50 protein-coding genes, 1 tRNA gene and 4 pseudogenes (1 of these 55 running past the window's edge) are annotated in these 57,671 nt (G+C 51.8%); 15 read left to right on the top strand and 40 right to left on the bottom strand.

Going from position 1 to position 57,671, the window contains the following annotated elements:
• From ACXKZG_RS04240 to ACXKZG_RS04225, 4 genes are all read right to left on the bottom strand, one after another.
• A protein-coding gene (locus tag ACXKZG_RS04240) for an ornithine decarboxylase (RefSeq protein ID WP_488875765.1) crosses the window boundary here: on the bottom strand, positions 1-1,745 show its 5' portion. It extends 406 nt beyond the left edge of the window; the window shows 1,745 of its 2,151 coding nt (coding positions 1-1,745); it begins with the start codon at positions 1,743-1,745; the stop codon falls past the left edge of the window.
• 1,183 nt (positions 1,746-2,928) lie between these two features.
• Complete coding sequence (locus ACXKZG_RS04235) at positions 2,929-4,257, bottom strand: NAD(P)/FAD-dependent oxidoreductase (protein ID WP_488875764.1); 1,329 nt, start codon at positions 4,255-4,257, stop codon at positions 2,929-2,931.
• A gap of 13 nt (positions 4,258-4,270) precedes the next feature.
• On the bottom strand, positions 4,271-4,975 hold the full coding sequence (locus ACXKZG_RS04230; RefSeq protein WP_013203704.1) for an SDR family NAD(P)-dependent oxidoreductase: 705 nt from the start codon (positions 4,973-4,975) through the stop codon (positions 4,271-4,273).
• A gap of 15 nt (positions 4,976-4,990) precedes the next feature.
• Positions 4,991-5,794, bottom strand: coding sequence for an IclR family transcriptional regulator (locus ACXKZG_RS04225; RefSeq protein ID WP_013203705.1), 804 nt, complete (start codon positions 5,792-5,794; stop codon positions 4,991-4,993).
• Positions 5,795-6,024: 230 nt separating this feature from the next.
• Here ACXKZG_RS04225 and ACXKZG_RS04220 point away from each other — a divergent pair, with 230 nt between their 5' ends.
• The 6 genes from ACXKZG_RS04220 to ACXKZG_RS04195 all read left to right on the top strand — a co-directional run bounded on the left by ACXKZG_RS04220 (position 6,025) and on the right by ACXKZG_RS04195 (position 10,739).
• On the top strand, positions 6,025-6,840 hold the full coding sequence (locus ACXKZG_RS04220; RefSeq protein WP_013203706.1) for a transporter substrate-binding domain-containing protein: 816 nt from the start codon (positions 6,025-6,027) through the stop codon (positions 6,838-6,840).
• A 17-nt stretch (positions 6,841-6,857) separates the two neighbouring features.
• A complete protein-coding gene (locus ACXKZG_RS04215) occupies positions 6,858-7,568 on the top strand; it encodes an amino acid ABC transporter permease (RefSeq protein WP_013203707.1) in 711 nt (236 codons plus the stop codon).
• 2 nt (positions 7,569-7,570) lie between these two features.
• Positions 7,571-8,377, top strand: a complete 807-nt coding sequence (locus ACXKZG_RS04210) for an amino acid ABC transporter permease (RefSeq protein WP_488875763.1) — start codon at positions 7,571-7,573, stop codon at positions 8,375-8,377.
• A complete protein-coding gene (locus ACXKZG_RS04205; RefSeq protein ID WP_488875762.1) occupies positions 8,374-9,123 on the top strand; it encodes an amino acid ABC transporter ATP-binding protein in 750 nt (249 codons plus the stop codon). Before ACXKZG_RS04210 ends, ACXKZG_RS04205 begins: the two co-directional genes overlap by 4 nt.
• Before the next feature lie 17 nt (positions 9,124-9,140).
• Positions 9,141-10,457 (top strand): NAD(P)/FAD-dependent oxidoreductase, encoded by a 1,317-nt coding sequence (locus tag ACXKZG_RS04200; RefSeq protein WP_488875761.1) that lies wholly within the window; start codon positions 9,141-9,143, stop codon positions 10,455-10,457.
• Between the two features lie 206 nt (positions 10,458-10,663).
• Positions 10,664-10,739 (top strand) — tRNA-Phe (locus ACXKZG_RS04195).
• A 268-nt stretch (positions 10,740-11,007) separates the two neighbouring features.
• Here the strand turns inward: ACXKZG_RS04195 and ACXKZG_RS04190 are convergent.
• From ACXKZG_RS04190 to ACXKZG_RS04145, 10 genes and pseudogenes are all read right to left on the bottom strand, one after another.
• Positions 11,008-11,280 (bottom strand): hypothetical protein, encoded by a 273-nt coding sequence (locus ACXKZG_RS04190; protein WP_488875760.1) that lies wholly within the window; start codon positions 11,278-11,280, stop codon positions 11,008-11,010.
• Positions 11,271-11,606, bottom strand: a complete 336-nt coding sequence (locus tag ACXKZG_RS04185; RefSeq protein ID WP_488875759.1) for an integrative conjugative element protein, RAQPRD family — start codon at positions 11,604-11,606, stop codon at positions 11,271-11,273. Before ACXKZG_RS04185 ends, ACXKZG_RS04190 begins: the two co-directional genes overlap by 10 nt.
• A gap of 89 nt (positions 11,607-11,695) precedes the next feature.
• Positions 11,696-12,751 (bottom strand): hypothetical protein, encoded by a 1,056-nt coding sequence (locus tag ACXKZG_RS04180; RefSeq protein ID WP_488875758.1) that lies wholly within the window; start codon positions 12,749-12,751, stop codon positions 11,696-11,698.
• Positions 12,752-12,829: 78 nt separating this feature from the next.
• Complete coding sequence (locus ACXKZG_RS04175) at positions 12,830-13,267, bottom strand: hypothetical protein (protein WP_488875757.1); 438 nt, start codon at positions 13,265-13,267, stop codon at positions 12,830-12,832.
• A gap of 9 nt (positions 13,268-13,276) precedes the next feature.
• Positions 13,277-13,669 (bottom strand): hypothetical protein, encoded by a 393-nt coding sequence (locus ACXKZG_RS04170; protein WP_488875756.1) that lies wholly within the window; start codon positions 13,667-13,669, stop codon positions 13,277-13,279.
• Positions 13,670-13,682: 13 nt separating this feature from the next.
• Positions 13,683-14,443: pseudogene (locus ACXKZG_RS04165) on the bottom strand (TIGR03747 family integrating conjugative element membrane protein).
• Positions 14,443-16,527 (bottom strand): type IV conjugative transfer system coupling protein TraD, encoded by a 2,085-nt coding sequence (traD, locus tag ACXKZG_RS04160; protein ID WP_488875755.1) that lies wholly within the window; start codon positions 16,525-16,527, stop codon positions 14,443-14,445. Before traD ends, ACXKZG_RS04165 begins: the two are co-directional and overlap by 1 nt.
• Before the next feature lie 221 nt (positions 16,528-16,748).
• Positions 16,749-17,195, bottom strand: a complete 447-nt coding sequence (locus ACXKZG_RS04155; RefSeq protein WP_488875754.1) for an integrating conjugative element protein — start codon at positions 17,193-17,195, stop codon at positions 16,749-16,751.
• A complete protein-coding gene (locus ACXKZG_RS04150) occupies positions 17,192-17,827 on the bottom strand; it encodes a transglycosylase SLT domain-containing protein (RefSeq protein WP_488875753.1) in 636 nt (211 codons plus the stop codon). The genes ACXKZG_RS04155 and ACXKZG_RS04150 overlap by 4 nt, the downstream gene beginning before the upstream one ends.
• Entirely contained in the window at positions 17,806-18,513 is a 708-nt protein-coding gene (locus tag ACXKZG_RS04145; RefSeq protein ID WP_488875752.1) for a TIGR03759 family integrating conjugative element protein, read from the bottom strand. The genes ACXKZG_RS04150 and ACXKZG_RS04145 overlap by 22 nt, the downstream gene beginning before the upstream one ends.
• A gap of 250 nt (positions 18,514-18,763) precedes the next feature.
• On the opposite strand from ACXKZG_RS04145, the gene ACXKZG_RS04140 reads away from it, so the two are divergent.
• The 4 genes from ACXKZG_RS04140 to ACXKZG_RS04125 are packed head-to-tail and all read left to right on the top strand — an operon-like array spanning position 18,764 to position 23,772.
• Complete coding sequence (locus ACXKZG_RS04140) at positions 18,764-19,936, top strand: N-6 DNA methylase (RefSeq protein ID WP_488875751.1); 1,173 nt, start codon at positions 18,764-18,766, stop codon at positions 19,934-19,936.
• Positions 19,937-19,949: 13 nt separating this feature from the next.
• The gene (locus ACXKZG_RS04135) at positions 19,950-20,849 is read left to right on the top strand and encodes a phosphoribosyltransferase-like protein (RefSeq protein ID WP_488875750.1); all 900 of its coding nucleotides are present in this window, start codon (positions 19,950-19,952) and stop codon (positions 20,847-20,849) included.
• Positions 20,850-20,854: 5 nt separating this feature from the next.
• Positions 20,855-22,861, top strand: a complete 2,007-nt coding sequence (locus tag ACXKZG_RS04130) for an ORC-CDC6 family AAA ATPase (RefSeq protein WP_488875749.1) — start codon at positions 20,855-20,857, stop codon at positions 22,859-22,861.
• Positions 22,858-23,772 (top strand): hypothetical protein, encoded by a 915-nt coding sequence (locus ACXKZG_RS04125; protein ID WP_488875748.1) that lies wholly within the window; start codon positions 22,858-22,860, stop codon positions 23,770-23,772. Before ACXKZG_RS04130 ends, ACXKZG_RS04125 begins: the two co-directional genes overlap by 4 nt.
• Before the next feature lie 32 nt (positions 23,773-23,804).
• On the opposite strand, the gene ACXKZG_RS04120 is transcribed toward ACXKZG_RS04125, so the two are convergent.
• From ACXKZG_RS04120 to ACXKZG_RS04080, 9 genes are all read right to left on the bottom strand, one after another.
• Positions 23,805-24,296 (bottom strand): STY4534 family ICE replication protein, encoded by a 492-nt coding sequence (locus ACXKZG_RS04120; RefSeq protein WP_488875747.1) that lies wholly within the window; start codon positions 24,294-24,296, stop codon positions 23,805-23,807.
• A 589-nt stretch (positions 24,297-24,885) separates the two neighbouring features.
• Positions 24,886-25,704, bottom strand: coding sequence for an MBL fold metallo-hydrolase (locus ACXKZG_RS04115; protein WP_488876224.1), 819 nt, complete (start codon positions 25,702-25,704; stop codon positions 24,886-24,888).
• A 70-nt stretch (positions 25,705-25,774) separates the two neighbouring features.
• Positions 25,775-26,860, bottom strand: coding sequence for an LPS export ABC transporter permease LptG (lptG, locus tag ACXKZG_RS04110; RefSeq protein WP_488875746.1), 1,086 nt, complete (start codon positions 26,858-26,860; stop codon positions 25,775-25,777).
• Positions 26,857-27,927 (bottom strand): LPS export ABC transporter permease LptF, encoded by a 1,071-nt coding sequence (gene lptF, locus ACXKZG_RS04105; RefSeq protein ID WP_488875745.1) that lies wholly within the window; start codon positions 27,925-27,927, stop codon positions 26,857-26,859. Before lptF ends, lptG begins: the two co-directional genes overlap by 4 nt.
• A gap of 64 nt (positions 27,928-27,991) precedes the next feature.
• The gene (locus ACXKZG_RS04100) at positions 27,992-28,552 is read right to left on the bottom strand and encodes a YtfJ family protein (RefSeq protein WP_488876223.1); all 561 of its coding nucleotides are present in this window, start codon (positions 28,550-28,552) and stop codon (positions 27,992-27,994) included.
• Between the two features lie 11 nt (positions 28,553-28,563).
• The gene (locus tag ACXKZG_RS04095; RefSeq protein ID WP_346567097.1) at positions 28,564-29,397 is read right to left on the bottom strand and encodes a hypothetical protein; all 834 of its coding nucleotides are present in this window, start codon (positions 29,395-29,397) and stop codon (positions 28,564-28,566) included.
• Positions 29,390-30,733, bottom strand: coding sequence for a lipopolysaccharide biosynthesis protein (locus tag ACXKZG_RS04090; RefSeq protein WP_488875744.1), 1,344 nt, complete (start codon positions 30,731-30,733; stop codon positions 29,390-29,392). Before ACXKZG_RS04090 ends, ACXKZG_RS04095 begins: the two co-directional genes overlap by 8 nt.
• The gene (locus ACXKZG_RS04085) at positions 30,730-31,479 is read right to left on the bottom strand and encodes a nucleoside/nucleotide kinase family protein (protein ID WP_488875743.1); all 750 of its coding nucleotides are present in this window, start codon (positions 31,477-31,479) and stop codon (positions 30,730-30,732) included. The genes ACXKZG_RS04090 and ACXKZG_RS04085 overlap by 4 nt, the downstream gene beginning before the upstream one ends.
• On the bottom strand, positions 31,463-32,221 hold the full coding sequence (locus ACXKZG_RS04080; RefSeq protein ID WP_346567100.1) for a nucleoside/nucleotide kinase family protein: 759 nt from the start codon (positions 32,219-32,221) through the stop codon (positions 31,463-31,465). Before ACXKZG_RS04080 ends, ACXKZG_RS04085 begins: the two co-directional genes overlap by 17 nt.
• Before the next feature lie 351 nt (positions 32,222-32,572).
• Here ACXKZG_RS04080 and ACXKZG_RS04075 point away from each other — a divergent pair, with 351 nt between their 5' ends.
• Entirely contained in the window at positions 32,573-33,307 is a 735-nt protein-coding gene (locus ACXKZG_RS04075) for a nucleoside/nucleotide kinase family protein (protein WP_013203728.1), read from the top strand.
• Between the two features lie 52 nt (positions 33,308-33,359).
• Here ACXKZG_RS04075 and spt read toward each other — a convergent pair whose 3' ends face one another.
• The 4 genes from spt to ACXKZG_RS04055 are packed head-to-tail and all read right to left on the bottom strand — an operon-like array spanning position 33,360 to position 37,457.
• Positions 33,360-34,532, bottom strand: a complete 1,173-nt coding sequence (spt, locus tag ACXKZG_RS04070; RefSeq protein WP_013203729.1) for a serine palmitoyltransferase — start codon at positions 34,530-34,532, stop codon at positions 33,360-33,362.
• The gene (locus tag ACXKZG_RS04065; RefSeq protein WP_013203730.1) at positions 34,519-34,779 is read right to left on the bottom strand and encodes an acyl carrier protein; all 261 of its coding nucleotides are present in this window, start codon (positions 34,777-34,779) and stop codon (positions 34,519-34,521) included. Before ACXKZG_RS04065 ends, spt begins: the two co-directional genes overlap by 14 nt.
• A 30-nt stretch (positions 34,780-34,809) precedes the next feature.
• Positions 34,810-35,724 carry an NAD-dependent epimerase/dehydratase family protein gene (locus ACXKZG_RS04060; RefSeq protein WP_346567102.1) on the bottom strand — a complete coding sequence of 305 codons (915 nt, stop codon included), beginning with the start codon at positions 35,722-35,724 and terminating at the stop codon, positions 34,810-34,812.
• Positions 35,724-37,457 (bottom strand): fatty acyl-AMP ligase, encoded by a 1,734-nt coding sequence (locus tag ACXKZG_RS04055; RefSeq protein WP_488875742.1) that lies wholly within the window; start codon positions 37,455-37,457, stop codon positions 35,724-35,726. The genes ACXKZG_RS04060 and ACXKZG_RS04055 overlap by 1 nt, the downstream gene beginning before the upstream one ends.
• A gap of 642 nt (positions 37,458-38,099) precedes the next feature.
• Here ACXKZG_RS04055 and ACXKZG_RS04050 point away from each other — a divergent pair.
• Together ACXKZG_RS04050 and ACXKZG_RS04045 are read left to right on the top strand one after the other, a co-directional pair.
• A complete protein-coding gene (locus ACXKZG_RS04050; protein ID WP_471721019.1) occupies positions 38,100-39,224 on the top strand; it encodes an N-acetyltransferase in 1,125 nt (374 codons plus the stop codon).
• Between the two features lie 197 nt (positions 39,225-39,421).
• The gene (locus tag ACXKZG_RS04045) at positions 39,422-39,781 is read left to right on the top strand and encodes a diacylglycerol kinase (RefSeq protein WP_013203735.1); all 360 of its coding nucleotides are present in this window, start codon (positions 39,422-39,424) and stop codon (positions 39,779-39,781) included.
• A gap of 71 nt (positions 39,782-39,852) precedes the next feature.
• On the opposite strand, the gene ACXKZG_RS04040 is transcribed toward ACXKZG_RS04045, so the two are convergent.
• The 3 genes and pseudogenes from ACXKZG_RS04040 to ACXKZG_RS04030 all read right to left on the bottom strand — a co-directional run.
• The gene (locus tag ACXKZG_RS04040; protein ID WP_134822702.1) at positions 39,853-40,416 is read right to left on the bottom strand and encodes an Ail/Lom family outer membrane beta-barrel protein; all 564 of its coding nucleotides are present in this window, start codon (positions 40,414-40,416) and stop codon (positions 39,853-39,855) included.
• Between the two features lie 319 nt (positions 40,417-40,735).
• On the bottom strand, positions 40,736-40,903 hold the full coding sequence (locus ACXKZG_RS04035; RefSeq protein ID WP_157868034.1) for a hypothetical protein: 168 nt from the start codon (positions 40,901-40,903) through the stop codon (positions 40,736-40,738).
• 472 nt (positions 40,904-41,375) lie between these two features.
• Positions 41,376-41,603: pseudogene (locus tag ACXKZG_RS04030) on the bottom strand (VENN motif pre-toxin domain-containing protein); the annotation flags it as partial.
• Positions 41,604-41,643: 40 nt separating this feature from the next.
• On the opposite strand from ACXKZG_RS04030, the gene ACXKZG_RS04025 reads away from it, so the two are divergent.
• The gene (locus ACXKZG_RS04025; RefSeq protein WP_488875741.1) at positions 41,644-41,910 is read left to right on the top strand and encodes a hypothetical protein; all 267 of its coding nucleotides are present in this window, start codon (positions 41,644-41,646) and stop codon (positions 41,908-41,910) included.
• Positions 41,911-41,918: 8 nt separating this feature from the next.
• On the opposite strand, the gene ACXKZG_RS04020 is transcribed toward ACXKZG_RS04025, so the two are convergent.
• The 9 genes and pseudogenes from ACXKZG_RS04020 to ACXKZG_RS03980 form a co-directional block, all read right to left on the bottom strand.
• Complete coding sequence (locus ACXKZG_RS04020) at positions 41,919-42,086, bottom strand: hypothetical protein (RefSeq protein WP_488875740.1); 168 nt, start codon at positions 42,084-42,086, stop codon at positions 41,919-41,921.
• A 267-nt stretch (positions 42,087-42,353) separates the two neighbouring features.
• Positions 42,354-42,458 (bottom strand): annotated as a pseudogene (locus tag ACXKZG_RS04015) (VENN motif pre-toxin domain-containing protein); the annotation flags it as partial.
• A 37-nt stretch (positions 42,459-42,495) separates the two neighbouring features.
• Entirely contained in the window at positions 42,496-42,897 is a 402-nt protein-coding gene (locus ACXKZG_RS04010; RefSeq protein ID WP_346567108.1) for a DUF6911 family protein, read from the bottom strand.
• Between the two features lie 3 nt (positions 42,898-42,900).
• Complete coding sequence (locus ACXKZG_RS04005; RefSeq protein WP_488876222.1) at positions 42,901-43,746, bottom strand: cytidine deaminase-like fold-containing protein; 846 nt, start codon at positions 43,744-43,746, stop codon at positions 42,901-42,903.
• Positions 43,747-43,962: 216 nt separating this feature from the next.
• Positions 43,963-44,403, bottom strand: a pseudogene (locus ACXKZG_RS04000) (VENN motif pre-toxin domain-containing protein); the annotation flags it as partial.
• 48 nt (positions 44,404-44,451) lie between these two features.
• On the bottom strand, positions 44,452-44,772 hold the full coding sequence (gene imm45, locus ACXKZG_RS03995) for an Imm45 family immunity protein (protein WP_151036606.1): 321 nt from the start codon (positions 44,770-44,772) through the stop codon (positions 44,452-44,454).
• Positions 44,773-44,976: 204 nt separating this feature from the next.
• The gene (locus ACXKZG_RS03990; RefSeq protein ID WP_488875739.1) at positions 44,977-45,180 is read right to left on the bottom strand and encodes a hypothetical protein; all 204 of its coding nucleotides are present in this window, start codon (positions 45,178-45,180) and stop codon (positions 44,977-44,979) included.
• Positions 45,181-45,230: 50 nt separating this feature from the next.
• Positions 45,231-53,666 carry a hemagglutinin repeat-containing protein gene (locus tag ACXKZG_RS03985; RefSeq protein WP_488875738.1) on the bottom strand — a complete coding sequence of 2,812 codons (8,436 nt, stop codon included), beginning with the start codon at positions 53,664-53,666 and terminating at the stop codon, positions 45,231-45,233.
• A gap of 61 nt (positions 53,667-53,727) precedes the next feature.
• On the bottom strand, positions 53,728-55,425 hold the full coding sequence (locus ACXKZG_RS03980; protein WP_488875737.1) for a ShlB/FhaC/HecB family hemolysin secretion/activation protein: 1,698 nt from the start codon (positions 55,423-55,425) through the stop codon (positions 53,728-53,730).
• A 662-nt stretch (positions 55,426-56,087) separates the two neighbouring features.
• Between ACXKZG_RS03980 and ACXKZG_RS03975 the strand changes: the two genes are divergently transcribed.
• Positions 56,088-57,413, top strand: coding sequence for a putative bifunctional diguanylate cyclase/phosphodiesterase (locus ACXKZG_RS03975; RefSeq protein WP_488875736.1), 1,326 nt, complete (start codon positions 56,088-56,090; stop codon positions 57,411-57,413).
• Between the two features lie 36 nt (positions 57,414-57,449).
• Here the strand turns inward: ACXKZG_RS03975 and ACXKZG_RS03970 are convergent, their stop codons facing one another.
• Positions 57,450-57,665, bottom strand: a complete 216-nt coding sequence (locus tag ACXKZG_RS03970) for a YdgH/BhsA/McbA-like domain containing protein (RefSeq protein WP_013203740.1) — start codon at positions 57,663-57,665, stop codon at positions 57,450-57,452.
• Between the last annotated feature and the right edge of the window lie 6 nt (positions 57,666-57,671).

The following is a 57,671-nucleotide window of genomic DNA, read 5'->3' as shown; positions in this document are numbered from 1 at the left end:
CGCTTCGCATTCTTACGGTAGATGGTTGGCAGTACGTCGGATAACAGCGCATCCTCTTTGACGTGCTGTTCGAACTGCGCCAGCTTGGCCACCAGATGGGCCATTTTCTCGACGCTCTCTGCGGGCGTCAGCAGGAACAGGATCGAGTTAAGATCGCATTTCTCTGGCACCACGCCATTTTCGCGCAGGTAGTTAGCCAGGATAGTGGCCGGGATGCCGAAGGACGCGTACTGACCGTTGGCGGCATCGATGCCCGGCGTGGTCAGCAGTAGCTTACAGGGATCGATCAGGTACTGATCTTTCTCGTAGCCTTCAAAGCCATGCCAGTCAGCGCGCGGCGCAAAGCTAAAGTAGCGGGCATCCGAGGCGATGGTTTCGGTTTTCGCATCCTGCCAGGGTTTGCCGTCCACTTCATCGGGAATAAACGGCTTAATCATTTCGCAGCGGGCAAGGATTGCTTTACGGGCATCGATGCCGAGGGTGACGCACTCGTGCCACAGGCGACGCCCTGCTTCGCCCTGATGCATTTTGGCATTCACGTCCAGCGCGGCAAACAGCGGATAGAACGGGCTGGTTGAGGCGTGCAGCATAAAGGCATTGTTGAGGCGTTTATGGCTACAGAAGCGCTTCTGGCCGCGCAGGTGGTTATCTTTTTTATGGATCTGCGAGGTTTGCGAGAAACCGGCCTGCTGTTTATGCACCGACTGGGTAACAAAGATGCCCGGATCGTTTTCATTGAGTTCCAGCAGCAGCGGCGAGCAGGCTTCCATCACCGGAATAAACTGTTCATAGCCGACCCATGCCGAGTCAAACAGGATGTAGTCGCAGAGGTGGCCGATGCTGTCGATCACTCTACGGGCGTTATAGACGGTGCCGTCGTAGGTGCCAAGCTGGATCACCGCCAGGCGGAAAGGACGGGCTTCCTGCGCGCGTTCCGGCGCCACCTGTTTAATCTGCTCGCGGATGTAGTCCTCGTTAAAGCAGCGCGCATCGATACCGCCGATAAAGCCAAACGGGTTGCGGGCGGTTTCGAGGTAGATCGGGGTCGCACCGGCCTGGATCAACGCGCCGTGGTGGTTCGATTTATGGTTGTTGCGGTCGAAGAGCACCAGGTCGCCGCGCGTCAGCAAGGCGTTGGTCACCACTTTATTGGCGCTGGAGGTGCCGTTCAGCACGAAATAGGTTTTATCGGCGTTGAAGACTTTCGCGGCAAACTTTTGTGCATGTTTCGCCGATCCTTCGTGGATCAGCAGGTCGCCCAGCTTTACGTCGGCATTGCACATATCGGCGCGGAAGACGTTTTCGCCGAAGAAGTCGAAGAACTGACGTCCAGCCGGGTGCTTTTTGAAGAAAGCGCCGCCCTGGTGGCCGGGACAGGCAAAGGTGCTGTTATCCATCGCGACATATTTGGTCAGCGTATTAAAGAACGGCGGCAGCAGTTCGCTCTGGTATTCGGACGCGGCGGCTTCGAGTTTGATCGCATCGTCCCCGGCACCGGTCAGCAGGCCGACGTTTTCCGGCAGGTCAATTTCCTGTTCCTGCTCAGGGTAATCCAGCGAGATAAACACCGGCAGATTAAAGCCGGTATGGCGCAGCAGCGCCAGCATGCCGCTACGGGAGTCGGCAACAGAGACGACCACCGCCGCCACATCCGTAAAATCAGTTTTCTCCAGCGTAACGACTTCGCGTCCGGTCTGGAGGTGGATAGCCACAGTGGTGCTGGCTGCAATTTTCAGTGGTGTCATAGCACAAATCCTCAGGCGTCAAGGATGAGTGGGTGCCAGAGGCACAGCAATGGGAGACGGCAATAGCCCTCTTCCGGCGAAAGGTGTCAAACAGGTGAACAGCCAACAGGGTCCGGCTTCAACCGATAGACATCAGTAAAATCAGATCGCGTCTGTTTTTACTCATGGCCAACAGTAAGCGTATGAAAACCTCACCGCACGGTGAGAGATTTTTTCGACAGGATGTGACAAGCGGATCGGCGCGCCAGCGACATTCGGGGATGTCGGGTACAGGTGCTGTTTTTCAGCAGTGAACCAGGCATGGCGGCGACCTTAAAGTGGCGTGGTGACGTTATCCGTCAGAGTGGGCGCAATGATGGCACTTTTTTTTTTCAGGTTCAAGACGGCGGGTGAATTTAGCGGCTGGCGGCAGGTTGGCTAACCTATTGATATTTAGCAGGTAAAATTGTCGATAAAAATAAAAAAGGTTATTTTTCTATTGGTTATGCAGTTTTGTTGCAAAGATATTCAACGGGGTGAAGGTCAACACCGGCTTTGTGGTTTGGCGTCAGCATAGTTGAAGGGTTTGGTGGATACACAGGTCAACACCGCCTCCGTGGTTTGGCGTCAGCATAGTTGAAGGGTTTGGTGGATACACAGGTCAACACCGCCTCCGTGGTTTGGCGTCAGCATAGAGCGCGGTATCCGAGACGCCGTAAATCCGTCCCTGGAGGCTTGGCTGCGGCATCCCTGCCGCAGACACTCGGCTACCGCGCTCTATGCCGCCACCTTATAACATTCGCGTAGTTGATAGGTTTGGTGGAAGCACAGGTCAAGGGCAGCCAGCTGGGCCGGGTTTTGACCTCTGTCCACAATCAACCATTCGACACTGAAGCTTAGGGGAAAGGGGAGAGAGTTGATAAGCAAAGCATAGGCGACAGAGCGAGTGGGATTTTGACCTGTGTGTCCACAATTAATCATTCGACTTTGAAGCTTAGGGGAAGGGAGAGAGAGTTGATAAGCAAAGCATCGGCGACAGGGATGTCGCCGCTGAGCCCCCAGGGATGGGTGCACGGCGTCTTTGTGTTCAACTCTCTCTCCCTGAGCTTGCCATCAGAACATACAGACGACTTACCGGACTCCACAGCCCACTCTCCTCCTACTTTGCCACCAGAAAAAACAGACGACCTACCAAACCCCAGAGCTACAGCCAGTGCTGCGCCGCGATCTTCTCGCCGTCGCTGAAGCGCGCCATCCGAAATGCCGTGGGATCGACTATCGGTTTTGAACCGATCACCAAATCAGCCATCAACTGCCCTGCGGCGGGCGCGATGCCGAAACCGTGCCCGGAAAAACCGGTGGCGATGAACAGACCGGGCACCGTTGGCGCGCCTGAAATCACCGGGATCGCATCCGGCATCGTGTCGATCATTCCGCCCCAACTTTGCGCGACCTGCACGTTGCCCAGCGCTGGCAACCACTGCTGCAGATTAATCAGGATCTGTTTGAGCACCGCCGGATCGATCTGTGGATCCAACACCCGGATCCGCTCATACAGCGAGACTTTATCCGCCTGACCAGGCCGCCAGTGCAACGCTTCTTCCACAAAACGCTGCCCCAACCGCAACTGTAACGCCTTGCGCTCCTGCCAGAACGCCGGGAAAAAAGCCTTCAGAAAACGTAACGAATCAGGCGTGATATCGGCGGTATTGAGCGCGGAACTGGCGATGGTCAGCCCACCGTCCAACCGCTTGCGCATCGAGACACCACCAAAACTGACGCAGGGCGCGATTTCACAATTTACCGGCCGGGTTCTCATTACCGTCGACAAAACCTTTAATTGCGGCAAGGTGATCCCCATTCCCTGCAACAACAACCGGGACCAGACGCCGCCAGCCACCACCACCGACTGACAGGCCACCGCTCCGTGCTCGGTCACCACGTGACTCACCCGTCCGGCAGCACGCTCAATGGTTCGCACGGCGCAATGCTGCTGAATATTCACTCCCAACGCCATCGCGTACATCGCCATCGCGGGCGCGGCTTTTTGTGGCTCGGCCCGACCATCCAACGGCGTCCACATGCCACCGGCTATCGCCTGATTCAGGCCCGGAAGCCTGGCGGCGGTCTGCGCTGCCGACAGCATTTCACTGTGAATATCATACTGACGCGCTTCGTCACACCAACGCTGATGCCGATCGCGCTGCGCTTCAGTGCGTGAGGTGTAGAGAATGCCCTCGCGGCGAAAACCGGTTTCCCGACCCACCAACTGATTCATCCCCTCCCACATTCTCAAACTTTGTTCGATCAACGGCAGCTCGCGCAGATCGCGCCCGGCCCGGCGGCACCAGCCCCAGTTGCGGCTGGATTGCTCGGCGGCAACGGTGCCCTTCTCCAACAGAACAACCTGGATCCCTCGCTGAGCCAGCGACAACGCCGTCGCCACCCCAATAATCCCTCCACCGATCACCACCACTTCCGCCTGTGTCGGGAAGATTGCCGACGATGGCACTAAATCAACGACTGGACCCATGACTTACCCTCACTTAGTATTGATCTTCCACGGTCCAGTTCACCGGGATCTCCGCAATGCTGGTGGTGGTCGGCAGCTCCAGCACCGTGCGCACCAGATGCGCCAAATCCTCGGGCTGCGTCATCTTCTCCGCCGGCACTTCCGTCAGCGCGGTGCCCATATCGGTCGCAACATACCCCGGACAGATGGCGGTGGATCGAATGCCGTCTTCATCACCAATCCGCCGCAGACCGTGAGCCAGCGCCAGTGCAGCAAACTTGCTCATCGCGTACAGGCTTGAACGCTCTGCGCGCACGCGCTTACCGGATAACGAAACCAGCGTCACAATCCGCCCGCTGCCGCTGGCTACCAGATGCGGCCAGGCCTTGCGGCTCAGACGCATCGGCGACTTCACGTTGACGTCAAAAGTGCGGTCAAACTCGTCATCGGTGGCGGTCAGCACCGAAACCGGCAGCATCATCCCGGCGTTATGGATCACCGCGTCGATGCGGCCAAATTTTGCGATGGTGGCCGCAATCCAGTCGTCTTCGGTGGCGCCATCCAGCGCATCAAATCGACAGACCAGCTGATGCTCAGGATCGGCGTTGGCCACCTCTTCCGGCGTCCGGCATCCCAGGCTCACCGCCCAACCGTTCGCCAATAAATTTGCGGCAATGGCCGCACCAATTCCACGGCTGGCACCGCTGATCAGCGCCACGCGCCGGGTAGAAGCATTCATCAGGTTATTCTCCAGTTAGCTCATTGATGCCCGCAGACGCGTATCCAGCGGACTTAACATCGGTTCTACGCCAGCCACTTCTTCCTGCAATAACGCCACATAGCGCTGCACGGCGTCCGGCGTCAAACGGGGTGACAATACGGTTAAGCCCAGCGATCCCACCACGCCCGCACCCGCCACGCGGATCGGCACCGACACTCCGCCGATCCCCGGCAATAATTCGCCAGGATCCAGCGCGTAACCGCGCGAGGCGGTTTGATCGATCAACGACTGCAGTCGGGTTTTGGTCAGGATCGGCCAGTTATTCAGCCGCAGCGCATTACGTTCGAGGATCGCCTGCTGCGTCTCCGCGTCGAGAAACGACAGGATCGCCAGACTGCCGGGACCCAGACCGAGCGGCACCGCGCCGCCTATCGAGCCGGTCAGCGTCTGCATCTGAAAATCACTGTCATAACGGTCGATACACACCGAATCATCACGGTCGCGCGCCATCAGCATCACCGTCTCGCCGGTCAACTGCCGCAGACGTTCCAGCGCCGGCTGGAAGTGGCGACGCAGGCCTGGCCCTTTGGCCGCCTTCGCCCCGTAAATCAGGAGCTTGGTGCCCAGCCGGTAGCACTTATCCCCCTGGGCTTTATGCAACAGCTGATGATCCACCAGCGAATTCAAAATGCGGTGACAGGTCACCTTGTTGAGCCCGGACAGCTCGCACAGCGTTTTCAGCGTCAGACCTTCGCTGCCGACGTCTGACACCAGGTCCAGCAGCATCACCGCACGGTCCAGAAGCTGGACCCCGTTTTTCCCCTGAGCGTCGCTCATCGCCCCTCCAGAATTCCACTATGTGGAACTTTTAATTATAAGATTTCAATATGTGGTTTTTTGTTGACTAAATTTCTAGCAGATTTCACACTCGGTTGGCAAGTGAGATGCATTTTTAAGCACACCAGGGCTAAAAAAGAATCAGAGCATCGCGCTGCCGACAGACCAAAACCTGAGCCGAAAAGGCCGGAAATCACCTGCAATCACCACGACATCGGAAGGATGTAAACATGAAAAGAAATCGCGCATTGATGGCTCTTTCCCTGCTGATTATGGCTCCTGTTATTACCCATGCTGACACCCTGTCCGATATCAAAAGTCGTGGCGTACTGACCGTGGGTATCAAAAACGATTATCCGCCGTACGGCTTTATGAATGCCGAAGGCAAAACGGTCGGCTTTGAAGTGGATCTGGCGCGATCCATCGCCGCTAACCTGCTCGGATCACCCGACAAAATCAAACTGGTGCCGGTCAACGCCTCCAACCGCATTCAGTTTCTGCAGTCCGGCCAGATCGACCTGATTATGGCCACGCTGGGCGTAACGCCAGAGCGCGCCAAAGAAATTGATTTCACCGTGGAGTATGTTTCGGCAGCGGGCCCGTCGGTGATGGCGCGCAAAGAAGCCAAATTCAACCAGTGGGAACAGCTGAAAGGCCAGAAAATCTGCGGCATTCAGGGCTCTTACTACAACAAAACGCTGACGCAGAAATACGGCATCCAGCTGGTGAACTTCACCGCCCTGCCGGAAGCCTATCGTGCGTTGCAGGATAACCGCTGCGTGGCGATGGTCTTCGACGACATGACCTTGCAGAACAAGCTGGGCGAGCCGGGCTGGAGCGACTACAAAATTGCCATCAAGCCTTACGAGTTCCTGCCGATGGCGGGCGGACTCCGCAAGGGTGACGAGGCGTTCAAAAACGCGGTTAACGCGGCAATCGTGAAAACGGAAGGCGAAAACAAGCTGGTTGAATGGCAGAGCACCTACCATATGCCGCCCTCTGACTACATCACTAAGCGTGCCGAAGCCGCCCGCGCAGCCAAGTAAGCGGCGGGAGCGTAACGATGTTCGGACTCGATTATTCCTGGCTGCTGGATCCGACCTATCAGCAATGGCTGCTTCAGGGCGTGGTGCAGACGCTGGAGCTGGCGGCACTCTCTTCGGTGATTGCCATCGTCATCGGCCTGGCCGGTGCGCTTGGGCTGACCTTCAAAATCGCCTGGCTTGATGCGCTAATCGAGCTGTTTGTAGAGCTGTTTCGCAACACGCCGCCGCTGCTGCAGATGCTGTTTTTCTACTTCACCCTGACGCAGATTGGCTTTACCGCCACCGATCCGGTTACCGGGCTGCAGGTGCCGCTGGTCAGCGCCTTCGCCTCGGCAACCGTCTCGCTCAGCCTGTTTGGCGGCGCGCTGTGCATTGAAGCCTTTCGTTCCGGCTTTGATGCGGTGCCGAAAGCCACGCTGGAGGCGGCGCGATCCCTCGGCTATTCCCGCTGGGGACTGTTTGTGCACGTGCAGGCGCCGATTGCGTCACGCATCTGCCTGCCGCCGCTCACCAACGTACTGACCAATTTATTTAAAACCACCTCGCAGGCGTCGGTGATCACCGTGCCGGAGCTGATGTATGCCGCCGGACAGATCTACAACGACACCTTCCGCACGCTGGAAGTGATGCTGTTAGTGCTGCTGATTTATGTGGTGCTGGTCAGCCTGCTGGTGTGGTTTATCGGCTGGGTCGAGCGTCGTCTCGCCTATCCTGGCTACGGAGGTTAATCATGGATGCGCTCTATCTGAAGCGAAAGCGCCAGACCAAGCAGGCCTTTGCGCTGCTGGCGCTGATCGGACTGCTGTTCAGCATCTTTAACGATCCGGGTGGCGAATGGCATCAGGTGTGGTTGCGGCTGCCGCTGCTGTTAACCGGCAGTCAGCAAGGCTGGCCATGGTCGGGCGGCTTTGTGCTGAACATCTATATCAGCATTGTCAGCATGGCGCTTTCCACCGTGTTTGGCCTGCTGCTGGGGCTGGCGATGATGGCCAAACGCCGCTGGCTCAGCCTGCCGGCCCGCGCGCTGATGAACTTTCTGCGCAACGCGCCCTGGCTGGTGCTGCTGTTCTCGATGCTCTACCTGCTGCCCTATCACGCCTCGCTGTTTGGCATTTCCTTTACCTTCTCACCGCTGTTTAAGGCGATTGTCGGGCTAAGCCTGCCCACCGCCGCCAACTTCGGCGAAGTGATCCGCGGTGCCGTGCAGTCGGTGCACAGCGGTCAGTGGGAATCCGCGCGCTCGATGGGCTACAGCTACTGGCAGATCTACCGACTGGTGATCCTGCCGCAGGCCTTCCGCCGCATCATCCCCGGCTGGATGAACCTGTATGCGCTGCTGACCATCTCCACCGCGCTGGCCACCGTCACCGGCGTGCAGGAAGTGGTCACGCTGTTGCGCACCACGCTGGCGACCGAAGGGGAAAGCACGCTGGTTTACTTCTACGTGACCGTGCTGCTGATGTTCTTCTTTTATTGCTACCCGATTGCGCTGCTGGCGCGTCGGCTGGAAAAAAATACCAAAGGGGAAGCTATATGAGCGAGCGTAACCACGCCCTTATTGAGCTGGACAATATTCACAAGTCGTTCGGCGATACCCATGTGCTGAAGGGAATTTCGCTGAGCGTGAATAAAGGCGAAGCGGTGTGCATCATCGGCCCGTCTGGCTCCGGCAAGTCCACCATTTTGCGCTGCATCAACGGCCTGCTGCCGGTTGATGAAGGCTTTGTTCGCGTCGGCAATCACCGCGTGCATGAGATGACCAGCGAGAAGCAGATGCGTCCGCTGCGTCACCAGGTGTCGATGGTGTTCCAGCAGTACAACCTGTTCCCGCATCGCACGGTGCTGGACAACATCATGATGGCGCCGATGCAGGTCCTGAAGCATCAGCGGGATGAGGTGCGCGAGCGGGCGCTCAGGCTGATCGCCAAAGTACGCCTGACCGGCAAAGAAGATCGCTATCCCGGCGAGCTGTCCGGCGGCCAGCAACAGCGCGTGGCCATCGCCCGATCGCTGGCGATGCAGCCGGAAATCATTCTGTTTGATGAGGTGACGGCGGCGCTCGATCCCGAGACGGTAAAAGAAGTGCTGAACACCATCCGCGAACTGGTGGATGAAGGGATGACCTGCGTGCTGGTCACCCACGAGATGCGCTTTGCCCGTGAAGTGTCGCACCGGGTGTGCTTCACCGATCGCGGCCGGATAGTGGAAAGCGCCCCGCCCGCGCAACTTTTTGATGCCCCGCAGGATCCGCGCACTCGCGAGTTCCTCGGCCAGGTTTTGTGATCCTTTTGAGAGACACCATGGCAAGCCAAACTGATGAGTTTTTTACCGCCGACTTCAAAACCACCCCGTACTGGTGGGAAGCCGCGCCGCCTGAAACGGTTTTAGATCCTCTGCCGGCCACCGCCGATGTGGTGGTGATCGGCTCCGGCTTTGCCGGCCTGAATGCCGCCATTGAGCTGGCGCGCCACGGCAAAAATGTGGTGGTGCTGGACGCCAACGAACTCGGCAGCGGCGGCAGCACCCGCACCGGCGGGATGATCAGCAGCGGCCAGAAGTTGGTGGTCGGGGGGGCGATCAAAGGCATCTCGCCCGAACTGTTCAGCAAGATGATTGGCGACTCCATCGCCTCTTTCGACTTTATTCAGCAGTTGGTCAAAAGCGAGCAGCTGGATGCTGACCTGTTTATCGGCGGTCGCTATTTTGGCGCGCACACCAAAAAGCAGCTCGACAGTCTGTATCAGATGGGCGATATCCTGCACAAAGTGACCGGCGTGACCGTGCATAAGGTGAAGCGCAAAGAGCAGGCGTCGATCATCGGTTCTGAGTTCTATCACGGTGGGATTCTGGTCGATGAGTACGGTGGCGTGCATCCAGGGAAATACAATAAGGCGCTGCGCGATTTGGCTCGCCAGTTAGGTGCCACCTTGTTCTCCCACGCGCGCGTCACCGCAATTACGCCACGCGATGGCGGCAAAGTCGTTAACACCGAGCGCGGCACCATTACTGCACAAGAAGTGTTAGTGCTAACTAACGGTTATACCGATACCCTGGCAACGCCGAACCTGGCGAAGCGCATTGTGCCGGTGAAAAGCTATCAAATCGCCACCGAACCGCTACCGCCCGAGCTGATGGCGAAGCTGATCCCTGGCGGCAGAATGATCACCGACAGTCGCCGCGATCTGATCTATACCCGCCCTTCTCCCGACGGCACGCGCCTGCTGTTTGGCTCGCGTCCTGGCATGATGGACTGCGACGATAAAACCGCGGCGATTAAGATCCGCGAGAGGATGTTGGCAATTTGGCCGGAGTTGGCGGGCTACAAAATCAGCCACGCCTGGAGCGGTTATGTCGGCATGACGCACGATAAAACCGCCTATGCCGGGGTGATGGACAATGCGCGCTTTGCGGTGGGCTGCAACGGCAACGGCGTGGCGCTGATGAGCTGGCTGGGATACCGCACCGCGCAGAAGGTGCTGGGCACGGAACCGCGTCCGCTGTCGTTCGATCGCCCGACCTTTAAGCGCATTCCGCTGTACGATGGACGCCCGTGGTTTGTGCCCTTTGTCAGCGGCTGGTATCGCCTGCGTGACGCGGTGGACAAGCGACTGGATTGAGGTGGGTTAGCGGCCAGAACGTTTAAGGCACGAGAAAACGTGCGGGTGATGCAAGAAAACAACGGTGCATGCGGCTTAAAATTTCGACTGACTGCTCAGGAAATTATCACTTCCTCCTCAGGTTGATGGAAAAGAGTGCAATCAGTTGCGTTTTGAGGACAAAGCCATTGACGCCCCGCTGCCAGTACGGTTTAATGCGCCGCGTTGCCCGGATAGCTCAGTCGGTAGAGCAGGGGATTGAAAATCCCCGTGTCCTTGGTTCGATTCCGAGTCCGGGCACCATACATCGAAGCACGCTGGTTAGGTCTCAGAAGCCTAACGGGTGTCTAAACGAAGATGGTGTTCAAAGCAACGGTGACTGCATTTGCAGATGCATCATCCAAGATTGAACATAAAAATCTTCAAGAAAGGGTACTAGTTCGCGCTAGTGCCCTTTTCTCGTTGCCGTAAATAATTACAATCCCTTCAAGTTATGTCAACCTTACATGTGCGGTACTTATTTCTTAATGCTTGATTGATACCCTGATCTCTACTTTTCAGTCAGTTTTTCCTAGGATTCTGGGTAACGCTCACCAACAATTGCAAATCGATCCAACGTCTTCCGAATGTCCTCAAGCTCACTTTGTGAAAATACCAGCTCGGTAGTTGCCAAATTTTCGTCTAATCGCTCAACCTTCTTCGTGCCTGGAATTGGCACAATGCCATCGTACTGTGCAAGCAGCACGCACAGTAGTAGCCCAACGGACACCAGATACAGAACGCTAATATCGATGTTGCCGGATGCCGTTTTAAACGCGTTGATCTGAGCGGCAGTCATCGCCATAGCGGACGGCCTCGCGTGTAATCGCCGCTGACCTTGCCGTAATCCAGTGGCTGCGCACGCGAAGGCTGCGTGTAACGGTCAATGCCAGCACGCATGGTGTTAAGGTCTTCAATTGCTTTTTTGTAGTCGAATAGGTAACGGCGGTGGTTATTGGGATCGGACTGCGCGGCGACAGTGCGGGCGCGGTCGAGGGAGAGCTGGACTTGGTCAAGTAGACGTTGGGTGGCGGCGAGTTCGTCTAGTCCGCTGGCGTTCGCTTTTATTAATACTAAAGATAATAAAAAAACACTTAATACAATTTGAGACTGCAACTTCAGAAGATTCATAACTCAGACCTTTATCAAGCGTATGAATTATGAATCTCAACAATTATAATCGTTACAGCAATGGAAAAGCAAAAATTAAAAATGTAATTTTAATTTTCCTTTCCATTTTCATGAGGTGCCGACTTTATGAAGATCCAACCACTTTTTGTAAATATGGCTCTTGAATCAATTTTTTCATTTATACTGTAATAGTAGGCATCATCCTCAATGGGGTTGTCTTTTTGATGGTAATAATAAGAAACCAGACCGGATCTTAGTGCGGAATCAAATGAATTCTTAATAACATTATAGAGTTCAGAACTTAGAGAAACTAGGAATATAACAAATATAACCGATGAAATACCCCTAAAGAAAATTAGCCTTGAGTTAATTAACGCTTTCTCCTTTTCATTAAGTCTCTCTGGTCTTTTCCCTGTTTTCAATCTTATGGAGAGTGTGTCAAGCTTAGATAACCAGTTCCTTGAGAATGCCCCTTTTATATAACTAAACAGACCTATTGCAATGAAAAATATCATTTCAGGTAAGACTATGACTAAAGAAAATACACAGATTAAAAGGAGATAAGCCAAGGGTACAAACAATACGCTGATGGTGGTTATATATTCACTAAAGCTTTGTGCATCAATGTGGGTAGTATTGAAGACCCAGTTTCTTGCCAGAATAGTCGATAATGTATATGAGAACGCGGCTATAAGCGCCATGAAAATCTTACCAAAAATTCCAGACCAGATCTTTTTTGCAATGAACTTCATTCTTTTTTTTAAGTCGAGCACAAATGACAATGAGATGATAATTGCTATATAGGGTGAGACCACTTTGATTGACTCGTAGCCCACAAGGTAAAGGAAGCCTACGATTATAATCCCAGCAGCACCAATGTGTAATAGGTAATTATTGATGTCTGTTATAGCATAATATTTCCGTGTGGCTACCACGGATTTTAATAATTTTAATTTGAATTGACTCAATGCATTATAATGCAACTGTCTAATTGCCAGAATTACTGGCATGAAAAAATTAAAACAAACAAGCCCTGTTATTGTATTTTTGGCATAAAGAAGTATCGTTGGACTATTTATTGTTTGTGCGTTTATCATAATGGATATTATTGAAATAGCAAAAACCCAACTGGAATACTTGAACATGTAAATACCTAGATAGAATTTATTTCAGAATTAAGGAGTAGTTCGCACTAACATTGAATGCTTGTGCGAACCTAACTTTCAAGATGATAATAATATGTTAATCATAAAAATCCCCATGTTGAAAAATCCAACCATGGTGAATGCTACTTTTAGCACAAAACAAATTAATGGTACCCAGTTTATACAATCGTGGGGTTCTGGTGTTTCCATTTCTTCTTTATTTTGCGTTCCAAATCCAAACCGGCGGTCATAAATTTTATGTCTAATCCCCCATATTGCAGTTTGTATCACATACTGTAAATAATCGAGCATAAGGACAAGGACAAAAAATGATAAAGCATAATAGAGCTTCTCCGGGAAGAATATCAAAGTCATATTTTCCGAAGAAAAATTAGTGGATAATGATGTTTTAAAGAGCCAGGCTAGCCCAACCCCACCGATTGCCAACTGTCGAGTTTGTGCGGAAAGAGTCGCCGAAAAATCTATATATGCTTTGTTTAATTCGTTTAATTTCATAACAAGCCCTTATTCAGAAAGCGGTATTCTCGGTCCGGTACTTGTTGTTTTCTTCTCCCTTACCTCACGAGAGTCTCTAATGACTGATACAACTACCCATCCATCATGTTTGATGGCCATTAAATCTAAATCTAGGCTTCCCTTTCTCAGTTTCAGGTACTTAGAATTAACTCCTAAACTTTTTGTTTTCAAAGGGTTATTTTTTCTGGAAAGCGTTACTTCTTGGTGAGATGAAGCCAGTGATTTAAATCTCCACCTTTTATTTACTACATTCTTTTTCATATTGAAGTTCCTATAAACGAGATGCATTTTATCGGCATTCTTCAGATAATCTTTAGAGTCCTGACGCGCCGCTCTCACGGCTTGCCTGCTGACAACAGCGCACAAAGTCGAGCTTTGCACGCTGTCGTCCAGCTTACAGGTACTTCTTAAATGATGCCGTCAGCACCGCCAGCGCCATTCCCATCATTAGTGCCGCAGGCAGCAAAAAAAGATTTGGATACACTGCAGATGGCCAAGATAGATACACCATGCAGGGCACAAGAAAGCGGGTTTAACAAAACGTTTGGCATGGTGATAAACAAAGCTTGATTCATATGCTGCGCCATAGCGCCGCAGATCTCGCCGCCCTAAACCGTCTACAACTGCAACCAGCACCACCATTAGAAACAGTGGTATTGAAAGCACCAGAATCGTCACGCGAATCAGCGTCACCACAGCGACATATACCGTCGCCAGCAGATATTCCTGCAGCGCCGATGCCAGCCAGTGGCTACCGGCATTCAATCCGGCAGCAACTGCATTACCACCGCTTCCCATCGACTGGTTTTGCTGCGCGATCCAACCCTGCAGGCCACTATCGACAACCAACCATTGATAAACATGAGTCACCCAAGCTGTTACAGTCACCGTGGGCTGCGACAACAGTAGGCTGCGCGTAAACTCTGTAGAGAGATAACCGCTCTCAATCTGCATCACTTGCTGGCTATGCGCCGCACCTTGCTCCGGCCAGAAGAAAGCGATACAGATGTATTCCATTACCAGTCTGAAAAACAGCGACGCCAGCAGCATGCCGATTAGCTTCCACGGCCATCCCCATATCATATTAAACAGAAAGCCATGTTCTTTAGGCTGCTGAATGCGGGCTGGCGGTGCCGTGGTGTTTGGTGGTGGCATCATTCACCTCCCAACGATTCTGCGCCAGCAGCACCAGACCACCACGCTTCACTGGTGCGGTAATTGCGGCGCATCTCAGCTGCGATCTTCTGCAGGCTTTCCGGCATCAAATCGGTTTTATCTGCAGCAGGCAGCGGCATGCGAATCTTCCATAGCTGGCCGCCTTCCAGCAGCGCAAACGCTTGGCCTTTGGGCAGGTTGATGATGTCAGCCGGAGTGAGCATCGGCGTTTTCACCATGCTCACACGGTCCTGAGTGTTGGAGGTGAAATCGGTGCCTTGCTCCTGGTTGGTGATATCGGTGTAACCCGAAACCAGCGTTTTGGAATACACATCCACTTCAGGCAATTGGCTGGTTAGCAGTTCGGCGGTGCGGTTCTCTCGTACGCGCAGCATGATCAGCGTGTTGAAGTTGCCCGTGACCTGCGCGGCTTTGGCGCTGCTGCAAATACGCGCCTCGATGTCGGAGATCGTTTGAGTGTACGCCGTCACCTCAATGCCCGCGCCGCCGCCTTTGTTAATCAGCGGAATAAACTCATCGCCCATCAGCTCATTAAATTCGTCGCAATGCAGGCTGATCGGCAGCTTGCCGTCGCCATTCTCAGGCAGTCCGTCATTGATACCGTGCTTATAGATATGCCCCGCGATACTCACCAAATCAGCGAACATGCTGTTGCCCACAGCAGCGCCAACTTCACTGTCTGACAGCGCATCCAGTCCGACATAAACGATGCCGCGCTGGCGAATAACCTGTTGCCAATCGAATATCGGGCGCGGATCGTCGAGGTCTTCATAGTCAGGCGAAAGCAGTGCCGCCGTTTTGCCTGTTGTGAGTTTTTCCAGCAGCGGCAGCAACGAGGCAACGATTTTATCGAAGTAGGTACGGTCATAACGCACTGCAGAGCGCAACCCTTCAAGGATGGGATCATAGAGCTTTTTACCGGCTTCAGAACTCAGCGCCAGTTCCATTGCCCAGATGCGCGTGGCGTTTGATTGCCCCTGCATATTGCGCGGCACATCTTTTTCCTTCAGCACATTGCTGCCATTCTCAATTTTGCTGCGCAACTCCGGCAGTTGCTTATCAACCAGATGTTCCACGTAGCGCTGATAGAGCTCGCCGATGTTGGTGACGTAGCGGAGAATCAACGAGTAGTCGGGGCGTTGGCCAAGTGCAACTAACGCGCGTGTCACGATGTTCACGAATAGCCAGGCGAACTCGCGAAACGCAGCGCTGTTGCCCTCAGCGCCTAATTGACCGGCAATGCGCGAAGCCACTTCAGATACGCGACCGAAGCGGCCAACCGCGTTGTAACGCGCTGAGATCTCTGGCCAGCCAAGATGGAAAACGTGGAAATCATCCTGACGACCGGCGCGGTGCGCTTCAGCCCACATGCGTTTAAGCAAATCGGCATCGCCTTTAGGGTCGAAGACAATGGTGATATTGCCGCGCCGGATATCCTGCGTAACCATCAACTCTTCTAACCGTGTTTTGCCAACGCGCGTGGTGCCAACGACTAACGTATGCCCAACGCGCTCGCGAAGATCCATCGATACATCACGCTCATTCGGTTCTATGCCGTGCAGCACCGGATTGCCGCCAACCGGTGGCAGCGGGCGAACCGGATTCAGCAGTGTGTCAGCTGAAATCATCGATGACAGCCAGGGCAGAGAATGCTCGCACGCACGCTCAAGCCTGCGTGCGTACTGATAAATCTTCGCTGGCTGCACATACTTTTCGACTTCTGGCCGACGCGTATCGAGCAGGCGCTGAGTGTGTTTTTGCTGCCACAGAAAACCTTTGCCCAGGAACAACCGGTGATTGCTTACTGGCACTTGGCGGCTGGTCATCACATAGCGCGGCAAGCGGCGAAGATTTTTGCGATACCTGATCACCTGACATCTCTGACGGGCGCGTACGGCGGCCAGCACCGCAAAGCCGGTTGCGGTGACATAACTAAGCGATGGCGACAGCGCGACAGCCCAGGGAGCCGCTACGCAAACATAGCTGGCGGTGGCGGCTACCAGCGTGGTGTTGAACTCTACTGCGGGACGTAGTAGTGCTTCAATAATATAGCGATCACTCATAGCATTGACTCACTTTTGACAGGATTCAGACGTGCTACGTGCCAAGTGATGCAGATTGTGCCAGCACCAGTAAGCGCGCAGCAGAGCCAGAAAAAGAATGAAAAACAGAGGAAGGAGCATCAGCGCTGCATGGGGCATTACATGCAATCCAGCGAATCCCATCACTGAGCTGAAACCTGCTGGCTCAGCGAGCGCTCGGTGATCAGTACCGGGTAATGTTCTCACTTGAGGCGGCGCGCCAGATCGCTACCTGATACCGGTGCGAGCTGTAGATCGGGCGCAATCTGGCGCATCTGCTGCAAGGATGCCGAGCTGCTAACGTTCACCACCATTCCAACCGCACCACGACGGCTAAGCAGCTCAGCGTTTCGCGATAACCATTCCTGCGATTGGCCGTCGTCACCAATCAGAAACAGCGGCCCGATTCCCGGTAGCTTCAGCGCGCGTGGTTCAAACATGCCTGGAGTTAGTTCAGGTGTTGCCACTGGCAACACTGAGCCTTCACTGTAATCAGGTTGGATTGATTGCTCGTGTGGCTGCGGCTCAGCGTTGATTCCTTCATAGAACGGCGCAGCCGACTTGCCGCCGAGATCGGCGATAACGTCGAGTTCTGCATGCGAGAGAAATGGCCACGCGACGATTGCGCCAGCCAGCATCAATTTGTTCATTGCTGCCTCCGGGGTTCTGTCCAGATGATTTCAGTTGAAGGTGTTTGGTTACTCGCGAGGTCGGCGGGTGGCTGCGTTGCGATTGGGCGAGGTTGACTGGGTGTGAGTGAAGCCAGCTTTTGGCTGACAATCTGCCGATAGCGTGCAGCAGGTTTGCCGCCAGCCGGATGGTGGTAGCAGCCAGCGGCTTTCAACCAACTGCCGGGGCTGCGTTCCCAGCACTCGCGAAGAATGCGCGCCGCTGCGTTCAGGTTGGTATACGGATCAAATGCATCCCATGTTGAGCTGAAGCGATGACCATTCCAGCCGAGATTGACCTGTGCAATGCCTACATCGATTCTCTTTAGTGGATTGCTTTTCATAAACTGCTGTAGAGCCTGCCAGGCCGCTTGCCTGCTTTCATAGAGGTAGCCTTTGCCCGCGACATTGATTGTCCAGGGCCACGGGCGCGTCCCGTGCGGCAGCTGGCGCGATGATTCCGCCAACGCCAGCGAGTAAAGCGATTCAGCAGGCACGCCATGCTGCAGCGCGATTTTTTGATAACCCGGTGGCACGTTTTGCATGCTTGTTGACGCCACAGAGCTGGCGGCACTCAACAATAAAGCGACGGTTAGAACGCTGCGATATGCCATCCGCTTTCCCCCTGTTGGAGAAGGACCGGCATGATGCCGTTGCCATAGCGCAACCAACGCCCTGCATCGTGGTTTAGGGTGATGCGGCGCTCGCGAACTTGTTCGGCGGGAATGCGGTGCTGTTGCGCCCAGTTACGAAGTTTCTGATCGCTGCCTTCACTGTCGACAAGGTAGATATCAACGGGGCGTTTATCGGCGAGAACGGCGGAGAGTCGGGCATCGCAGCGTTGGCAATCAGCTTCGCGCACAAACAACGCCAGGCGGCCACCTGAGTCATGCGCGATACCTGCGGCGTTGCCCATGTTGACCGGCAGCATGTTGGGCATCAGGCGCTTCCAGGCAGCATCCACTTCACGCTGGAATTTGAGCTCCTTTTCGGTGCGCTCGTATTCTTGTTTTACCCATAGTTCAGCGTAGTGGCGGCGTTCGGTGTCGTTGCGGGCTTCGATGCCTAACATGCTGATTGGATCTAAATGTGGAGATTGAAATTTTCTAATCCCTTTAGATAATTCTTTATAACGCTTATAATCCTCATTTGAAATTTCAAGTAGGGTTGATTCTGAACCATGTGGATACGTTATCGCTTCTTTGGTATTTAATTCTTTAAGTGCTTCCTGCTCATCACTGCCAATCGCATATGAGGACATAAAATAAACAAGAGGGATAGATACAATAAGGAATTTCATATGACACCTTAGATATCAACTAATTAATACATCACTATTAATTGATGGATTTTAGAGTTCAAAAATAAAAATCTGAAGGGGAATCCAATTAGTGCAATTTGAAATTAGATGGAAAATTAACAATGGCCACACGCAATTTATGCCGTTCTTAATCACTAGAATGAAATGGTAATATGTTGACATTTGGTTTTTAAAGTGATATTAAGGTTTTGTTTTGTGCGGTAGCTACACCCATATACAGGCTATCATTATGAGTCTTGAAGTTGATGTTAATAATAAGAAAAAACATTCTCAGTACTACACCAATAGAAATCTAGGTGAGCGACTATTTAGCTTAATACCTAAAAATATATCTTATGCCAATATTATCGATCTGAGCGCAGGAGAAGGCGCTCTATTAGATATCGTACAAGAAATATTTTCAAATGTTAAAATTGTTGGTGTTGATATTGATTTGGGTAATATTAAAAAACTCAAAGGAAGTGGGTTATATGATATATTTCTTGCAGACTCAACTACGCAAGAAGGCATTAGCATTGCAAGAAATGCTTCAAAAGATTATTGTCTTGCATTAGGAAACCCTCCATTTAAAAGAATTAGAATTACGCCTCACATTAAAGATGTTTTAAGTGATTTTGATGTTTTTTTATCTGGCTCTACAGTTAGAGCTGAGGTTGTTTTCTTACTTCAGTCTTTTAATTTATTAAAAGATGGTGGAGTGCTTGCCTTTATTCTTCCTGATGGAATTTTAACGAACTCCACATTTAAAAAAATACGCGAATTGATGTGTTCAAAGATGAACCTTTTATCAGTATGCGAGGTGCCTGCATCAAGTTTTTCAGGAACTGAAGCTAGAACGCATATTGTGATAGCTCAGAAGTCGACTCCGGCACCGTTTATTATTCTGTCGAAAATGGATGCATCGAATAAAGATATTTCAATCTCTCGTGAACAGTTTTGTCAGCGAGGTGATTATAAATATTATTCACTACCTATTCCTATTAATACAATTAAACTAGAGAAACTATGCAGCCATATTTTAAGAGGGAAATCAAAGTATGATTTAAAAAACACGAGCACTCCTTTAATTCATACTACTTCGTTGAAAAAAAGAATTCAAAAATTTAGTAATGATATTAATTTCAAAGAGGGTGAAAGTGATTGTCTAGCCAGAGAAGGTGATATAGTTTTAGCTAGAGTAGGCACAAGATCAATAGGTAATTTTGGTGTTGTTACAAAAGGTGTCTTCCGTGTTTCGGACTGTATCATTATCATTAGACCAATAAATAATAAGGTTTGCGGTGATATTTTGTCAACCTTACAATCCGATTTTGGGATTTCATGGTTGAAGTCCGTAGCAAAAGGTGTTGGCGCATTGCATATTACTTTAGATGAAATAAAAAAATTACCTGTCTTTACTTAGGCGGATATTTATTATGAAAATTAACGAGTCATTTGACGATCACATAGAACATGTTTTTTCTTGTGCAAGAAAACTAATTGAGATTGAATATTGGGATAACATATCCCAGAGAGATTTAGAAAATTGGATTTGTAATTTCGTTTCCAGAGAAGAGCGTTATTTGGCTGCGGCAATACTTTATACGCTTATATTTAGAAATTATAAAGCAACATCAACGCTTGGCCAAAATATATTCCATATTATTTTGCCTCAAGTTTTAGATGAAAATAACATATATTCATCCACCTCGATTAATGAGTGGTTGGAAAAGCTAAACTCAGTTCATTGTAGAACACTACCATTTAGATTTTCAGCAATTGATGATGTTGATGACCGGGGTGCAAAGAGCAGTAGTAACATTCTTACGCAACTAAAAAATAAATTCTTTGATAATAATTTAAGCATTAACTCACATAACATTCCATTTCATATTAATAAAGGGATTAAAGCAGTCATTTTCTTTGATGATATAATTGGAACAGGAACTCAATTTGAGGGGTTTTATCTAAGTAGAGAGTTAGATAAGGTGGCGGCAAAAATAATATATATTCCTTTTGCTACTACTAAGCATACTAAAGATATGTTAGAAGGAAAATATGCGAATCTGATTATTTCTCCCGTAGAGATTATTGAACCTTCTAATTCATTTTTTTGCGAGCACAACGAATTTCTTTGTAATATTGAAGGTTACACGCCTGATGATTTTAGAGAATATTACTTAAAGGTCTGCAAACAAAAGAAAATAAATCTAAATGGAAATTTAGGTGTTGGTGGATTAGAGTTAACATATGTTTTTAATTCATCAACACCTAACAATAATATCGCAATGCTGATGCATAAAAGTGATACATGGTCAGGCTTATTCAAAAGGTAATACTTATGCCAAAGTTAAGTGAAGCTTTTGCAAAAAACAGGACGGAAGAGTTTCCTGATGACGTATATGAAAAATATGTCCTTCCTTTGAATTATCATGAAGTTGATATCAGTAGTGCAACAAAAGCTTGCGTTATAGTTGGGGGAAGAGGATCTGGGAAGACAATGTATATTAAATACTATTGTTACCCAACGATTCTCAGTGAGAAAAGAGAAAAAAAGCTAAATCTCTCTGAAATTAGAAATTTAGGGATATATTGGCGCCCTGATACATCTTTCACTCAACACTTGTCTGAGGAGTGGCTTGGGAAACATTGGGCAGCAGCATTTAACAGCTATATGACATTGTCTATATTGATTGAATTTTGTGGGTTGATTCAATCACTTTCTCAATCTCATTCCCCAGTTAAAAGAAAAGATAGTTTATTATCAATTGAACTTCCGTCTTTGATTACAAAAGCGCTCTTGGGAAAAGTTAAGGATTTGAAAATCTCAGATGCTAGAGATGAGCTGCGTAATGCGATCTTTACTCTATGTAATTGGATTAACGCACCTATTCAAGAAATTCCTCCTTTGAGACTTGATTTAAAAAGCACCTTAGACTTACTAATTTTAAAAATTAAAGATGAGGTTCCAGAATTAGCTGGGATGACGTATCATATTTTCATTGATGAGTTTGAGAATTTAACTACTCATCAACAACGAATAATTAACACTTTAATGAAACATGGTCGTTCCCCATTATTATTTAGCATAGCACATAAAAAAAATGCAGAGGTTTCGCATGAAACTCTAAGTAGTGAAAAAGTTGTTGAACGTAATGATTTTAGAACCATTAATTTGGATGATCATTACAACAAGAATTTTGATGTTTTCGCTGGCGAAATTCTAACCTTGCGACTTGCTGATTTCTTGCAAGATAAATCTTTAAATAATTTCATACGCGATGAAAAAAACGTTCAAAAAAGAAATGGCGATGAATATAGGACAACAGTAAAACAAATTGGTAATAAGTTTCTACCGAGTAAAAGTTATAAAGAGATCTCATATGATATTATAAAATCAGATGTGTTCTTAAAAAACATAAGTAAGCTAATGTCTGATGGCTTAAGTAATGTCCACTCTAGTAGCAAACTAACCGTTAGGGATTTTATCGACACTGACTTTCCTGAAGCAACAATTGTAAGCTCAGTGCTACTAAATAGAAAGAGAGAAACCCCTGAATTTATACTTGATGAGTTATTAAAATATAAAGATGGGAAGGCAAGCAAGTATAATTCATGGATTCATAATAATTTAGTGGGAGTTATTTTATTACTGTACAAAAAAACTCCTGAGAAAAATTGCCCACTATATGCTGGTTATGAACAATATATTCATTTATCAAAAGGAAATATAAGGCATTTTCTTGAACTATGTCATCAGTCTGCTTTAAAAGGAGAGCGGAATAATGTGATTAATCAAGGAGAGCTAGGCGCTCTTTCTGTCGAGATTCAATCATCAGCCACAAAAAAAACGAGTGATTTGGAGTTGGAAAAAATCGCAGATCTTGGTGCGCATGGTTCGCATCTTAAAAGATTAGCAAATCGATTAGGTCGAATATTCAGCTATAGTCAGTCTCGTAAAACCCAAAGTGAAGTTGAAATTAATCACTTTACTTTAGATCTTTCTGATCGACTAGAATTAGATTCACAGACCGGTCTGCTTTTAAATGAGGCTCTTATTTGGTCCGTGTTGATTGAAGAAGAAAGTACAAAGTCAAAAACTCCAGACTCCATTGAGACAAAAGATTATGTTCTCCACCCAGTACTTTCTGCTCATTTTGGAATAAGTTATAGAAAAAAGAAGAAGCTAAAAATTAATAGAGAGCAGATCTCAATTATTTTTTCAGCAGATGATGATAAGTTTAATGTGTTACTTAAAAAGTTTGGCAGCGCTTGGGATATAGATGAGGATATAAAAATAGCAGATAAATCTAAAGGCGAATTTGGAAAGCAAATAGGACTCATATGATTACTATTGAAAAAATAAGAAAGGAAGATCGATTAGAATCTGCTTTGAAAGAAGGTATGAGAGCATTCTTTTTTGGTGCATCTTTAGATGATCGTACAAGCACAGTTGAAAGTACGGTAAAAATACATCCGCGTTACAATGTTTTTTATGATAAAGATAAGTACTCTCTTTCTATAAATGGTGAGCAATACAAAATATTTAAGCTGCAAGAGTTCTTTATTGAAAAAAATATGAGTAATATTCTTATTGATACCACATCATTAGGATTCCCTGAAATACTGTATCTTCTCGATGGGATTAACAGGTCTGGCATAGAGACTATGATCACCCTGCTTTATGTTGAGCCACAAGAATATAATAAAAAAAGAGAAGGTGCTCAGGATAGTGAATTTAAATTGAGTGATCGTAGGCATGCCTTTGTCTCATTACCTGCATTTTCAATAGATAACCAATCAAGTGCCGAAAATAAAGCAGTTCTTGTAACCTTTTTGGGTTTTGAGAATTCAAGGCTAGGTCAAATCATTGAAAATGATGATGGTGCAAGCTATAAAAAACTTATGGCACATGTATCTGTTCCTGCATACAAAGCTGGATGGGAAAATATCTCATTGAGAAAGCATCTTCGATATTTCGACCAAATAAATTCTGAGTTGGTCATACATCCGGGCTCTAATCCTTATGCAGTGAACGAATTGCTATGTGAACTTGCATACACCAATCCAAAACTAGTCATCACTCCCCTTGGAACAAAACCAACAGCTATTGGAGTCTGCATTTTTTTAATTAACAATTACCCTCTAAATAAATTAAATAAACAAATAGGTGCAATTTATGATTTCCCGGAGAAATCTAAAAAGCGCAGTGTCGGTATTGGTGAGGTTTATACTTATCAGTTAAGAGTAAATAATTAAAGTTAGGCCTCTTCAATTGAAGAGGCCTTGCGTTAAAATGAATTATTAGCATACTTCTTGTTTGATGCATTTTCAGTTGGTGGACTTGTCTCCGTTTTCTCTGCCTTGTAAACCATCGCCTGACCAATCTTGATCCACTCGACCTTAATCAGTCTGGCTTTCAGGCTTACGCGCTGTTCGCCTGCATGATCACCTTTGTTGAGCGTGAAAATGTCAGACGTCAGGTTGCTGAGCGTAAACCCAAGCAGCACTTTCTGGTCCTCGTCTACGGCTTTCTGGCAGCGGCTTATAAGATCCGTTGCTTCTTTACCGGCGACCGTGGCATCAAAGCGTACATAGGTTGGGCTGTCAGTGGGACCGCTCAGCGCATTAATCACCACGCTGAGGAAGCCACCATTGAGGGTTTCAATTCTGCGGATGTTGCTCAGATAACCCAGGCCCTTAATGTTGAGATTGAAGTATTCAGCTTTGGTAGAAGTGGTGCTGGCGTTGTTTGTAGCGTTGTTGGTAGTGGTAGCAGTCATGATGTTTACTCCAGGAGTGGGAAATTTTGACGGAGAAACATTCATCCCTGACGGATGAATGCTTTCCGTCAGGAAGCGCGGATAGCTATGCCGCGCTGGCTGGTTAGTACAAAGAACCTCATCACACAGGTGATATCCGCATTAAGAGGTTGAGCGGATCGACCACTGCAAAAGCAGTACTTCTCTCAGATCATGAAGTTTTAGATGGCAACCGCGTAAGCGTTTCTCTCAGGCTGCTGAAACATTGGCTGGTTGTTGAGATAACAACAATAATGCCGTTCCAGTGTCCTGCCGCTAAAAGCGGATGTCAGCGATAAAGTAGTTTTGCGAAAATGAAAATAAAAAAGCGCCAGCAATTGCCAGCGCTCAGGGTCCGCACGCAGACCGGTGGTGTATTCGTTACTCCGGGAGCTGAAGCTCCGGCGCGGTTTTCACGGAGGGCGTGCGCCTTACAGACCAAATCGGATGTGCGGTGATTTGCCTGCCGGACTGATGTTTTTCTGTCCCCGTAAAAGACATCCAACCCTCCCGCAGTCACGGGGGCAACATCTCAGCCTGTTAACCTTATCAGCGTCGCTGAGGACAAAGTTTAGGGTTTCAGCAATTTTTTCCCCGTGTATCTGAGGCAGCGAAGATACTTTTCGCCTGAACGCCGCACGATTTCGTCTGCGTTAGCAGTAATATCCTTTCCTTCAAACGCGCCATAAAGTTTCTTAAATTTCACCGAACTCAGGCGTTGAGTGATGTCGCTGACCGTCGCGGCGGGCAACGGCAGCATATTGGGGTAACTCCACATAAAGGAGACGCCCTCCCCGCCAGGGGCTACCTGAACAATGTCGCCGGAAAGCACGATGCCTTCCTCTCGCGCCCAGTGCAGAACGCAGCCGCCCGCAAAATGGCCACCAAGGCGTATCACGCTGACATCACCGGTCAACTCGAGGGTGTCGCCTTCCCAAAAGGTAATCCATGGGCTTTCGCGCATCACCCATTCACGGTCGCTGGCATGAAGGTAAATTGGGGCGTTAAATTCTTCAGCCCAATCTTGCATGGTGGTGTAGTAATGCGGATGCGATATCGCGATAGCCTTGAGTCCTCCCAGTGAGGCGACTAACGTTTTCGTGGCGTCATCCAGCGTGGCAATGCAGTCCCACAGAATATTGCCCTCAGGTGTACACAGAATAAATGCGCGCTGATCAATGGCAAAATTTGGCACGGTGTGGATGCTGAGAAGAGCGCTGTCGTGTTGTTTCCACTTATTGCTGTGCGAAGCACAAAGGGCATCAAAATCCACCCATTGCTGCCCGGTCGCGGGGACAAACTGACGTTCATCCTGGCATATTGTGCATTGTGCTGGCGGGGAATCGGTTATCTCATAAGATGTACCGCAGGCTTTGCATAACGTGATCATTGAGTGTTCCTCATTCTTACGCGGGATCCAGGGCAAGGGAGCGGTCTGCTCGGTTTGTTAGGCTCCGTATCTAATACTTTAGCCGCCGATCGAAGCGATAGATCAACCCCACCGCCAGCCCGAGCAATAATACCGGCGGCACCAGCGTGGTTAGCTGGGCATTGATTGAGAACAGGATCCCGAGGTTCAGAACGATCTGGTAAACAATCCAGGTCACCAGCCCGACGATTACGCCCAGCGCTAAGCGACTTCCCAGTCCCGGCGCACGCGGCGTGCTGAAGGTGAAGGGAACCGCCAGCAGGATCATCGCCAGAATCAAAATGGGCCGCCCCGCTTTTTGCCACAACGCACTTTCATACTCCAGGCTTGGCTGCCCGGTTTTGTGCAGATAGACAATATAGTCAGCGAGCTGTCGGGCCGAGAAGCTTTCTGCGGGTAACGTGAGCCTCTTCAAATCTTCACCCGAAAACAGCGAATGCCACTGCATTTCTGGCAGGTTATTGACGGTTTCCTGCTGCTTATCCCAGCGCTTTTCGGTGACGTTGTGCAGCGTCCACATGCCCTTTCCGGCGATGGTCGCGCTCTGCGCAAAAATATAGGACTTCAACGTCAGGTCGGGCTGCCAGCTGAAGATTTCGATCCCCACCGGCTGGTTGCGATTATCCAACGATTGCACCGTCACAAAGTCATCATGACTCCTGGCCCACAGCGCATTGCCGGCGTCCGAGTCACTTTCTGCTTTCGCCATTGCGACATTCTTTATCTGCAACGCCCGCTGTTGCAACGGAGCGGCCACCCACTCATCTACCGCGCCGAGCGTCAGAGTCATCACCAGCCCGGCGCAGAACATCACCCGCGCAATGCGGGAGATCGAAAACCCGGCGGTGCGGATAGCGGTAAGTTCCAGGCTTTTGGATAGCTGCCCCAGCCCGACAATGCCGCCCAGCAAGGCAACAAAGGGCGCAAGATCCACCAGGCTACGCGGTAAGGTCATCACCACAACCAGCAGCGCCTGCGTCCAGCGATAGCCGCCCGGCGCCACATCATCCAGTTCGTTGATCAGGTTGAAGGTGGTAAACAGCGGGATCAGCAAACCGGCGGCCGCAGCAAATCCGATAAAGATATTCCGCATCAGATAGCGGCTGAAAATAGTCATCGGGAGAATTTCCGCAGCAGTGAGAAATCGCGCGCCAGACAAAACGCCAGGCCAGTCAGCATCACCAGCGGAACCAGCCACACGCCGGGGATCGCAGGCAGCGATCCGTTAGCCACCAGCGTGCGGCAGACGTTGCCACCATAAAAAATGGCGGTAAACAGCAGCGTCAGCGGCAGCAAGGTGGCGTAGCGTCCCTGTCGCGGTTTGGTGCGGCTGAGCGGAATGGCTAACAGCACCATCAGTAGGGTGCTGAGGCCGCGGCTTTCTCGCCACTGCAGCTCTGCTTTATCCGCCGGATCCGACGAGCGCCATAAATCGGCCACGGGAGCCGACTTACGCCTGACTTCCTGACTTTCAATAAAGGGTTTCAACGCGATATTAAGGCTGTGATAGTGCTGCATATTGTCCTGCGCGCCCTCGCGATCCAGCACATACGCGGTGCCATTCCTCAGGTTGACGCTGGGAGTGGCCGGAGAGGGATCGGTGACCACCACCGAATGCGCCCGGTACAGGTTGGTATTTTTTCCGGAGCGGGAGTAAATCAACGCGTCGGTAAGCTGATGGCTGGCGGGATCGATACGGCTGGCCATCACCATTCTGCCGCTACCATTGACGTTAAATTTATTGGCCTGTAAATGGCTGACATCCAGCACCGACTGCGACTGTTGCTCCAGCCGGTAGATATTGCCATACGCCCACGGACGGCCGTAAAGAGACAGCAGCGTCACCACCACCGCCAGTGGAATCGCTAAAAACAGCACCGCTTTATACAGGCGAATCGGGCTGGCACCGGCCGCAAATATTGCGGTGATTTCAGAGTCAGTGTAAAGCTGGCCCAGCGCGACGGCCGTGGCAACATACAGTCCAACCGGCAGCAGCATCTCCAGCGCAATCAATACTTTGTAGCAGACGACATCAAACACCACCTGCAGCGCAAGTGTGCCATTAGCGGCATCGGTCAGGTAGCGCTGTGCGGAATAACTGGCGAACATCACCACCAGAAAACCGACGATAACCATCACCAGTCGACGAATTTCAACCGTGATATAGCGTTCAATCAGCGACACAACGGTTCTCCTTTCGCGCCAGGCCAGCCGCTTTTCTCAACAGGGCTCATCGTCAGGTTGCACATCATGATTGGCCGCTGCCGATCAGCTTTTGCACCAGGCCGATCACATCGCTGACTTCGCTCGAACTCAGCGACCCATCCTTGGCCCAACGTACGCGCCCTTCCCGATCGAGCACTAAAATGGTGGAGCTCTCTTCAGGCAGCTGCCAGGTTTTCCGCCCGATGCCGTCGCTGTCGATAACGAACTGTGCCCAGGGATAATTCCTTTTGTTCTTCTCAATCTTCCCGCGAACGAAGAAACCGGAGCCGGGGATCGCGTCATCGGTGTTGACGATGGTGGTGGGCTGGAAGCGATCCTCGGGAAACTGTGCCTCTTTAACGGCGGTGATCAGCAGCGAGTTTTTCTTTTTCGCCGACGTACGGCCCGCGATGTACTGCACAACCCGCACCTTTCCCGCCAGTTCGCCGCTGTTCCAGTTTTGATAGCTGAATTCCCCTTCCCTGAGGATCAACTCCCCACGGTCGGCGATAGCCACGGGCGCAACGGGTTGGCCATAAACAAAGTTATGGGCGGAGGCCGCCAATGGCAGCAGCAATACCAGGGTCAGCAGCTTGCCCAGCATCCCGGCGTTGATCACTGCGCGTGAAACCTGGCGAGCAGGGATTCCAGCCGCTGGCGGATATCGATATCCAACACCGCAGGCGCGTCGTAGGATTTACCGCCAGACAGCTTGTCGGCCACCATCACATCATGCCGGTCACCCATCAGCCCGTTAATGGCGGCCATAAAGCGGGAAATTTTCCGCGCTTCGACGTTATCAGGATCGAGGGATCTGAGGGTGTCGTAAAAGGACACCTGCTGACTGACGATTTTGCGGACGTCGTGAAACTCTTTGCCGGTCAGCATCGGGTTGGCAATCAACGTTTGCAGTTGCCGCAACTGATCCTGACGATAGGCAATAAATCCGCTTTCGGTTTCTAACTCTAAATGACGCAGGCCATAGCTGACCTGCGACCAGATCGGCTTGCTGAGGAACACCCGCAGAATATTGCCGTAGAGATTCAGGTTCTTTTTATTGCCATTACGGAACGCATCCTGGAAGTGGCCAAGAAGCACGGTGGTCAGATGGAACAGATGGCCCGACTGATGTTTTTTACCGTACAGGCGCTGAGCAAAACGTAAATGCTTATAGCGCGCGCGAATATATTTGTAGCGTAAACGCGTCGACGCCGACATTTCGCGTCCCCGGAGGAAATCATTAACCAGACCCAGTAATTCCTCACGGGTAAACCCGTCCTCCCAAAATTGCAGGCAGAGCGCATAATTATTTCGCAGTCCTTCCTGAGAGCACGGCAAAGCGATCTGCTGCGGCAGACTGAAATTCGCGTCAACGATGTCATCCTCTTCCACCGCGGCAAATAATAACTCCGTGGTTTCTACAGGAAATTTCTTCCAGCTATTATCCATTTTGTTGGCTCTCTTGAGGCAGGGTAAACCGCAGGGCATTGCGATGGCGCCAGGCATGTAACGTCGGGATCATCGTTAATAATACGTCTAAGGATTGCCCAGCAAAATAGGCAAACGCCGCGCCCTGAACGCCGAAAAAGTGCGACATGCCGATCAGCAGCGCAATATAACAGGCCGAAGAAATCGTCTGCACAATCAGGAATGCCCGCTGCTTGCCCGCCATAAACAGCAAGGATTCTTGCGGGAAGCCCAGCATAGAAACGATGATCGCACCGAGCATAATTTGCATCAGGTCATAGGCCTGCAAATATTTATAGCCGAAGACCACGGAAATAAGCGGCTTGCCGACGACCAGCACCAGCACAGCCACCGCCACCCCGATTCCACCGGCAAACAGCGCGGAGCGCAGGCCGAGCTGCCACGGCTTGCTGGTGCGCGGATCGAGGCGCATGATTTCAGGGTAAAAGCTTTTCTCCATCAGCTTGGCGGGCGTGCCGGTGGCATCAAAGAAGGTCAGCGCAATTTTAAACAGGCCGGCCGCCGCCGGACCTAAAACGATCCCAACCAACACCGTACTGCAGGAGTTTCGCGCCGCCCAAATCGTATGGGCGAAATTGGTTGTCCAGACAAAGTCCCACGCGCCTTCAATTCGGCGAGCGGTGTTCATCAGTCGGGGAGTTAACGCATTATGAATCTCTCTGGAACGCAACTCGCGCGCGGCGAACCACCAAAACAGCGAGCCACCGATCAGGTTGGAAACGTACCAGGTAATAATAAAGCCGGGGAAACCCAGCTCGAAATAGAAGCAGAAGAGACTGCCGACCGCTTGCAGGAACGGCTTAATCGCCTGCTGCACGGCAATTAAGTCGAAGCGGTTAAACGCCCGCAAAATACCGGTCGGCGTGGACGAGGTCATCGACGGAATTAACGTGCAGTAAAGCACCGCCAGCCACAGGCTGTGAGTATCCAGTCCCAGCGAGTGAGAAAGGAAAGGCAGCAGCGCCATTCCACCCAATACAGCCACGACGCTGCTCAGGATATCGAGCCCGAAGGAGAATGAAATCACGTCGCGGAAGCGGGAGATATTCTTGCCTTCCAGTGCCGGCGTGCCGAATTGCACCACGAATTGCCAGGTCTGGAACTTAATTAAATCACTGACCGCTTTGGTATAGGCCTGAATAACCACCAGTACGCCAAACATTTCTGTCGACATGCCTTTGCCGGCACAGGAAAGCGCCACCAGGCCCAGCAAGGCACTTGCCACACTGCCGGATCCCAGATAAGCGGCATTTTTCAGCATCGTGCGAAAGGCGCCATCCTTAAACCAGTGCTTCATGATGTGGAACCGGCGGCAACAGCCGTGATCGAATCCAGCGCTTTCGCCAACACTTCATCGTAAGGCGCGCGGGCATCCAGTTCGATAATGCGCGAACCGTTGTACTGAATTCTGACCATGGCAGAAATTTTATCTTCTAACTCTTCATAACTGTGGTCCGGTTTACGCGCATAGGCGGTATCCACATCAATATCCAGACGCAAAATAAGCTGCGGACGAATCAGCGCCATCTGCTGATATAAGCGTCGCTCACTTTCGGCCAGTCGGCTCATTAACCAGCCTTTGGCCCGTTCCACGCCAATGCCGGGACCATCATAATAAAAACCCGATATTTCAGCCTGAGGATAACGATCGCTGATCACCAGTACGCCGCTCTGCGCCAGGCGGATCGCTTTCTGTAAATTAGACGAACGCCACAATGAAAAACCGTACATGATCAGAGCCGCCCACAGTGCCGGAGGCTTATTACTCATGCGCTGGGTTTTATCCGACTTTGCCGCCAGCCGACGTTCAAGCCAGACACCAATAACCGGTAAGCGTTTAATTTTATCGCCATCCTCACCGGATATCAGGCCTAAATAACGGCGTTCCGTTACCCTTTGCTTTTGCAAATTCCTGACTAAATCAGCCGTCAGCGTGGATTTTCCGGTACCGTCACTGCCGACAACCGCAATAAGCCCCGAAATACAGGAAGAACACTCACCCACGTCATCTTCTGCACGCTCGGTGTTAATTTTCTTCAGCATGATGGTCATGAAATAACTCTGTCTCTGAATAGGTTAATGAGGCCTGAATCGCACGTAATGATTCATCCAGAATTTTATTCTCCGGCTCTCTACCATCGAGATCGAGAATGGTTGCGCCATTGAAGTTCAGATGCGGAATAACGGCAATTTTCTCGTGCAGGGCGGCGAGCGAATGATCGGGTTTGCGGGCATGCGCGGTCTGCGCATCAATATCCAGACGGATTAATAATAATGGCGGATATGAGGCCATCCATTGATAGAGCTTTTGCTCTTTATTCCTGAGCCAGCCAATCCAGCGATTTCCGCCGTGGGTTTTGGCCAACTGCGGTCCATCAAAACGGAAGCCCGGCACTTCGGCCTGCGGGTAGCGATCGGCGATCAGCAACTGACCCGGGCGATTTTTTCTGAGCATTTTCCAGAACTTATAAGCACGCCAGAAAGAGAGCAGAAAAATCACCAGCGCGGTAACATTGCCGGGAGGCGTGGAAGGACGCTGGTGAACGCGATCGGATTTCTTCAGCAAATAGCGGCCAAACGGCGCACCAATTATTGGCAGATCGGCGATCCACTTTCCTATCAATCCTGATGACTGACCGAGATAGAGAAATTCCGTCGGCTGTTGCGAAGAGAAGTGCTTAACCAGACTGGCAGCTAACGTCGATTTTCCGGAACCATCACAACCTGTAATAGCGATTACGCGCACCGGGGAATAACGCGACTGGGAATTTATTTTCTGGCGCACAACAAGCTATCCACAGGTAAAAAAGCCATTTTATTCTGTTCCTCTATGGGTTCAAGTCATTTATCGCCGGGTAGCAGGTATTGTTAAATACCGGCTAAACGGGCATCTCATCCGTCTTTTGAAGCTATTTTTCTTATTATTTCGTGCTCTAAAATTCACAAACTCATGCCCTGATACGTATATTTACCCGCTCAAAAACAGAATAAATCACTCAGTAAAAACCCAACCGCCTGATTTAATTTCCCGTACCCAAACCTGTCAACAATTAGCATTTTATAACCATGGCGCGCTAACGACTTCTTGCGGTCAAAATGGTACATTTCATTCAGTGTTGATAAAGAGCAAGGTATTATGACCTCCAGACTCCCGCCGCTTATTGCGGTAATTGGCAGTGATGGTTCCGGAAAGTCTACTGTCTGCGAACATCTGATTGTCCATGTCAAAAAATATGGTCCTGCGGTAAGGGTTCACCTCGGTAAACAGGCCGGTAATGTCGGACGCGCCGTTTCACAACTGCCATTAATGGGCAAATCCTTCGAACGCGCTATTGAGCGCAATACCAAAAAAGTCAAAACGAAAAAGACCAAACTGGGTCTGTTGCCGTCGGTGGTAATCATGACCTTTGTCGTTCGCCGTTTATTACGTTTTCGCCGCATGCTGGCTTATCGTCGACAAGGGCTGATGGTCTTAACCGACCGTTTTCCTCAGGCGCAAATTCCCGGTGCCTATGACGGAACGGTGTTCCCGCCAGACACCAAAGGCAACGGCCTGGTAAAATGGATGGCCGGGCGCGAGCGTTCTGCCTTCAGGTGGATGGCCGCACATAAGCCAGACCTGGTGATCAAACTGAATGTTGATCTCGATGTGGCCTGTGCACGTAAGCCCGATCACCGCCGCGAACAACTCAGCAAAAAAGTGGCTGCCACACCGCTACTGACTTTTGAAGGCGCACAGCTGGTTGATATTGATGCCAATAAACCTGTCGATCAGGTGATTGCCGCGGCGGAAAAAGCTATCGCTGAATTCATGGCCGCCCAGGGTTATGTGCCGGTTTATGAAGGTGAGTCGGTCGCCCACTCGCAATAACCTCCGCTTTCATCCTGCATTCCCTGCTCATGCATGAGCAGGGAATGCGCGGTTACTTTTTCAGTTCCGCAAACGCCTGAATGATTTTATCGATCTCTTCATCACTGTGTGCCGCATTGACGCTACAGCGCAGCAGCGTGACGCCAGACGGCGCCGCCGGCGGCAGAACCAGGTTGACGTAAACCCCTTTCGCTATCAGATCGCGCCAGAAATTCAGGCCATCTTCTTTCGAGCCGATCATCACCGGCACCACCGGACTGATCCGTGGCCCCAGCTCATAACCGATTTGCGCCAGCCCGTTATAAAGACGGTTGGCATTGCTCCACAGCTTTTTGCGTAATTCAGGCTGCTGGGCGATTTTCTGCAGGGAGGCACGCACCGAAGCAATGCTGGATGGCGAAGGTGACGCGGTGAAAATATAGGGGCGACTGCTGTAGCGCAGCACGTCCATGGCTTTACTGCCCACGGCAAAGCCACCAATCGAGGCCAGGCTTTTGCTGAAGGTGCCGAGGATAATATCGACCTCTTCTTCCACACCCAGCTCTTCGGCCAGACCGCGACCGTTTTCGCCCATCACGCCGAAGGAATGGGCTTCGTCGACCAGCAAATACCCGCCAAACCGGCGCTTGATATCGACAATTTCCACCAGTGGAGCCACGTCGCCGAGCATGCTGTAAATGCCTTCGACGATGATGATCGCCTCTTTTGCCCGTTCGCCCAGACGGACCATCCGGCGTTCCAGATCGTTAGCATCGTTGTGACGGAAACGAATAATTTCAGCGCCGCCCAACGCACAGGCATCATAAATACTGGCGTGGCTGTCGGCATCAATCAGCACCACCGCGCCAGGGCCCGCAAGGGTGCTGATGACGGCGAGGTTAGCGGTATAGCCCGTGGAGAAAACGATGGCACAGGGGCGGTTGAAAAAGGTCGCCAGCTCCTGCTCCAGTGCCAGGTGTGAACCGTAGCTGCCGTTTGCCATACGCGAGCCGGTGGTGCCGGTTCCCTGCAGGGCTAAAGCGGCCTGACCATCAGCAATGGCCTGCGCATCAAAGGTCAGTCCAAGGTAATTGTTGGTTCCGGCCAGCACAATTTTCTGGTCGCCAATGCGCCCTTCCGTCGCGGAGTAAATCTCATCGATACAGGTTCCAAAAGGATTCAGTCCGGACGTCTGGAATTGCTCACGCTCACCCGCGAGGCGTGAAAACTTATCATACAGACCCATTGGCGCTCTCCAGGTGAGGTTGCAGCGCGACAAGCAGTTGCTCAGGCGTTCTGACATCCAGCAGAATATTAATCGGAATAGAAATATCCAGTTTGTCTTCCAGCATCATCAGCAAATCCAGCACTCTGATGGACTCCAGGCCAAGATCGTTAACGAGATCGCTGTCCGGTCTGACATCCACCCCGCCCTTAACGATGTCCTGCAAGCAGGTAAGAATATAATCCATCACTTCGTCGCGATTTAGCATAAGAACGTTGAAAACCTCTACTGGTAAGAATTAAAACAGTCTTTCACGCAGCGCGCGTTCCAGACTGACCTCTGGAAACCAGTGAATGGTTTCAGATAAAGATGTGTTGCTTGCCGACCAGTCCTGATGGGTTAATTCGCGGATTTTGCTGTGCGTCAGCATCGGCTCTTTTCTGGCCAGCCGGTTCCACAACATACTGACGTCGGCGAAGAACTTAAGCGCTGGCAACGGCACGCCCAGCAAACGCACCGGACCTCCGCGCACCGCTGAACCGATCGCCTTCAATCGCAGCCAGTTGTATCCGCCCTGCACGCCATCACAGAGTTCGCAGGTTTGCGTCTCCGGCACGTCGGCAACCAGCCACTGGCTGACGGCTTCGGCCAGATCGCTGACGTGCAGAAACGAGAGCTTCGCTTCGGGCGAGCCCAGCCGGGGAAGCACGCCGCGTAACAGCCAGTCAAAAACCGGTTTCAGCTCTTTATCACCCGGCCCGTAAACCGCCGTCGGGCGAAATATGCCCAGAGACATGCCAACGGCCATTGAGGTCAGCTCGCGCTCGGCGACAAATTTCGATCGCGCATACCAGGACAGCTGAGGATGACGGGCTGCCAGCGACGACAGAAACAGGAATCGCTTACAGCTGCCGCTTAACCGGGCCGCCTGCATCAGGCCGACGCTGCCGTTAACATTGCATTGGGTGAAGGTATCTTGCGAACTGCCCCGTACCTGCCCTGCACAATGCACAACGCAGGTCGCCCCGCGCACCAGCTCCCAGAGTGAAGCCTGGTCTTCCAGCGAGCCCTGGATCCACACCAGATTGTCATCGGTGAAGGGTTGCGGCGTGCGGGTTAAGGCCCGCACCCTGAAGCCCCGCGACAGCAGATTCCCGACGATGTGTTTCCCAATGAAACCCGTTGCGCCCGTCACTGCGACCGTGGTGCTCATCAGGCCAGCCCAGCCAGCTGCACAGCAGGATAAAGGGCGGCGGATAACCAGCGCTTTTTAGCTTCTGCTCGCGCCGGTTTACCCGAGGAAGTGCGTGGAATACTGTGAGGCGGCAAAAGTTCGATATCGACCGCCACGCCGAATTCGCTTTGAATGCTGGCCGACAGCGAGTGAACAATTTGCTCACGGCGTTCCTCAGAGCCGATCCGGCACTGGATCTGCAATATAATTCTGGCGCCCTCGCCGTGCTCTTCGGTGACAAACGCAATTGCATCGCCGGCGTGAATTTCCGGCTCAGCTTCGGCAACGTATTCAATATCCTGCGGCCAGATATTACGGCCACGAATAATAATTAAATCTTTCTTGCGGCCGGTGACGTAAAGGTTTCCGCCTGACAGATAACCCAAATCGCCGGTATCCATCCAGCCCGTCGCCTTGATCATTTGCTGCGAGACATCGTCACGGAAATAACCGTTCATCAGGCTGGGGCCTGAAATATAAATATGCCCGACCTGATGTTCCGGCAACACCGATCCATTCTCACTGCGAATATCAATGCGATGACCAGGCAACGCCTTGCCGCAATTCACAAATGAGGAGGTGGCCAGCGTATTTTTGCCTGGCGCGACGGCGCGGCCTTCGTATTCCAGCACTTCGCGGTCGATCTCATGAATTTGCGCACCGGCGTTCTCTTCCGAGAAACTCACCGCGAGGGTGTTCTCAGCTAAGCCGTAGCAAGGCATAAAAGCGTTGGGGTCGAAATGAAGATCGCTGAAATGCTCCCCGAACTGCTTAAGCAGCTCGGCAGGAATAGGTTCCGCGCCCACACCCGCCACGCGCCAGCTGGAAAGATCCAGCCCGGCCAGCTCTTTCATGTTGCTGCGACGCAGGCACAGATCGTAACCAAAAGGTGGCGCGACGGTGACCGTGCCACGGTTTTTATCGATCAGCTTTAACCACTGTAAAGGCCGCATGGCGAAATCTTGCGTCCGCAGATAATCCACTGAAAGCTGCGTCGCCACTGGCGTTAGCAGGAAACCGACCAGCCCCATATCGTGATAAAACGGCAGCCAGGACACGCAGCGGTCGCCAGCGCGTAATTTAATGCCGTCATGGCTGATAACCTGCAGATTGGCCATCACGGAACGCTGGGTAATAATCACGCCGCGCGGGAAACGCGTGCTGCCGGAGGTATATTGCAGGTAGGCAATATCGTCGGCGGACGGTTTTGTTAACGCAATATCCCGTTCCGGCAGGGCATTGAATTCGGCATTGCTGAGAATATGCGGAGGCGGTGCATTCTCTGTGGCTGAGCTGATTAACGGCACCCACTCGTCACTGCTGATAATCGCCGCCGGCGCGCAGCTGGAAATCAATCCTTTCAGCTTGACGATGTACGACGCGCGCTGGCCGATGCCCATCGGAATGGCCAACGGAACCGCGACTAAGCCGGCATACTGGCAGGCAAAGAACGCTTCGACAAAACCGACGCTGGTCTCTGCGATCAGCGCAACGCGGTCGCCTTTTTTCAGATCCAGCGACAGCAAACGACGAGCGCCGCTTATCGCCCGCTCTTTCAGCGTCCGGTATTCCAGCACGGAAACCAGTTGATTACGCCGGTCGTAGAAGTTCATTCCTGTGCTCCCCTGGGCGGCGTAATCTAACGCCTCCACCAGAGAGCCAAAATCGGCATAGCGCATAGGAAGAGAGTGAGTTGAGCGTGTTTCAGACATAGACAAATCAGCCATAGATTCAAATCACCAAATGCGACAGGCAGGGTTGGCGAGAGAGTTGAAGTTTTATTATGAAATTTTTTTATAATCCGTTATTTAACTCTTTTTTATTCCGCCATTAGCTTCGCAGGCAGTTTTGCATTCGCAAACCACCCATTACTAAAGAAAAAGAGTCTCACTGGCATTCATATTCAGGATACCAGGGTATATTCCAGCACCTTCACATGTTCATTACTGAACCTAAACACTTCATAAACAGTAGCCGGAAGCCGGTTAAAAGTGAATAGCTGATTCACGATGATTATGACAAAAGCATTAAGTGATAAAAAATAGCCGCACTCCAGCAAAAGAAACTCAGTAGACTAAAAACGCTCACGGGTCTTTACAAAACTAATAGCACGAAAGCGCAAAAGCATAAATTGCTTAACCAGTAACGGATGGACTCTGCCAATAATTTCATTAGCACGTAATGTTCAAAATAATACTGACCAGCGTGAATCCGGATCCTTATTAACAAATAATGCTTTTGCCATCAAACGCATCAGTATTCAGTTCTGTTTATTCATCGCGTTAAGCACTCAATATTGCCTGCCAGATAGCCACGGGCTTCTTCGAACAGACGAAAATAATTAAAGGTTTTTTATGATTCACATTGAAAAAGTCGCTGACAAGCGCGATCTGAAGGCATTTATCGCTTTTCCCTCCTCACTGTACCGCGACGATCCCAACTGGATTGATCCGCTGTTTATTGAGCGTGAGGAGCATCTTTCAAAGAAAAACCCAAGCGTTGAACATATTGAGTGGCAGGCGTTTCTGGCGAAAAAAGACGGTAAGGTTGTCGGGAGAATAACTGCACAAATCGACAGTCTGCATCGTGAACGTTATGGCCAGGATACCGGACATTTCGGCATGATTGATGCGATTGACGATCCGGCGGTTTTCGAGGCGTTATTTGCGGCCGCCGAAGCCTGGCTGAAGTCCAAAGGGGCGGTAAAGATTACCGGCCCTTTCAGCATGAATATCAACCAGGAAAGCGGCTTATTAATCGAGGGATTTGATACGCCGCCTTCTGCTCTGATGACGCACGGCAAACCCTATTACGCTAATTACCTTGAACAGCAAGGCTATGCACAAGGCATTGATCTGTTGGCTTATTGGATGAAACGCACCGATCTGCATTTTGAACCTTCGCTGACTAAGCTGATGTCTCAGATGAGAAAAAAGGTGAGCATTCGTCGCCTTAATCGTAAGAAGTTTGCCGAAGAAATGCAGGTGCTGCGGGAAATCTTCAACTCCGGTTGGCAGAATAACTGGGGGTTTGTGCCCTTCACGGAACACGAATTCGCCACCATGGGCGATCAGCTGAAATATCTGGTGCCTGACGACATGATTTATATCGCCGAAGTGGATTCGGTGCCCTGCGCATTTATCGTTGGCCTGCCAAATATTAACGAGGCTATCGCTGGCTTAGAGGGCCGTCTATTCCCCTTCGGCTGGGCAAAACTGTTATGGCGACTGAAGGTCAGCGGCGTGCGCACAGCGCGGGTGCCATTGATGGGGGTTCGCCATGATTTCCAGTTCAGTCGGATGGGGCCAATTATGGCGCTGTTGCTGATTGAGGCGTTACGAGATCCCTTTGCAAAACGCAATATTGATGCGCTGGAGATGTCGTGGATCCTGGAATCCAACACCGGCATGCGAACGATTCTGGAGCGCATTGGTGCGGTGCCCTATAAGCGCTATCGCCTGTTTGAAAAGACGCTCTGAGCCATCTGCAGACGCTATTTACCGTCGACTCTCGCGGCGGTGTTGCTTACCCGCAGCCGGCCATGTGGCACTGTACTGTAAGTGAATATCGCCGCGAGATGATTAATTAAAATAATTAATCATTAAAAGCCCCAAATAACTCACCTGACGTTATTAATTGGGTAGGTTAATTCAAACTCATTTATAAGAGTAAACGCATGTCCTTTGAAAAGAAAAAAGGCATCAATCGCTTCATCAGCAGCGTCAATAATTCCTGGGAAGGTTTGAAAGATGCCATCTTCACCGAGGATGCTTTTCGCCAACTCATCATCATTAACGCATTCTTACTAATCATTACATTTTTTTTGGACATCACAAAAACAGAAAGACTGCTGTTAATTGCCACCTGCTTTATTTTGCTGATCGTGGAATTGTTGAATACCGCCATTGAAACGGTGGTTGATCGTATCTCTTTAGAGATTCATCCCCTCTCTAAACGCGCCAAAGATATTGGCGGTGCGGCACAGTTAGTCGCCGTGGTGATGACAATCATCATTTGGCTGAGCGTTATCTTTTAGCGATTAATACCCTAAAAGCGCAGAAAAAATCCGGCACATGGCCGGATTCTTCTTAACAGTGCACTCGCGACTTAAAAGCGGTAGCCAACACCCACATTAAATCCATTCACTGCGTAATCCGTAACGCCGTCTGTGACTCTTGAACCCTCATAACCCACGTCGATGGTGAGATTATTCCATGGGTTGATTTGCACACCCGCGCCATACATCAGGTTGGTAGATTTATTGTCACTCGTACTGCTTGAATTTCCCAAGCCAAACTTTTCCAGGTCATAGCTGTAATTAACTTTGTTATAGTTCACGCCAACTAAACCATAGAGACTGAAAAAATCATTGATACGATATGCCGGGCCGACGGCTAAAGAATAATACTTTACATCAACTTCTGGATAGATAGTATTATTGACGTTTGAATAATGACCGTCATTACTGCCATTCAAATAGGTAAATGAGGTTATGATACTGAGAGGAGAGTTCCACTCGTAGCGATATTTCGCATTAACCCCCTGGATGTTTTTAAAATCCTGTACTTTGCTTTGCGCATATCCCAGGGTGATGGTGTGGTCTGCGGCGTGCACAACAGTCGCGGTACTAATGGCAGTTAAAATAGCCAGAGAGATAATCGTTGTTTTCATAAATCATCCTTAATTAATAAAAATTGTGCTCATCATTCCTTTCAGGAATATTAATGCGGGGTTCTCTTACCGGGAACTTTACTTCCCGTTGTAGAAACCGCCTGGGTCAACCCCACCCAATCCCCGGGCAGCCGAACTGTGGAACTTAGCCGTTGTAGTGTCAAGGCTTTTTGTTTGGTCATGGATATTGGCTAATAGAAGTAACAACCTCTTAACCAAGTGGTATTAAAAAATGCCAAAAGTTTAAAATTTTATTACTTTAAAAAAACTAAGTAAGGCAAGACCCGCCCCCCGACACCTCCTGTATAAGATCCAACTTTTATTCCGTGTAAACATCCTGCGAGGTGATAACAAACCCTTCCCCAAAGAGCCAAAGTAGTAATGAGAAAAAAACCTTTCCTATAACAGAAACAACAATTATAAAAACCACAGTGGCAACTAAGTTAAACAATGATTGAATCACCCTGAGATTAAGATCATTTTTCATTTACCTCTCCTGATTTTTTGCGTGCCTTCTCAGCAGCTTTTGCGCTCCCCTCTGAAATTGCTTAAGCTCCAATATTTCCTATGCTACGGGGAATTTTCTCGGTAGCATTTGCTCAGAGATCCCCAGTTGTCCTTCAACTTCGGTATATTTTAAAAGCTCAGGATTAAACTTAGGATTCCAACCGCCTGTCACCCATTTCCGATGGTGATAACGTTTGTCCAGCCAGCCACAATTGAGTTTACCGTACCATCATCGGCGTACTGAGCAACTGTGTTAAACCCTGCACCCAGCGTCCACATCGCCTGTGCTGGCGCAGTTAAGATGCCACGCCTCCAGTTGCCAACGCGCCAGCAATCGCTTTATTAACCGCCTCACCACGCTGGCAGCTGGCTGATGTTGGATTATCTGAACAGGACAGCACATCCTTACCGTGTTCTTGTACAAACTTCGCCTGCGACTGCTCATTCCCAGCCATTAGATTATTCTCAACCGTCGTTTCGCCCGACTGGGCTGCAGATACAGCATCCGCACTGCTGTCTCCGATCAACCCACCTGAAAGACCTGCGACCAGCGTTGCCAGCGCGCTTACCGTCTGCCTTTCCGATTCCGTCAGCTCGCTGGCCGGCTTGCCATAATAGGCCTGCGAGATCATCCCCGTTGCTTCGCCGATCGCAGCACCCGCTGCCCCGGCGACGACGTTCTCGCCTTTTGCCAGCGCCACTCTGCTTCTGCTCGACGGTGTGCTTCTGGGTGATCTGGTTCTCTGTCGCGATGGTATTCACCTCGCTGCCGCTCAGATTCAGATCCTGAGCGGCCAGCAGATCAGAACCCTTCACCGTCAGGTTATTGCCGGCGTTCAGGCTGACGTTGTCGCGGATGCTGTCCGTGCCGCAGATGGACTGGGCGATATTTATACCCGCCTGGCCCTGTATTGCCGTCTTACTGGCTTTCCTAGCCCGGATTTGACATTCCGTCCTGGCAATCTCTCTTGTCTGGCTGGGGAGTGATCTTTAGTTCATTTGCCTGATGACTTTTTGTCTTTATGTTCTTTAAATATGGCTTTTATCCAGATACCGACGCCAAGGACTACGCCAGTTACTACGCCTTTTTTTAAAGCGGCAGTTAGCGCATCCCCCCATAAAAAAATAAATTTCCTTTCGCTAAAATAAAATATTGCTGACACCCCTAACTAGCATATAAAAAGAACTGTAGATATCAGAAAAGAGCAAAAAAAGCAACCACGCAACACCTACTTTTAAAGGTTTTCATTCCGATTCATTCCTATTATCCAATCCACTTTTTATAGCATTACCGGTTAACTCTGAAGCGGCAGATCCCGTAACTGTACCAATAACATCCTTTGTTACTTGATCAGTCACTGGAGACAAGGCGTCAATAACTTTACCGCCAATGCTACCAGCAACACTACCAAAGCCTGCACCAATGGCAGAATAAGCTCATTGTCTGTAGCTAATGACTTATCACCTCTCTTAATTCTCTCAATGGCTTTTTCGAGTTTGTCGGAAGATGTAGATCCAAGGAAATTATTCTCCACGTATAGGAACCCCATCCAGTAAACCAGGGTTATGATCTCAGTTCAAAATACCCGCGGACACATTGCCAGTATCATAAAACTCTTTGAATGCCCTAACGACAAGATTAAAATCAATTGTTAGTTGCTGTTCAGGCCAGTAATCCCCATAAATCTGGATTTTTTTATTCTTACCAGATTTTGATTTATCCCAATAGGAACGGACCGTTAAATCAGATTCCGAACACTCTAGTAACGTCAGGAGATAGAAACAATCATCAGTAGCCATATCTAGCTTCATTGGTCCAATATCAGGTTCAGGTATGATACGGAGACTTACACCACCTGAACCTCCCTTTAATTTCATTAGAAATTCTTCTACATCACTCCATTTTGGAGTAAGAACCCGCTTAAAAGAGTTTCTACCGTAGAGATAGAAATCAACTTCGAACTTATTATTCATAAATTATTTCCTAGTGAATTTTTTCATCCCTTTTTCCCAATACAAGGTGTCGCCGCTTTTCTCTTCAAAAATAGTAAGCGATTTCAAGCCAGATTTCTCAGCCATGCTTTTTATATCACTGAGACAGTAACCGCAAACTGGCTTACCAGACACACTCATTTCCATGCTACGACCGGCAGTCATACCTTGCTCATAGGCTTGTTGAATAGTACCTACTTCAGCATGAGCTGTAGACATATTCCCATTTGGGAAGTTTTTATCCGGTTGATTAATTATCTTTGCCTGTACAACATCATCAATAAGAGTTGGCTTGCTAGCATCTCCCAAGAAGAAATCAGGTCTGTTCCCCTGATTTGTATCCGTAAAGACTTTCCCAGTTGTAGGGTCTGTCAATTCAGCAGTAACTTTGGGGATAGAGGAATGTGCATTCTTATCAAGAGACTGAGAATTCTCTGCCCACCCAGCTCCTTTATTTGGAGAAACTATAGCTGTTTCAGTTTTCGTGATTACGCTATTTCCAGCCACACCACCAAAGATAGCTGCTGTACCTAAGCCGATTTTAAGTGCGCCTTCCCCGTATTTACCATCAACGACCTGACCAATTCCTATCCCCGTCTGATAACCACCACCGACTGCCAGAGTAGAACGAGCAATAATCCCTGGAGCGCCTGGCAATGCCAGTAAAGCATCAGTTCCTAATGCGGCCTGTCCAGACTGCACGCTGTACCCTTTCAGATAACTCAGTGCCTCATTATATGCTTGAGTATTATTGGTGGATGCCACAAATGCTGTACCAGACAGAAGTCCTTTTATAGCCTCCTCAGCCTTCTGCGGGGTATACCCATACATTGTCTGTAACTCGTACCCATATTGATTGAGTAAACCTGCCAGCTTCTGTTTCTGATCATCACTGAGCTGCTGGCCTTGCTGGTATTTTTCCAGCAAAAGGTTACTGGCCCGATCTTCATTCGTCAGTCTTAGGATAGTCTGCGAGGCTTCAACCAAGTTCTTACCGGCTTTCTGGTCTTCGATTGCTTTATTCAGCGTTTCAGCTTTGTATGGGCTAAGTAAGTTATTCTCCACCGTCGTCTTGCCTGACTGGGCCGCAGATACAGCATCCGCACTGCTGTCTCCGATCAACCCACCTGAAAGGCCTGCGGCCAGCGTTGCCAGCGCGCTTACCGTCTGCCTTTCCGATTCCGTCAGCTCGCTGGCCGGCTTGCCGTAATAGGCCTGCGAGATCATCCCCGTTGCTTCGCCGATCGCAGCACCCGCTGCCCCGGCGATGGCGTTCTCGCCTTTTGCCAGCGCCAGCGCCGCGTTTAAAGCCGCGTGCGCCATCAGGTTTGCCGCCGGATTATCCTCCCCCACCGTTTGTTTGATCACCGGCTTGATAAGTTCATTGGTTGTAGCCAACGACTTATCACCGTTCTTAATTTTCTCAACGGCCTTGTCGAGCTTGTCTGAAGATGTCATACCAAGGAAATTATTTTCCACAACAACTTTATCCGGCGTGGAGTCTAAAGATCCCGGCCTGATGGCCGGGATCTTGGTTTACGCAATGGGAGTTGCTACATATTCATTAAGGATATGAACATCTTCAACATTGCATTCTGGATAAATCCATTTTGCCCAGTTAGTAATAGCCCATTCTGTACTTAATCCATGCCCTTCATCTGAGATGCTTTCAGCAGGTAACTTAACTAAAAATAGTCCAGATTTATAACCAGATGAAACTATTAAACCATATGGGCGATCATCATCTTGGGTCTCAAATAACATGAAATCAACCCATTCTTCATATGGCCAAACTGCAGGTAATCTAAAAATAGCCCCTCTTGAAATAGCCGTTTTTTTGTAATCAATAAGTCGCATTACTTCACCTTTAGATTATGACCGCCAGATGGATCAGCTGGTTTTCTTATTTGCATAGAGAAATCAACTTCGCCTAAATGCTTACCTTTCGGGCTGACAACCTCAAATCGTCCATGCTGTGTATCAAGAGCTTAACCCCCACCAGGCTTCCCGCACTTCCCCCGGCCTCTGCAAGTGAAGCCCCCTGATAAGCCTCAACGCCCATCAATCAGGGTCTGATGGAGGAGTTTTTCCCGAATTATATTTGTCGATCAAGTTAAAAACGATTGCTGCTAAAGTTATGGCCGTGCCCGCAATAAAGCCAAAAACTACCGCTCTTTTCATTTGTGAAAGAGGAAAATATAACCATCCACCCTTGAAATAATTAACCACTGATATAGCCACACCAAGGAAAAATAGCATTAACATAGATGATAAGCAGCTATATAAAAACAAAACGAAATATTTACCTATAATCCTCATTTATTTTTACCCTCAGCTTCGGATGAAGCTCCATTAATATCCTTAGCAAATCCAGTAGCAAACTCAGAAGCAACACCACCCCAAAAATCATAAACTATATTTGGTAGCTCTTTTCCTGTCACTGAGTTCACTACCCCCGGCATATATTGACCGAATATCCCACAGGCCCATGCCCCGGCGGCTGAACTACCTACAGCCAAGGCATCTGGTCCATCAGTGAATACAGATCCTGCTGCTGCAATGCCTACGTTCTTCCAGATATCTCGACCAGGTGCAAGTGCGCCAGTAACGGCTGCCGAGGCGCTCCCCCAGTAATCCCAGCTATTATTTTCATTGCCTGGCTGGCTAAGATCGAACCATTGATAAGTACCATTAGCAATCTCCGCTATTGAAGCACCTGCAATAACTTTACCTATACTTGCTGCCGGGCCTAAATAAGCCGCTCCGGCAATAAGCACGCCATCTTTATATCCCTCAACAATGGCCTTGGTAATATTCGCGCCTTCCGGTAAATCACCTTTCGCATTCTTAATAAGCGCCGTGTTAATTACTTCCGTGGTTGCTCCGGCATCAATCATTGAGCTTCCCAGCGAAGCCGCTGCCTGACCGTAACTACCCAGACCACCGGGTAGTGAAAGATTGTTGTTCTCGGACGAATTCTTACCTGCCTGCGCACTTGCCACAGCATTACCGGTGCTGTCACCAACAATGCCGCCTGCAAGGCCCGCTGCTAGCGTTCCCAGTGCACTGATGGTCTGTCGTTGTTCTTCCGTAAGATCTTTGCGGTCAATCCCCGGATAAAGCTGCTGCGCGATATACTCGCCTGTTGTCGCGCCTGCGGCTCCGGCAAGCGCTGAGTTGCCCTGTGCCTGAGCAACCACCGCACCCAGCACGGCATGCGCAATCAGGTTCGCTTCGGTGTTGACCTTGCCTGACGCGTCCGTGGTCATATTATGGATTTGTTCAGCAAGGTAAGGACTCGCCGCGCCACTTACCGCCTGCGCGATATTCCCGCCCGCAAGCCCCTGTATGGCAGCCGTAGCTGCACCGATCCCCTGTTGCAAACTACTGCCGGTGCCATAGGGTGCCATCGCCGTGTTATAAGCCTGTTTTGCAACATCTTCATCCGTATATGGCTTACCGGAAGCGGCCAGCTTGTCTCTGGCTGCCTCAAGCGCGGCCGGATCGTTCTTGGCTCTCTCTCCGGCAATCTGCCCCTGCGTCCGTGCGATATCCCCGACCTGTGCACCGATTTGACCAATTAGCTGGGCTTCCTTCAGGCGCTGCTGCTCTTTCTCTTTATCGAAGATTTTTCCTAGCCCGGCATTTGCATTCTTAGTATCGCGGCTGATATCCGCCACGCTTTGCTGCTGACCTTGCGGATCGCGAATGACAATCGTGCCTTCACTGACCGCCGATTTGGTCGTTGAGCTGTCGCTTCCGCTGCGGTTGGCACCGGTCAGCAGGTTATTCGCCGCATTTCCCGCAAACTGTGTCCCCATACTGCCGCCGCTGCTGACGCCCACGCTCTGGTGCTGAACCTTATATTCGGCCTCGTTTTTTATGTCGCTCCAGCCCAGCGTGCCGGTATCCAGCCTGTTTTTATCCGCGTCTGCCGATGAGTCCATCACCGCACCGTTCAGCTGCGTGTGTTCGCCGACGGTCACGTCAAAGCCGCCGCTGCCGGCAAATATTCCGGTCTGCTCCTGCACCGAGCGCCAGGTGCTGTGCATTTTATCCTGACTGAGGCTGACCGTGCCGCTGCCGCCGCCCATGCTGACGCTGCCGCCCGCGCTGGCGTTCTGCTGCTTCGAGTCGTAATTGTCGCTGTCCTGCTCGCTGGTCATCGTCAGGTTGCGGCCGACCTCGAGAGCCACCTTCTCGCCACTGACCTGCGCACCGGTCAGCGTGGTGTCCCGGCCGCTGACAATGTTGAGATTATTACCGGCGCTGACGGTGGTTTCATTGTGGGTGGTGCCGTTACCGCTTTCGCTGCCTCTTCCGGCATTGACGCTGGCGTTCAGCGACAGTCCGTTGGCACCCTGACCAAAGTTGATGCCGACGCCAACGGAGGCTCCCTGGCTCTTGTTTTTTCCCTCCAGCTTCTGGCTGTCCTGCGAAGAAATCAGGTTCAGGTCACGCGCCGCGCTCAGGCTTGCATCCCCGCCCGCCTGCAGCTTGCTGCCCTGAATGTTGATGTCGGTCTTGCTGGCGGTAATGCTCAGATTATTGCCGGCCGTCAGCTGGCTGCCCTGGTGTTGGTTCTGCGGCATCGTCTGTTCAGATTTTGACGACTGGCTGCCATACGACAGGTTAACCCCCACCAGGCTTCCCGCACTTCCCCCGGCCTCCGCCAGTGACGCCCCCTGATAAGCCTGAACCCCGGTCAGTGCAGCCTGCATCCCCTTGAGCACCGCAAGCCGTCCGCTGGTTTCACTGCCGGCATCGGTTGCCATGGTCACCGCCGAATTGATTGCGCTGCCCACCACGCCCGACAGCGCCAGCGTCAGGCCGCTCTGCTTCTGCTCCACGGTGTGCTTCTGCGTGCTCTGATTTTCGGCCGCGAGGATATTCACCTCGCTGCCGCTCAGAGTCAGATCCTGAGCGGCCAGCAGGTCAGAGCCTTTCACCGTCAGGGTGTTGCCGGCGGTCAGGCTGACATTGCCGTTGGTGCTGCCCACCGTGCTGCCCGCGCTGCTGTGGGATAACGCATCGTCGGTCACCTTCAGTGAGCTGCTGCCGGCCGTGAAGCCTATGCCTCCGGTGCCGGACAGCCCGCTTTTGGTTTCTTTATACTGGTGATTTTCCTGCCGCATTTCTTCTGCGGTGGTGAGGGTCAGATCGCGGCCTGCCGACAGCGCCACGTCATTGGTACCAACAACATTGCTGCCGCTTAGCGTCAGATCGCGCCCCGCCTGCAGCGACACGCTGTCGCCGCTGAAGCTGCTACCGATCGCGGTCTGACTCTGCACCTCGTCGTGAGTGGTGACCGATTTCCGCGACAGCAACCCGCCGCTGCTCTGGTGGCTGTCTTCCGTCAGGTGGTAAGTCGCATTGCCGCTGGTCAGATTAAGGTCGTTGCCCGCCACCGCGGTGAGGCTGTCCTGCGCGGTAACCGCCGCCGCGCGCGCGTTAAGGTCGTTGCCAGCCAGCAGCGACACGTCGCCGCCGCCGTTAATCTGGCTGCCCACCTCCGTGCTCTGCGTCAGGCTGCGGGAATTGCCGCCGCCCCAGTCGCTGCTTTCGCTGCCCGTGGTGGTCAGGGTGTTCAGGTTGAGGTCGTGCCCGGCAATAATCTGCGTCTGGCTGCCCGCGCCAGCGTTACTGATTTGCGCCGCGGTCAGGTTGATATCATTCATCGCCTGCAGGCCGAGCGTGCCGTTTTCACCCTGCACGTAAATGCCCGCCGGACGGTCAAAGGTGATGTTGCCCGTGCTGCCGCCCAGCGTGCTGATGCTGTTAAGGTCGCGCCCGGCAATGGCGGTCAGGCTACTGCCGCCCTGCAGCGTGCCGCCAATGTTGTTGATGTCGGTGCGGGCACGCAGGTCAACCTTATCACCGCCGATAAAGCCGCTGTTATTCAGGTTATCCGCCGTCAGTTGGGTCACCGTCCGGCCGGTAATGTGCCCGCTGTTGGTCAGATCGTTGCTGACCGCCAGCGACACGCCGTTGCCCGACAGCAGCGCACCGCTGCCGTCCAGGTCGCCCGGCTTCACGCGGGCATACAGCTGCGGCACCAGAACCTGTTGCGTGCTGCCGTCCGGCAGGCTAACCGTCTGCGTCACCAGCCAGACCATATCGCTGGTCAACAGGGCCATCTGCTGCGCCGACAGCGCCACGCCTGGCGTCAGGCTGTATGTTTTGCCAAAGAGCACGCCGGCGTCCATCAACGCCCGGTACTGCGCCTCGTCATTGCTGTAGCCGTTCAGATAGCGGTTGCCCGTCAGCGCAATGACCTGCCTGCGGATCAGCTGCTGCTCGTAGTAACCATCGCCCAGACGGCGCAGCACGTTATTCGGATCCTGGGTGAACTGGTTCTGCATATAGTCGCTGCCGAGCCACTGTTTCTGGTTGGTGAAGCGCGGATCGGTCTCCACCAGATAACCAACGTTACTGTCAGGATGTAGCTGGAACAGGCTGTTGTCCGGCAGTTTCGTGTCCGGCGCTATCGCGCGGATGGTGCTGTTATCGCTGCCTGGCTGAACAATTTCCAGGATTTGCCCTGGCGGCAGCGTAACGGGTGTCTGCCCGGCCGGGGCAGACACGGCGTCAGGATCGACAACCGTCACCGTGATGCCTGCGGGCTGTCGGCTGGCGGTGGAGGTCCCGCTACCGTTCACCGGCTCATTGCCCTGCCAGGCCAGGGTAAGCAAATCAATGGTCTGCACGACAGGCTCCGGATCATATTCACTGCTGTCTTTACCCTGCGAGGTTTTGGTTGGGCCTAACGGTTGTCGTGTCTTTTTGGCATACCAGCGGGTCTGCGTGCCGGTATCGGTGATCACCCGCTCCCCGGTGGTGGCGATGTTATTCAGCTCGCCAATCGCACCGCCGAGCAGCCCCCCGGCGACGATACGGCTGTCATGATTATTGACCTGGCTGCTGTTGATGGTCAGGTTGCCGCCGGCAATAATCTGCCCCGGATCGCTTTCCGTCACCTGGGTTTCGGTGATAGTGCGGTCGTACTGGTATTCGTAAAAGGTCCCGCCACTGCTGCCGTCAGGCATTATCGCCTGACGCACGCCATATTGGTTTGAGTTGCTGGTATCAATGTCCGCCCAGTCATACCGGGTGATTGCACCGCTGAGCACCGCTTCATGATGCGAAGACTGCTCCACCACCACCGTATCGGTTACCAGATTATCGTTGATGTTGTCGATCTGCCCGATATCGAGGGCCATGTTCCCGGCCGACTCCAGCGTAGCGCTGTGGTTGTTGAACACTGAGGCCTGGCCGGTCGCCTTCCAGCTGCCGTTCAGCAGGCCGCCGATGGCGAGGTCGCCACCGCTGTAAATCAGACCGTGGTCGCGGTTGTTCAGCGTCTGCACGCCGATATCCAGCCGGTCGCGCGCGGCGATGGTGGCCGCCGTGCCGTTTTCCGCCTGGTTGGTCAGCGTGCCGGTTTGCAGCGCGATATGGTCACCGTACAGACGGCCGCTGCCAATGTTGTTCAGTGAAGCCGAAACGATATGCGTCAGGCCGCCGTCCAGCAATCCACTGTTGGTGAAGTTACCGCTAATCAGCAGGTGATTTTCGCCGGCGCTGATTTCTGCCGACTGCCGGTTATTCAGGCTGCCGGCGTTCAGCGTTAAGGTTCCGCCCGCCTGAATCAGCGACTGATTCACCAGCCCGCCGCCGCCCAGGTTGAAGGTCATATCGCCATTGGCAATCACCTGGCCCTGGTTGAAAAAGGCCTGCTGCAGCACCAGCGTCATCGCATTCTGCGACAGCACCCGGCCATCGCCGCCCAGCGCATCGGCACTGAGGTTCAGCGCGTTGCCGGCAATCAGCGTGCCGCCGGTGTTGGTCAGCGTCAGGGTGTGCGCGCCATTGACCGCCAGCGTCCCGCCGGACGATAGCAGGCCGCTGCTGTTGTTCAGCGTGCTGCCGGTATTCAGCGCCAGCAGCTCGCTGGCCCGCACGGCGCCGGCGCTGTTATCCACCGTGGCGCTGTTGAGGGTGACCGACTGGCCTTCAATACCGGTATGGTCTGACTGCGTGTGGCGGTTGGTCAGCCTGCCGCTGGAGAGCGCCAGGCTTTTGCCGCTGCGGATCAGCCCGGCGGTGTTATCAAGATCCGCGCCTGCCGTGGCGATCAGCGCGTTACCGACCACCTGAAGCTGTCCGCCGGCGTTATTCAGCACGCCGGTCAGCAACTGCGCGTCGCCCGTGGCGGCTATCACGCCGCTGCCGTTATCCAGCTGCTGTCCTTCGGTGTTCAGGCTTAATGCGCCCGAGCTAATCAGCTGCCCCGCGCCGTTAAGCAATGCGCCGGTCAGCAGCGTTAGCGTCTGCCCCGCGGTGAACAGGCCGCGGCCGTTGTTCAGGGTGTTGCCCCGGGTGTTCAGCGACAGCGCCGTACCGGCCTGGACCACACCACGCTGATTATTCATCGCGTTGCTGGTGAGGGTGAGCCCGGCATCGCTGGCGAGGGTGCCGTCCTGATTGCTGAGGCTGAGCCCGGTCAGCGTGGCATCGTCCGCCGCACCAATAAATCCGGCGGCGTTATCGATGTCTCCGGCGCGCAGCACCAGCGTGCTGCGGCTGAGAATGCCGCCATTGCTGCCGCTGTCGCGGTTGCTCAGCGCGCCCGCGCCGGTATCCAGCGTCATCGCGCCGTCGGACTGCAGCAGGCCGCCGTCATTGTTCAGCCCGTTGCTGTTAACCGACAACGCAGCACCCGCCGCAATCACGCCCTGCTGGTTGTCGAGGCCATCGCTAAGCAGCGTGAACTCCCCGACCGCCGAGAGTTTTCCGCTGTGGTTAGTCAGGCTGCCGGCGCTCAGGTTGAGGTGGCCGCCGGAGGCGATGCTGCCGCCCTGATTATCCAGCGCGCCCTCGACGGTCACCGTCAGCGGCCCGCTGCCGGTTTGCCGCATTGTTCCCTGACGGTGGGACAAGGCGGTGGCCGTAACCGTGAGGCTGCCGGCCTGCGTATTGGCATTATCCAGTACCAGCCGCCCGCTGTTCAGGCGCAGGCTGCCCTGGGTACGAAGCGACCCCGCAGATCCGTTCATCTCGCCGGTGGCGATCGACAGCTCGCCGTCCCCCAGATGCAGCAGCGAGCCCTGCTGGTTAGTGAAAGTGGCGCCGTTGAGGGTGAGGTTTTTGGCGTTAGCGCCCAGCGTGCCCTGCGTGTTATCAATGCCGTCGGCAAACGACAGGGTCAGATCGCTTTGCCCCAGCTGCTGGAGCAGGCCCTGCTGATTGTTCAGCGAATGCGCGGTCAGCGTCAGTGTGTCTGCAGATACCTTGCCGCCGCTGTTATGCAGGCCACCCGTGGCGGTGGCGGTTAAGCCATGAGTCGCCTCCATGGTGGCACTGGCTGTGCTGATATCACCCGCGCTGGCCTGAAGCACAATCTCGCTGCCGTGGGTCTGGCTGCCGCTGAAGTTGACCGTCGTCCCTTTTGCCGTGAGCCGTCCTGCCGCCACCGCCTTGCCGTTGACCGTCAGTTCGCCCCGGCTGTTCAGCGCTAAATCTCCGGCTGCGGCCTTGCTACCGTCGCTGTTAATTCCGGCGCCCAGCGCTCCGTCTGCATCGCTGCGGATGGCCGCCGCGTTCAGTGTGGTCTGCTTACCGGCGGCGACTGAACCACTGTTGCTCAGCAGGCCAGCGGACTGGACATCGGTGTTGACCGCCGCGTACATTTTGCCGCTGTTAGCCACGCCGCCCTGCGAGGCAAGCCGCAGATTTTCTGCGGCGTTGAGGGTGCCGCGGTTAGTGATGCTACCGTCCGCGTTGACAACCACGTCACCCGCCGACGCGCCGATATTTCCGGCGTTGTGCACGCCGACGCCTTTTTCGGTACCCAGCAGGCGGATTTTACTGGCGTACATGCCGCCGAGGGCCGCCACGTCGATGGCCACAACCGGCGACACGCTACCGTCCGCCGCTTTCGCCGTCACCTCGTTGTGTTGCGCACCAACGCGATTACGCCCCGCCGTCACCTTCAGATCACTGGCCCAAATCCCGGCGTTGACGCTGACCGCACGGGCAATCAGATCGGTGCTGTCCTGCAGGCCGCTGTCGAGCCCCGCCCCTTTCACCACAATCTGACCTTTGTCGACCTCATAGCCGGCGATCAGGCCATTTTTCATCTGCGGCTGGCCGGTAGTCAGCGTCGCGCGGTTGGCGTTGATAAAGCCGCAGCCGTCACAGGTAATACCGGACGGATTAGCGATCACCACCTGCGCTTTTTTACCGGCAACCTCCACGTAACCGTTGAGCAGACTGGGAATGCGCGAATTCACTTCGTTGAGGATCACGCTGGCCTCGCCGCGTGCCAGCCACGGGTTGCCGGTGACCATGCCGGCCAGTTGTGACTGCGTGTTGGCATGTGAGTTATTCAGCACCACGCCGTGTTTATCCACGTCAAACTGGCTGTAAACGTTGCGGGAAACCCCGCCCGCGCTCGGCGTCTGGATATTGATCTGCGGCGTGCCGTTAGCGGCGTTAATGATAGTCGCCTGCTGGCTGCCGGGTGCGCTGCGGTCGGCCACCACGACCGCCTGGGTTGACAGGGTGATGCAACCCAGTGCCAGCAGTAGCGCGAACTGCAGCGGAGACAGGACGCTGACGCGGCGGCGCAGCGTCTGGCCAAGGCCGGAAGATGGGGAAGAGGAAGAACGGCCGGAAGCGGCGATATCGGCCACTACCATCAGCATGCCGCGCGCTTTATTAAACACGATACGGAAAAGGTTCTTATTCATCACAGTATCCTTACTGTTATTCGGCGCCTGCGGCAGTTAGCGATTCCGGCCCTGCACGGGGTTAAAACTGAGTGTTGAGGTTAAAACCGAGTGACAGCGGATCGGTTTTAAAGCCATCAGGTTTGGAGAACGGCACGGCGGCGAACAGGTCGTAGCCAATACTGAAGGCCGCGCCGCGCACGCCAATGGCTCCGCCGGCCAGATGGTTGCCCACCAGGTACTGCGTGCCGTTGCCGCCCACTTCGCCGTAATCCACGCCCAGATAAATCTCCTGCGACGGCAGCGGCGTAAACCAGCCGATATCATTGCGCACAAACCAGCCGCGATCGGCATTCAGGCTGCGCTCGCCATCAAAGCCGCGCACCGACCAGCGGCCACCAATGGCAAACTGATCCTGCGGCGTCAGCAGGGTATTGCTGACCTGCCGTTGATACTGCACGTTGTAATGGAAGCGCTGGCTGGCGAGGGAAAACGGCACGTCCAGCTGGGCGTTGAGCTGCAGGATTTTCGACAGCGCGGTGGCATCGCCAAAATATTCTTCCGGGGCCGGCATCGCGCCGAACCAGCGGGTACCGCGCTGATAGCTGGCGCCAGCATCAAGCATGGATTGCCCGATATAGTGACGGTGCTGTAAGCCGATGCGCCATGCCGAGGTGCGACGGCGCTGAACCTCCACCTCGGTGTCGTTGATAAAGTTTTTCGACTCTTTTGCCAGCACGTCGTAAGTGACGGTGGTTTTCTGGCTGCTATTGCGGTGCAGCACCCGGCTGAGCTGGAAATCCAGGTTCTGGCTTTGGCCGCTGTAGCGGTAGTCCTGATTCAGTCCGGCCACCGTCTGGTGATAGTCGTAGCTGTTGGCGGTCACGCTCGCCGTCCAGTAGCCGAACGGCACGGAATAGTGGCCGGTCAGGTTGCGGGTGCCCTTGCCCCCGTGTTTTTCCAGGCTGGTGCTGCCGGAGAGATAGAAGAGATCGCTGAGCGAGAATGGGTTATCCAGCGACAGGGTTAAGCCGCCCTGATAGCGCCCGGTGCTGCGGGTGCCGGCGTCGTCCAGCGATGCGCCGACGCGCCACATTTTTGTCTGCTGCCAGCTAAGCTGCACGTCGCTCTCGCCCGGCTGCTCGCCGGGCACAATCTCCATGCTGGCCTGCACCGTCGGCAGCCGCTGCAGGTTTTCCAGCCCCTGCTCAATGTCGCGTAAATCAAGCAGATTGCCGGCATGGGCCGGGAAGGCAGCGTACAGCGAAACGTAACGGTCGCTGCCCGGCGTCAGGACCACCTTGCGCACCTTGCCGGGCACAATCACCAGCTTTAGCTCGCCGCTGGTCAGATCCTGGGCCGGTGCCAGCACCCGCGTGGTGATATAGCCATGATCGATTAGGCGGTTCTGCAGCGCGCTCATCAGCAGGTTAATGCCCTGACCGCCGAGGCACTGACCGGTGGCCTGACGGGTGATAAGCCGCAGCGGCAGCCAGTGCGGTAAGACGTCTTTGCCGCTGAGCACCACCTTATCGATTGGAAAACAGGGGTTTTCCTGTGGAAACTGAATGCGGCTGAAGCTGGACGCAGGCGGCGAGAGGCGCACGTCGGGTGTAGGCGGTGTGAGCTGCTGCTCCAGCGCTTTTTGCCGCTGCTGTTGCAGAACAAGCGGTTCATCGCCAGGCGCGGCGAGGGTGTCATTTGGCCCAAAAAAAACAGAGAAAATCGCCAATAGCACCGCGTAGCGGCTGCAGGTTAAACGCGGGGAATGTAATGACATATAACAATCCTTGTTATAGAAAAATTATCTGACCCGCAGATTCCTTCCAGGGGCCCTGGTTAACGCCTGATGAGACATTGACCTCTTGATATCACTGGTACTAATCGCTCACACAATAAGCACAGGTGAACGGGAACGCAACGATATTTAAGCTAAATTTCGCGGCCTCAGTCTTATCCTAAAGAGTCAGCCGCAGCGTCCTAATCCACAGTTTCAGACGTTTATTGGGGACTAATAGAAGCAATTAAACAGCGGTTTTCGAAACAGGTTTAAAAATTAACAGATCGCGAATCTGACCATGATTAAAACCGTGAAATAATACCCTTACGAAAATATTGATCAAAAGCTGTACAGTCTGGTATAAGTGCTCAAGCCGATTTTAGCGTCAGCCTCTCAGCCTTAACTTATTCTATTCATTGAAATATTTTATACGCGGATTGAGATAAGAACGCCTTTTACTTCATAATTAATTCATACATAAAGTGTTCTAAAAGGAAATAGAATGATGCTAAAGTGTTTCCGTCATCCACAGAAATGCCACCAGGCGACGACTTTTCCTAACGATTATTTGACTTAAATCTCTCATATCTCGCCTCTGATCCTCACCTCAAAACTCTAATTTCAGAGGGTTAATTTATTACAGAAGTGGAGTCATCTGCACCATGCCCAAGCAAAGAGTTGTCAAATCTCCGGGTGAAGAACATCTCGCTTTTATGTGCCGTTCCGCCTTTATTATTGGTTTAATCGTGATATGTGGTTGGTGTACGGTATTTCTTATTTTACATGAATGGTCGATGGCCTCTTCAGATATCCTCCTGATTATTTCCGCAATTATCTGCTGGGGCGTAACGGAAAAGAGAAGTTTTTCGGCAGGTCTGATGCTTGCTCAGATAGTTCATATTGCCTACGCCATCTATTTCTGTTTATTTTTCGACATCCCTGAAATTGATGTACCAAGAACAACCCACCTTTATCTTCTGACGATTGCGCTGGTTGGCTATATCAATTACCAAAGGCAGAAGAGTCTGCTGCAACTGCTCATAATATTACTCTCGCTGGCGACGTTCAGCGTATTTAGTGCAGCCAATTTGGTCTTCCCTTTCGCAGAACCTATTCCGCCTGAACTCAGATCGGTTCTCCCCTGGATTAACGGCATATTGTCGACCGCTATCCTCTCTGGGGGCATCGTCGCCATGCATATAGATTTCTCCCGCAGAAGCGAAAAAATCCGATCTCTTCAGAATGCGATTTATAACGACGAATTCGTTATCTATTACCAGCCGCTGCTTAATTCGTTGGGTCATATTTCTGGGGCCGAAGCGCTGTTACGCTGGAATCATCCCAAAAAAGGGTTGGTTCCACCGTCGGAATTTATTCCCGATGCGCAGCAAGCCGGGCTGATGCCTTCGGTGGGTGAATGGGTGATCGTGAATGCCTTTAAAGAATTAGCGGAATGGCGGTTGGATCCCAAAACCAGTCACCTGACGCTATCTATTAATGTCACCGTCGACCATTTGATGAAGCCAGACTTTGTTCAAAGCCTGCTGAACCAGGCCAAAATTGCGCAGATCACCCCCTCACTGGTGAAGATTGAACTCACCGAAAGCGTTTTTGCCTCTGATATTGAAACCGTAGTAGCAAAAATGAGTGCGCTATCGAATGCAGGATTTAGATTCTCGCTGGATGATTTTGGTACCGGTTTTTCATCATTAAGTTACCTTCGCCGTCTGCCTCTTGAGCAAATAAAAATCGACCGCAGTTTCGTGTTTGGCGCGAAAGAGAGCATGAAAGGCGCCGTTATCGCCAGGCATATTGCGCGAATGGGGCTCGATCTGAAACTTGAGGTGCTGGCAGAAGGGATTGAAACACCGGAACAATGGTCGTTGATGAAGAGTTTTGGCTGCACTGCATTTCAGGGCTTTTACTTCTCCCGCCCGTTAAGCATCGCGGATTTCAGGGAATTTACCCACAAAAAGGCCGCCCCGTAGGCGGCCTCTTGCGACACTTCCGTATGCAACCCTTCCTTATTTGTACAATTCTGCAGTCATATACACGTTGTTATTGGTGTTAGCACTGGTGATTTTGTACTGCTCGCCGTGTTGCTGTGCCTGTGCAGCGATTTTAGCTTCAGCGCCGTCCAGAGTTGATGAGGTAACGGAGACGCTCTGCGCGAAGCTACCAAATGAAATCAGGGAAAGAGCGGCTACAGCGGCAAGTGACAGTGTTTTGATGGTTTTCATGGTTGT

It is taken from the genome of Erwinia sp. 2186, assembly GCF_057812255.1.
The sequence above is the reverse complement of the archived record's forward strand: the minus strand, read 5'-3'. Positions and strand labels throughout refer to the sequence as shown.

Coding starts and splice junctions, on each gene's coding strand:
- ACXKZG_RS04235 (WP_488875764.1), bottom strand. CDS start 4,257: ATGGGTCCAGTCGTTGATTTAGTGCCATCGTCGGCAATCTTCCCGACA.
- ACXKZG_RS04230 (WP_013203704.1), bottom strand. CDS start 4,975: ATGAATGCTTCTACCCGGCGCGTGGCGCTGATCAGCGGTGCCAGCCGT.
- ACXKZG_RS04225 (WP_013203705.1), bottom strand. CDS start 5,794: ATGAGCGACGCTCAGGGGAAAAACGGGGTCCAGCTTCTGGACCGTGCG.
- ACXKZG_RS04220 (WP_013203706.1), top strand. CDS start 6,025: ATGAAAAGAAATCGCGCATTGATGGCTCTTTCCCTGCTGATTATGGCT.
- ACXKZG_RS04215 (WP_013203707.1), top strand. CDS start 6,858: ATGTTCGGACTCGATTATTCCTGGCTGCTGGATCCGACCTATCAGCAA.
- ACXKZG_RS04210 (WP_488875763.1), top strand. CDS start 7,571: ATGGATGCGCTCTATCTGAAGCGAAAGCGCCAGACCAAGCAGGCCTTT.
- ACXKZG_RS04205 (WP_488875762.1), top strand. CDS start 8,374: ATGAGCGAGCGTAACCACGCCCTTATTGAGCTGGACAATATTCACAAG.
- ACXKZG_RS04200 (WP_488875761.1), top strand. CDS start 9,141: ATGGCAAGCCAAACTGATGAGTTTTTTACCGCCGACTTCAAAACCACC.
- ACXKZG_RS04190 (WP_488875760.1), bottom strand. CDS start 11,280: ATGGCGATGACTGCCGCTCAGATCAACGCGTTTAAAACGGCATCCGGC.
- ACXKZG_RS04185 (WP_488875759.1), bottom strand. CDS start 11,606: ATGAATCTTCTGAAGTTGCAGTCTCAAATTGTATTAAGTGTTTTTTTA.
- ACXKZG_RS04180 (WP_488875758.1), bottom strand. CDS start 12,751: ATGTTCAAGTATTCCAGTTGGGTTTTTGCTATTTCAATAATATCCATT.
- ACXKZG_RS04175 (WP_488875757.1), bottom strand. CDS start 13,267: ATGAAATTAAACGAATTAAACAAAGCATATATAGATTTTTCGGCGACT.
- traD (WP_488875755.1), bottom strand. CDS start 16,527: ATGAGTGATCGCTATATTATTGAAGCACTACTACGTCCCGCAGTAGAG.
- ACXKZG_RS04155 (WP_488875754.1), bottom strand. CDS start 17,195: ATGAACAAATTGATGCTGGCTGGCGCAATCGTCGCGTGGCCATTTCTC.
- ACXKZG_RS04150 (WP_488875753.1), bottom strand. CDS start 17,827: ATGGCATATCGCAGCGTTCTAACCGTCGCTTTATTGTTGAGTGCCGCC.
- ACXKZG_RS04145 (WP_488875752.1), bottom strand. CDS start 18,513: ATGAAATTCCTTATTGTATCTATCCCTCTTGTTTATTTTATGTCCTCA.
- ACXKZG_RS04140 (WP_488875751.1), top strand. CDS start 18,764: ATGAGTCTTGAAGTTGATGTTAATAATAAGAAAAAACATTCTCAGTAC.
- ACXKZG_RS04135 (WP_488875750.1), top strand. CDS start 19,950: ATGAAAATTAACGAGTCATTTGACGATCACATAGAACATGTTTTTTCT.
- ACXKZG_RS04130 (WP_488875749.1), top strand. CDS start 20,855: ATGCCAAAGTTAAGTGAAGCTTTTGCAAAAAACAGGACGGAAGAGTTT.
- ACXKZG_RS04125 (WP_488875748.1), top strand. CDS start 22,858: ATGATTACTATTGAAAAAATAAGAAAGGAAGATCGATTAGAATCTGCT.
- ACXKZG_RS04120 (WP_488875747.1), bottom strand. CDS start 24,296: ATGACTGCTACCACTACCAACAACGCTACAAACAACGCCAGCACCACT.
- ACXKZG_RS04115 (WP_488876224.1), bottom strand. CDS start 25,704: ATGATCACGTTATGCAAAGCCTGCGGTACATCTTATGAGATAACCGAT.
- lptG (WP_488875746.1), bottom strand. CDS start 26,860: ATGACTATTTTCAGCCGCTATCTGATGCGGAATATCTTTATCGGATTT.
- ACXKZG_RS04100 (WP_488876223.1), bottom strand. CDS start 28,552: ATGCTGGGCAAGCTGCTGACCCTGGTATTGCTGCTGCCATTGGCGGCC.
- ACXKZG_RS04095 (WP_346567097.1), bottom strand. CDS start 29,397: ATGGATAATAGCTGGAAGAAATTTCCTGTAGAAACCACGGAGTTATTA.
- ACXKZG_RS04090 (WP_488875744.1), bottom strand. CDS start 30,733: ATGAAGCACTGGTTTAAGGATGGCGCCTTTCGCACGATGCTGAAAAAT.
- ACXKZG_RS04085 (WP_488875743.1), bottom strand. CDS start 31,479: ATGCTGAAGAAAATTAACACCGAGCGTGCAGAAGATGACGTGGGTGAG.
- ACXKZG_RS04075 (WP_013203728.1), top strand. CDS start 32,573: ATGACCTCCAGACTCCCGCCGCTTATTGCGGTAATTGGCAGTGATGGT.
- spt (WP_013203729.1), bottom strand. CDS start 34,532: ATGGGTCTGTATGATAAGTTTTCACGCCTCGCGGGTGAGCGTGAGCAA.
- ACXKZG_RS04065 (WP_013203730.1), bottom strand. CDS start 34,779: ATGCTAAATCGCGACGAAGTGATGGATTATATTCTTACCTGCTTGCAG.
- ACXKZG_RS04060 (WP_346567102.1), bottom strand. CDS start 35,724: ATGAGCACCACGGTCGCAGTGACGGGCGCAACGGGTTTCATTGGGAAA.
- ACXKZG_RS04055 (WP_488875742.1), bottom strand. CDS start 37,457: ATGTCTGAAACACGCTCAACTCACTCTCTTCCTATGCGCTATGCCGAT.
- ACXKZG_RS04050 (WP_471721019.1), top strand. CDS start 38,100: ATGATTCACATTGAAAAAGTCGCTGACAAGCGCGATCTGAAGGCATTT.
- ACXKZG_RS04045 (WP_013203735.1), top strand. CDS start 39,422: ATGTCCTTTGAAAAGAAAAAAGGCATCAATCGCTTCATCAGCAGCGTC.
- ACXKZG_RS04040 (WP_134822702.1), bottom strand. CDS start 40,416: ATGAAAACAACGATTATCTCTCTGGCTATTTTAACTGCCATTAGTACC.
- ACXKZG_RS04035 (WP_157868034.1), bottom strand. CDS start 40,903: ATGAAAAATGATCTTAATCTCAGGGTGATTCAATCATTGTTTAACTTA.
- ACXKZG_RS04010 (WP_346567108.1), bottom strand. CDS start 42,897: ATGAATAATAAGTTCGAAGTTGATTTCTATCTCTACGGTAGAAACTCT.
- ACXKZG_RS04005 (WP_488876222.1), bottom strand. CDS start 43,746: ATGTATGGGTATACCCCGCAGAAGGCTGAGGAGGCTATAAAAGGACTT.
- imm45 (WP_151036606.1), bottom strand. CDS start 44,772: ATGCGACTTATTGATTACAAAAAAACGGCTATTTCAAGAGGGGCTATT.
- ACXKZG_RS03990 (WP_488875739.1), bottom strand. CDS start 45,180: ATGTTAATGCTATTTTTCCTTGGTGTGGCTATATCAGTGGTTAATTAT.
- ACXKZG_RS03985 (WP_488875738.1), bottom strand. CDS start 53,666: ATGAATAAGAACCTTTTCCGTATCGTGTTTAATAAAGCGCGCGGCATG.
- ACXKZG_RS03980 (WP_488875737.1), bottom strand. CDS start 55,425: ATGTCATTACATTCCCCGCGTTTAACCTGCAGCCGCTACGCGGTGCTA.
- ACXKZG_RS03975 (WP_488875736.1), top strand. CDS start 56,088: ATGCCCAAGCAAAGAGTTGTCAAATCTCCGGGTGAAGAACATCTCGCT.
- ACXKZG_RS03970 (WP_013203740.1), bottom strand. CDS start 57,665: ATGAAAACCATCAAAACACTGTCACTTGCCGCTGTAGCCGCTCTTTCC.